42 protein-coding genes and 2 pseudogenes (2 of these 44 running past the window's edge) are annotated in these 57,671 nt (G+C 70.6%); 17 read left to right on the top strand and 27 right to left on the bottom strand.

The annotated features are described in order from the left end of the window. The 6 genes and pseudogenes from ACFXMF_RS05065 to ACFXMF_RS05040 all read right to left on the bottom strand — a co-directional run. A pseudogene (locus tag ACFXMF_RS05065) lies at positions 1-476 on the bottom strand (DUF692 domain-containing protein); it reaches 729 nt to the left of the window's first position. Between the two features lie 83 nt (positions 477-559). Next, positions 560-1,435 carry a TIGR04222 domain-containing membrane protein gene (locus tag ACFXMF_RS05060; protein ID WP_360317806.1) on the bottom strand — a complete coding sequence of 292 codons (876 nt, stop codon included), beginning with the start codon at positions 1,433-1,435 and terminating at the stop codon, positions 560-562. 106 nt (positions 1,436-1,541) lie between these two features. After that, positions 1,542-1,952: a peptide-methionine (R)-S-oxide reductase MsrB gene (gene msrB / locus ACFXMF_RS05055; protein WP_020549426.1), complete on the bottom strand. Its 411-nt coding sequence runs from the start codon at positions 1,950-1,952 to the stop codon at positions 1,542-1,544. Positions 1,953-2,034: 82 nt separating this feature from the next. Next, positions 2,035-3,459: a UDP-N-acetylmuramate--L-alanine ligase gene (gene murC / locus ACFXMF_RS05050; protein ID WP_360317685.1), complete on the bottom strand. Its 1,425-nt coding sequence runs from the start codon at positions 3,457-3,459 to the stop codon at positions 2,035-2,037. Positions 3,460-3,519: 60 nt separating this feature from the next. Further along, positions 3,520-3,996 carry an indole-3-glycerol phosphate synthase gene (locus ACFXMF_RS05045; protein ID WP_379989564.1) on the bottom strand — a complete coding sequence of 159 codons (477 nt, stop codon included), beginning with the start codon at positions 3,994-3,996 and terminating at the stop codon, positions 3,520-3,522. 154 nt (positions 3,997-4,150) lie between these two features. Continuing rightward, positions 4,151-4,891: a dihydrofolate reductase family protein gene (locus tag ACFXMF_RS05040; protein WP_379989565.1), complete on the bottom strand. Its 741-nt coding sequence runs from the start codon at positions 4,889-4,891 to the stop codon at positions 4,151-4,153. A 31-nt stretch (positions 4,892-4,922) separates the two neighbouring features. Between ACFXMF_RS05040 and zapE the strand changes: the two genes are divergently transcribed. Next, positions 4,923-5,969 carry a cell division protein ZapE gene (gene zapE, locus ACFXMF_RS05035; RefSeq protein WP_379989566.1) on the top strand — a complete coding sequence of 349 codons (1,047 nt, stop codon included), beginning with the start codon at positions 4,923-4,925 and terminating at the stop codon, positions 5,967-5,969. A gap of 743 nt (positions 5,970-6,712) precedes the next feature. Beyond that, positions 6,713-7,552: a PPK2 family polyphosphate kinase gene (locus ACFXMF_RS05030; RefSeq protein WP_360317808.1), complete on the top strand. Its 840-nt coding sequence runs from the start codon at positions 6,713-6,715 to the stop codon at positions 7,550-7,552. Between the two features lie 60 nt (positions 7,553-7,612). On the opposite strand, the gene treZ is transcribed toward ACFXMF_RS05030, so the two are convergent. The 4 genes from treZ to ACFXMF_RS05010 form a co-directional block, all read right to left on the bottom strand. Continuing rightward, positions 7,613-9,373, bottom strand: a complete 1,761-nt coding sequence (gene treZ / locus ACFXMF_RS05025) for a malto-oligosyltrehalose trehalohydrolase (RefSeq protein ID WP_360317694.1) — start codon at positions 9,371-9,373, stop codon at positions 7,613-7,615. A gap of 65 nt (positions 9,374-9,438) precedes the next feature. After that, positions 9,439-11,730: a malto-oligosyltrehalose synthase gene (gene treY / locus ACFXMF_RS05020; protein ID WP_360317696.1), complete on the bottom strand. Its 2,292-nt coding sequence runs from the start codon at positions 11,728-11,730 to the stop codon at positions 9,439-9,441. Between the two features lie 116 nt (positions 11,731-11,846). After that, complete coding sequence (gene glgX, locus ACFXMF_RS05015; protein WP_360317699.1) at positions 11,847-13,961, bottom strand: glycogen debranching protein GlgX; 2,115 nt, start codon at positions 13,959-13,961, stop codon at positions 11,847-11,849. Between the two features lie 162 nt (positions 13,962-14,123). Continuing rightward, entirely contained in the window at positions 14,124-14,327 is a 204-nt protein-coding gene (locus tag ACFXMF_RS05010; RefSeq protein ID WP_360317702.1) for a hypothetical protein, read from the bottom strand. A 588-nt stretch (positions 14,328-14,915) separates the two neighbouring features. On the opposite strand from ACFXMF_RS05010, the gene ACFXMF_RS05005 reads away from it, so the two are divergent. Then, entirely contained in the window at positions 14,916-16,034 is a 1,119-nt protein-coding gene (locus ACFXMF_RS05005; protein ID WP_379989569.1) for an SAV2148 family HEPN domain-containing protein, read from the top strand. Positions 16,035-16,051: 17 nt separating this feature from the next. Here ACFXMF_RS05005 and ACFXMF_RS05000 read toward each other — a convergent pair whose 3' ends face one another. The 11 genes from ACFXMF_RS05000 to ACFXMF_RS04950 all read right to left on the bottom strand — a co-directional run bounded on the left by ACFXMF_RS05000 (position 16,052) and on the right by ACFXMF_RS04950 (position 25,967). Continuing rightward, entirely contained in the window at positions 16,052-16,939 is an 888-nt protein-coding gene (locus ACFXMF_RS05000) for a phosphotransferase enzyme family protein (RefSeq protein WP_379989567.1), read from the bottom strand. A gap of 35 nt (positions 16,940-16,974) precedes the next feature. Further along, entirely contained in the window at positions 16,975-17,712 is a 738-nt protein-coding gene (locus ACFXMF_RS04995; RefSeq protein WP_360317709.1) for a CbiX/SirB N-terminal domain-containing protein, read from the bottom strand. A gap of 8 nt (positions 17,713-17,720) precedes the next feature. Then, positions 17,721-18,644, bottom strand: a complete 924-nt coding sequence (locus ACFXMF_RS04990) for an ABC transporter permease (RefSeq protein ID WP_360317711.1) — start codon at positions 18,642-18,644, stop codon at positions 17,721-17,723. Then, on the bottom strand, positions 18,631-19,428 hold the full coding sequence (locus ACFXMF_RS04985) for an ABC transporter ATP-binding protein (RefSeq protein ID WP_360317713.1): 798 nt from the start codon (positions 19,426-19,428) through the stop codon (positions 18,631-18,633). Before ACFXMF_RS04985 ends, ACFXMF_RS04990 begins: the two co-directional genes overlap by 14 nt. Positions 19,429-19,512: 84 nt before the next feature. Beyond that, positions 19,513-20,652 (bottom strand): ABC transporter substrate-binding protein, encoded by a 1,140-nt coding sequence (locus ACFXMF_RS04980; RefSeq protein ID WP_360317715.1) that lies wholly within the window; start codon positions 20,650-20,652, stop codon positions 19,513-19,515. A 129-nt stretch (positions 20,653-20,781) separates the two neighbouring features. Further along, positions 20,782-22,128, bottom strand: a complete 1,347-nt coding sequence (locus ACFXMF_RS04975; RefSeq protein ID WP_360317717.1) for a GTP-binding protein — start codon at positions 22,126-22,128, stop codon at positions 20,782-20,784. Positions 22,129-22,130: 2 nt separating this feature from the next. Beyond that, positions 22,131-23,057 carry a sulfate adenylyltransferase subunit CysD gene (gene cysD / locus ACFXMF_RS04970; protein WP_360317719.1) on the bottom strand — a complete coding sequence of 309 codons (927 nt, stop codon included), beginning with the start codon at positions 23,055-23,057 and terminating at the stop codon, positions 22,131-22,133. Between the two features lie 55 nt (positions 23,058-23,112). After that, a complete protein-coding gene (locus ACFXMF_RS04965; RefSeq protein ID WP_360317721.1) occupies positions 23,113-23,811 on the bottom strand; it encodes a phosphoadenylyl-sulfate reductase in 699 nt (232 codons plus the stop codon). Continuing rightward, complete coding sequence (locus tag ACFXMF_RS04960; RefSeq protein ID WP_379989568.1) at positions 23,808-24,056, bottom strand: hypothetical protein; 249 nt, start codon at positions 24,054-24,056, stop codon at positions 23,808-23,810. The genes ACFXMF_RS04965 and ACFXMF_RS04960 overlap by 4 nt, the downstream gene beginning before the upstream one ends. Then, complete coding sequence (locus ACFXMF_RS04955; RefSeq protein ID WP_360317725.1) at positions 24,053-25,750, bottom strand: nitrite/sulfite reductase; 1,698 nt, start codon at positions 25,748-25,750, stop codon at positions 24,053-24,055. The genes ACFXMF_RS04960 and ACFXMF_RS04955 overlap by 4 nt, the downstream gene beginning before the upstream one ends. A gap of 133 nt (positions 25,751-25,883) precedes the next feature. After that, a complete protein-coding gene (locus tag ACFXMF_RS04950; RefSeq protein ID WP_355541009.1) occupies positions 25,884-25,967 on the bottom strand; it encodes a putative leader peptide in 84 nt (27 codons plus the stop codon). Positions 25,968-26,192: 225 nt separating this feature from the next. On the opposite strand from ACFXMF_RS04950, the gene ACFXMF_RS04945 reads away from it, so the two are divergent. The 3 genes from ACFXMF_RS04945 to rsgA all read left to right on the top strand — a co-directional run bounded on the left by ACFXMF_RS04945 (position 26,193) and on the right by rsgA (position 29,554). Next, positions 26,193-26,729: a MarR family winged helix-turn-helix transcriptional regulator gene (locus tag ACFXMF_RS04945; RefSeq protein WP_360317727.1), complete on the top strand. Its 537-nt coding sequence runs from the start codon at positions 26,193-26,195 to the stop codon at positions 26,727-26,729. 111 nt (positions 26,730-26,840) lie between these two features. Further along, entirely contained in the window at positions 26,841-28,211 is a 1,371-nt protein-coding gene (locus ACFXMF_RS04940; RefSeq protein WP_360317729.1) for a YihY/virulence factor BrkB family protein, read from the top strand. Positions 28,212-28,522: 311 nt separating this feature from the next. Continuing rightward, entirely contained in the window at positions 28,523-29,554 is a 1,032-nt protein-coding gene (gene rsgA, locus ACFXMF_RS04935; protein ID WP_360317811.1) for a ribosome small subunit-dependent GTPase A, read from the top strand. Positions 29,555-29,606: 52 nt separating this feature from the next. Here the strand turns inward: rsgA and yidD are convergent, their stop codons facing one another. Next, positions 29,607-30,293, bottom strand: coding sequence for a membrane protein insertion efficiency factor YidD (gene yidD / locus ACFXMF_RS04930; RefSeq protein WP_379992452.1), 687 nt, complete (start codon positions 30,291-30,293; stop codon positions 29,607-29,609). Positions 30,294-30,391: 98 nt separating this feature from the next. Here yidD and ACFXMF_RS04925 point away from each other — a divergent pair, with 98 nt between their 5' ends. Together ACFXMF_RS04925 and ACFXMF_RS04920 are read left to right on the top strand one after the other, a co-directional pair. Further along, entirely contained in the window at positions 30,392-31,573 is a 1,182-nt protein-coding gene (locus ACFXMF_RS04925; RefSeq protein WP_379992451.1) for an acyl-CoA dehydrogenase family protein, read from the top strand. Between the two features lie 142 nt (positions 31,574-31,715). Then, complete coding sequence (locus ACFXMF_RS04920; RefSeq protein ID WP_360317737.1) at positions 31,716-32,588, top strand: DUF1206 domain-containing protein; 873 nt, start codon at positions 31,716-31,718, stop codon at positions 32,586-32,588. A 6-nt stretch (positions 32,589-32,594) separates the two neighbouring features. Here the strand turns inward: ACFXMF_RS04920 and ACFXMF_RS04915 are convergent, their stop codons facing one another. Then, on the bottom strand, positions 32,595-33,098 hold the full coding sequence (locus tag ACFXMF_RS04915) for an ATP-binding protein (RefSeq protein WP_360317740.1): 504 nt from the start codon (positions 33,096-33,098) through the stop codon (positions 32,595-32,597). Between the two features lie 254 nt (positions 33,099-33,352). Beyond that, positions 33,353-33,775: an alternative ribosome rescue aminoacyl-tRNA hydrolase ArfB gene (gene arfB, locus ACFXMF_RS04910; RefSeq protein ID WP_360317743.1), complete on the bottom strand. Its 423-nt coding sequence runs from the start codon at positions 33,773-33,775 to the stop codon at positions 33,353-33,355. A gap of 95 nt (positions 33,776-33,870) precedes the next feature. Here arfB and ACFXMF_RS04905 point away from each other — a divergent pair, with 95 nt between their 5' ends. Further along, positions 33,871-35,880: a prolyl oligopeptidase family serine peptidase gene (locus ACFXMF_RS04905; RefSeq protein WP_379992450.1), complete on the top strand. Its 2,010-nt coding sequence runs from the start codon at positions 33,871-33,873 to the stop codon at positions 35,878-35,880. Positions 35,881-35,996: 116 nt separating this feature from the next. Here the strand turns inward: ACFXMF_RS04905 and ACFXMF_RS04900 are convergent, their stop codons facing one another. Beyond that, positions 35,997-40,856 (bottom strand): FG-GAP-like repeat-containing protein, encoded by a 4,860-nt coding sequence (locus ACFXMF_RS04900; protein ID WP_379988733.1) that lies wholly within the window; start codon positions 40,854-40,856, stop codon positions 35,997-35,999. 897 nt (positions 40,857-41,753) lie between these two features. Between ACFXMF_RS04900 and ACFXMF_RS04895 the strand changes: the two genes are divergently transcribed. From ACFXMF_RS04895 to ACFXMF_RS04860, 8 genes and pseudogenes are all read left to right on the top strand, one after another. Continuing rightward, entirely contained in the window at positions 41,754-48,851 is a 7,098-nt protein-coding gene (locus ACFXMF_RS04895) for an RHS repeat-associated core domain-containing protein (protein ID WP_379988735.1), read from the top strand. Between the two features lie 161 nt (positions 48,852-49,012). Further along, positions 49,013-49,762, top strand: coding sequence for a hypothetical protein (locus ACFXMF_RS04890; RefSeq protein ID WP_360317754.1), 750 nt, complete (start codon positions 49,013-49,015; stop codon positions 49,760-49,762). A gap of 248 nt (positions 49,763-50,010) precedes the next feature. Then, positions 50,011-50,313, top strand: coding sequence for an urease subunit gamma (locus tag ACFXMF_RS04885; protein WP_379988736.1), 303 nt, complete (start codon positions 50,011-50,013; stop codon positions 50,311-50,313). A 26-nt stretch (positions 50,314-50,339) separates the two neighbouring features. Further along, positions 50,340-50,648, top strand: a pseudogene (locus ACFXMF_RS04880) (urease subunit beta); the annotation flags it as partial. Positions 50,649-50,761: 113 nt separating this feature from the next. Beyond that, positions 50,762-52,483: an urease subunit alpha gene (locus tag ACFXMF_RS04875; RefSeq protein WP_379988737.1), complete on the top strand. Its 1,722-nt coding sequence runs from the start codon at positions 50,762-50,764 to the stop codon at positions 52,481-52,483. Between the two features lie 126 nt (positions 52,484-52,609). Next, complete coding sequence (locus ACFXMF_RS04870) at positions 52,610-53,299, top strand: urease accessory UreF family protein (protein WP_360317762.1); 690 nt, start codon at positions 52,610-52,612, stop codon at positions 53,297-53,299. After that, positions 53,289-54,047 carry an urease accessory protein UreG gene (gene ureG / locus ACFXMF_RS04865; RefSeq protein ID WP_379988739.1) on the top strand — a complete coding sequence of 253 codons (759 nt, stop codon included), beginning with the start codon at positions 53,289-53,291 and terminating at the stop codon, positions 54,045-54,047. The genes ACFXMF_RS04870 and ureG overlap by 11 nt, the downstream gene beginning before the upstream one ends. After that, complete coding sequence (locus ACFXMF_RS04860; protein WP_379988740.1) at positions 54,044-54,847, top strand: urease accessory protein UreD; 804 nt, start codon at positions 54,044-54,046, stop codon at positions 54,845-54,847. The genes ureG and ACFXMF_RS04860 overlap by 4 nt, the downstream gene beginning before the upstream one ends. Here ACFXMF_RS04860 and ACFXMF_RS04855 read toward each other — a convergent pair. Then, on the bottom strand, positions 54,763-56,295 hold the full coding sequence (locus ACFXMF_RS04855) for a PQQ-binding-like beta-propeller repeat protein (protein WP_360317769.1): 1,533 nt from the start codon (positions 56,293-56,295) through the stop codon (positions 54,763-54,765). The two genes, ACFXMF_RS04860 and ACFXMF_RS04855, sit on opposite strands and share 85 nt — an antisense overlap. Positions 56,296-56,595: 300 nt before the next feature. Continuing rightward, on the bottom strand, positions 56,596-57,671 hold the 3' portion of the coding sequence (locus tag ACFXMF_RS04850; RefSeq protein ID WP_360317772.1) for an aromatic ring-hydroxylating dioxygenase subunit alpha. 91 nt of this gene lie beyond the right edge of the window; only the last 1,076 of its 1,167 coding nucleotides appear in the window; its start codon lies off the right edge, out of view; the stop codon is at positions 56,596-56,598.

Below are 57,671 nucleotides of genomic sequence, written 5' to 3'. Positions count from 1 at the left end.
TCGACCAGCTCGGTCAAAAACCGCGCCTCGCTCATCTCGTTGTCGGGCCAGGTCAGCAGGGTCGCCGGGTTCTCCAGCGCGAGCGGGACCGGCAGCGACTCCTGGGCGATCCGTACGTTCTCCACGACCACGTCGAGCGCGTCCCACGTCATCGGCGCGGGCAGCAGGTGGCCGGCCTCCAGACCGCCTGCCCGGACGAACGCGAGGTGCTCGCTGACCAGCGGCGACTCCAGCGCGCCCGCCACCTCGGCCAGTCGGGCCAGTCGGGCCGGATCGGGCCGGTCGGCACCCGCGAGCCCGAGGGCGACGCCGTGCGGAATCACCTCGACGCCCCGTGCGCGCAACACCCGCAACGACTCGGGCAGGTGCTCGACGCAGACGTTCTCGGCGATCACCTCGACGAAATCGACGCCGGCCAGGCGCTCGATCGTCAGGTCGATCTCCGGTCGCCACCCGATTCCCACCGCTGTCCGCATCCGCCAAGCATGACGGGCACCACGCACGGCGAAACAGGCGGACTTCCCTCGGTTGCGCCGCGCCCACCGGGCCCGGACGGCCCCTAGCCGCCGCAGCCGTCCGCCGTGCCGCCGCAGGAGCCCGCTCGGGCGCCCTGGGGGGACGCGCAGGACGTGTTGCCGCACCACGGGGACTGCGGGTCGCGGCTGCCCGGAGCGGGGGCGTTGCGGCGGAAGATCTCCTTGACCACCGGGTCGGGGAAGCGGTCCAGGCCCCACAGCGCGACCGCGCCCACCCCGTCGGCGCCCAGGGCGGCCACCGCCGCCTCGTCGCGGCGCAGCCGGATCAGCCGGCGCATCATCGGCGCGGTGGGCACCACCCGCTCACCGAACACGCCGAGCAGCAGCAGGCCCGCGACACACGCCTGGATGCCGATCACCGCGAGCAACAGACCCACCCACGGCAGCGCGCTCGCGGCTCCGTCGTCGGCGGTCACGAAGCCCGCCACGGCGGTGGCCACACCCAGCGGGATGCTCGCGAACAACGCCCAGCGCGGCAGCCGGCGCGGCTCCGCGTTCGGCCGCGCGACCAGACCGTCCGCGAACAACGTGGCGCCGATCGCCTGGATCTCCGGCGACGCGGCCACCCGCACGCGCAGTTCGCGCAGCGGCAGCCCGCCGTACTCCTCGTCGAGCACGCGCAATGGTGCGTCCGCCACCGCGTCCGGCTCGGGGGCGCGGGCGGCGACCACCTGGCCGTCCCGGCTCACGTGCAACGACCCGGCGCCGAGCAGGCGCAGGATGCACACGTCGGCCGCGCGGGCCGCACCGCCGGACACGAACGCGTACTCGGCCGGGCTCAGTTCGGTCAGGCGTTGCCGATCGGCCCGCTTGCCGCCACGCCGGGCGCACCCGATGGCGACGCCGAGCACGAGCGCCGTCCAGACCGAGTACGCGAGGAGTGGCAGCCACGGATTCATGGTCACCAGGCATAGCGGACGAACACCGCCCGAGTGACCCGATGTGAGCTTTGCCGCACCGGCCCGAAGCAGGTTTGCCGGCCGGGCGATCGACCCTGCGGCTCGATCAGCCCTGCGGGTCGGGTTCCAGGGTCAGCGAGATGGAGTTGATGCAGTAACGCTGGTCGGTGGGCGTCCCGTAGCCCTCACCCTCGAAGACGTGTCCCAGGTGCGAGCCGCAACTCTTGCAGCGCACCTCGACCCGGGTCATGCCCATCGACGAGTCCTCGATGTACTCGACCCGGTCCTCGGCCAGCGGCGCGTAGAAGGACGGCCAGCCGCAGTGGCTGTCGAACTTGGTGTCGGAGCGGAACAGCTCGGTCCGGCATGCCCGACAGCGGTAGACGCCGGTCGTCTTGGTCTCGGTGTACTCGCCCGTCCAGGCGCGCTCGGTGCCGGCTCGGCGCAGCACCCGAAACTCCTCGGGGGACAGCTCGGCCCGCCACTGGTCGTCGGTCTTCTCGATTTCGTAGGCCATGTTCACATCCAACACCGCACGGTGCCGCGACGTTCCCTCGGGGACGTCGCGGCACCGTGCGGTCGGCCCGGCCGGCCGATGCTCAGCGCGGGGCGTTGTTGCGGTCGCGGATCGCGTCCAGGATCTCCGGGCCGAGCAGGGTGACATCGCCCGCGCCCATGGTCAGGACCAGATCCCCGGGCCGGGCCAGCGCGGCCACCGAACCGGCGACGTCGGACCAACTGTGCTCGGTGCGCACCAGGCCGCCGTTGTCCAGCGCGGCGTGCGCGATGATGTTGCTGGTCACGCCCGGCTGCGGGTCCTCGCGGGCGGCGTAGATGTCCATCACGACCGCGATGTCGGCGGCGGCCAGCGCGCGGCCCATCTCCACACCCAACTGCTGGGTGCGGCTGAACAGATGCGGCTGGTACACCGCGATCACCCGGCCCGCGCCCACCGCGCCGCGCGCGGTGGCCAGGTCGGCGGCGATCTCGGTGGGGTGGTGGGCGTACGAGTCGATCACCCGGATGCCGCTCTCCTCGCCCTTGAGCTGGAATCGGCGGCGCACTCCCTGGTACTTGCCCAGGCCCTCGGCCATCCGCTGCGGCTCGACGCCCAGGGCCAGGCCGACCGCGAGCGCCATCACCGCGTTGGAGGCGTTGTGCCGGCCGGGCACCGCGACGGTGAACACCAGGTCGTCCTCGACGGCCTTGCCGCGCACCGTGACCCGGCTGCCCAGGCCGAGCGACTCGATCTCGACCAGGCGCAGGTCCGCGTCCGGGTGCTCGCCGACGGTGACCACCCGCAGCAGCGGCAGGGACACCGCGAGCCGCTCGCGCAGGGTGCCGGCGCCGGCGTCGTCGGCGGACACCACCAGGGTGCCGCCCGGGGTGATCCGGGCGGCGAAGATCTCGAACGCCTCCAGCACGTCCTCGAGCGAGCCGTAGTTGGCGTGGTGGTCCAACTCGACGTTGAGGACGACCGCGACCTCGGGCGCGTACTTGTGGAAGCTGCGGTCGCTCTCGTCCGCCTCGGCCACGAAGATGTCGCCCGAGCCGTGGTGGGCGTTGCTGCCGGCCTCGTTGAGGTCGGCGCCGATCGCGAAGGACGGGTCCAGGCCCAGCGAGGTGAGGCCGACCGCGAGCATGCTGGTCGTGGTGGTCTTGCCGTGGGTACCGGCGACGGCCACCGAGCGGCGCCCGTCCATCAGCCGGGCGAGCGCGTCCGCGCGGTGCACGATCGGGATGCCCCGCTCGCGGGCGCGCACCAGCTCGGGATTGTCCGTACGGATCGCGGACGACACGACCACGCAGGACACGTCCTCGGCCACGTTGGCCGCGTCGTGGCCCACGTGCACCGTGCAGCCGAGTTGGCGCAGCGCGAGCACCTGGGTGGAGTCCTTGGCGTCGCTGCCGGAGACCCGGGCCCCGCGAATCGCGAGGATCTTGGCGAGCCCGGACATGCCGGCGCCACCGATGCCGACGAAGAACGGGCTGCCGAGGTCGACGGGCTCGGCGGGGGGTGCCATGACGCGGGCTCCTTCGAATCGTGGGACCCGGGCGGTTCGGCGCGGGCTCCCGCGATTGTGTCAGTTCACGTCGTGTGCGAAGAGCTTGAGCACCGGGACACCCACGTTCTGCCGGGCCCGCGAGGCCCAGTCGCGGTGGAAGACCTCTTCGATGAAGTGCGGGTCGGTGAGCACGATCACCTCGTCCGCGTCGTGCCGCTCGACGATCTGCTTGAGCGTGTCCAGCGGGTCGCGCCCCGGGGTGGTCTCGCCCACCGCGTTCGCGCCGGACGCGCGCAGGGCCGCGACGCTCGCGTCCAACGTACGGCGGGCGGCGGTCGCGCCGTCGTCCGGGTCGGGCTTCTCGTCGATGTCCTCGGCCGCCTCGTCCAGGCGCACCAGGGCCACGTCGTCCAGGGCCTGGAGCAGCTTGCGATGGTCGGCCTTGCCGGGCAGGACCACCACGAACGAGGTCTCGACGCCCTCGTGCAGGCTGGTGACGAACTCGACGTCCGCCTCGTTCAGGACCTTTTCGATGAGCAGCACGATCGTGTACACGCAACACTCCTTGATCCGGATGATCCAACCGCCGGGGCGGGTGTCTGTGCGCCGTCCGCCCAGGAGACCACCCTCCCACTCTCTCGGTCGGCGACCGTCCACGAGCGCGGGATATCGGCCGCCGGGCACGGGCGCGCGGGTGTGCCGGCGAGGCTCACGCCCGCACGTAGCGGGTGAACAGCGAGCCGTCCTCCTCCAGCACCGACACCGGGCGCATCGACAGGCCGTCCGGAAGGGCCGGACCGGCCAGGATCCGGTCGGCGGGACCGGCGGTCAGCAGCGGGCTCACCGTCAGGCACAGCTCGTCCAGGCGACCGCACGCGGCGATCTGGGCCAGCACGTGCGGGCCGCCCTCGGTGAGCTGCCGGGTCAGGCCGCGGGCCGCCAGTGCGTCCAGGGCACTCGCGAGGTCGACCCGGTCCCGTCCGGCGACGAGCAGGTCACCGTTTTCGCGGGCCGCCGCCAAGCCGTGCGGTGCGGCCTCCTCGCAGGTGATCACGATGGTCGGGGTGACCGCCTCGGTGAACAGCGGCGCGGTGAAGTCGATGGCCAGGCTGCGCGAGACGACCGCGATCACCGGCGCCGGCGGTTGCCCGGCGGCGGCGCGGGCGGCGGCGTAGGCCGGTTTGGGCTTGGGCGGCCGGTAGCCCTCCTTGCGGACGGTGGCCGCGCCCACCACCACGACGTCGGCCAGGCCGCGCAGCACCCCGAAGATGCGCTTGTCCGCCGGTGAGGACAGCCCCGCTGACAGGCCGTCGGGTGCCTGCGCGGCGCCGTCGAGGCCGGCCACCATGTTGGCCCGCAGCCAGGTTCGGCCGGGCGGATAGGCGTACGCCTCGACGAGGTCGACGTCGGGTTCGGCAGGGGCGCTGGGTACGGGAAGGAGACGGCGCATGCGACCGAGTTTTGCACGCGTCGTAGGCTTGATGATCGTGCCAGTAGTCCACGCCGTGTCACTCACCCGGCGGCAGCCCAGCGTCCCCGCCGACCGTCTCGTCGCCGAGATGGTTCCGCCGCCGCGCTTCGGCGACGTGCGCTTCGATACCTACATTCCCGATCCGAACCAGCCCGGGCAGGCCGCGGCCGTGCAGCGCCTGGAGCGGTTCGCGGCCGAGCTGAACGGGGACGGCGGGAACGGCCAGCGGCGCTGGTTCCGCCGGGAGAGCGCGCCCGGCCCCAGCGGGATCTACCTCGACGGCGGCTACGGCGTCGGCAAGACCCACCTGCTCGCGTCGCTGTGGCACGCCGCGCCCGGACCCAAGTCGCTGTGCACGTTCGTCGAGCTGACCAACCTGGTCGGCGCGCTGGGCTTTCGGCAGACCGTCGAGGCGCTGTCCGGACACCGCCTGTTGTGCATCGACGAGTTCGAGCTGGACGACCCGGGCGACACCGTCCTGGTGTCCACCCTGCTCGGCAAGCTCGCCGACGCGGGCGTCAAGCTGGCCGCCACCTCGAACACGCTGCCCGACAAGCTCGGCGAGGGCCGGTTCGCCGCGCAGGACTTCATGCGCGAGATACAGGGGTTGTCCGCGCGCTTCGAGGCGTTGCGCATCGACGGCGAGGACTACCGGCACCGGGGCCTGCCCGCGGCTCCCGCGCCGATCGACGACGACGTGGTCGCCAAGTCCGCCGAGGCCGCGCCCGAGGGTGCCGCGCTCGACGACTTCCCCGAGCTGCTCGCGCACCTGGCGACCGTGCATCCCAGCCGCTACGGGGCCATGCTCGACGGGGTCACCGGCATCTTCTGGCGCGGCGTGCGACCGGTCCAGGACCAGGCGACCGCGCTGCGCCTGGTGGTGCTCGCGGACCGGATGTACGACCGCGAGCTGCCGGTCGTCGCCTCGGGGGTGCCCTTCGACGAGTTGTTCACCGAGGAGATGCTGGCCGGCGGCTACCGCAAGAAGTACCTGCGCGCGGTCTCGCGGCTGGTGGCGATGGCCCGCGACGGCGCGGAGCACGTACCGACCCGCTGACCGGGGCGGACGCACGGGTACGGCCGGCATCGGCCGTGCGCCGTGCGGGTGTTGTCCGTGGGCGACCGGTGTGCGGGTGAGGCATCATCGGACCCGGGTCCCGACGACGCGGAGGCAGCGGTATGGCGAAGAAGGCCGAACGCAGGAGTGCAGGCACGACCGACCGGGACCCGAAGGGGCGAGCCCCGGTGGGCCTGGGCGAGACATGGGACGAAACGGCCGTTGCGAAGGCCGCCAAGGCCGCGAAGGCCGGCAAGGCCGAGAAGCCGGAGAAGCCCGAGAAGGCCGCCAAGAAGATCGAGAAGGCCGAGAAGGCCGCCAAGGCCGAGAAGGCCGAGAAGGCCGAGAAGGCCGAAAAGGCGGAGAAAGCCGCCAGGAAGGCCGAGAAGGCGCTGAAGGCCGAGCGGGAGTTGCGGGCCGAGCAGGTCAAGGCGGCCCGAAAGGCCGACAAGAAGGCCGCCAAGGCGGTCCAGGCCGCAGCCGAGCGGGAGGCCGCCGAAGCGGCGAAGGTGGCGAAGAAGCTCGCCCGGCAGGCCGCCGAGCGCGCCGAGGCCGAGCAGGCCGCCGCCAAGGCGCTGCGCCTGGACGTGGTCGCCCTCGAAGCGGTCGGCCCGGACGTCGTCGAGGTGGTGACCGAAGCCGTCGTCGAGTCCGTCCCCGAAACCCGGGTCGCCGCCGAGTCACCGCGCCTGCACGTGGTCACCGAGGCGCCCGCGGAGGCGGCCGAGCACCCGCGGACGGACGTGCCGTCCATCCGCGCCGTGCTCCGCCCGCCCGCCGGCCCCGTCGATCTGACCGCGATCGACCCACGCGCCACCCCCGGCTTCCGCGGCGACAAGGCCGACGCGCTCGCCGACGTCGCCGCGATGGCACCGCGACTGGCCGAGCTTCAGGAGAAGCTCTACGCGCAGGCCGTGGCCGGCGGTGCGCGCCGCCGGGTGCTCCTGGTGATCCAGGGCATGGACACCTCCGGCAAGGGCGGTACGGTCAAGCACGTGATCGGCCAGTTCAACCCGTCCGGCTGCCACATCCACGCGTTCAAGGCGCCGACCGAGGAAGAACTCGGACACCCGTTCCTGTGGCGGATCCGCAACCAGGTACCGGCCCCCGGCCTGATCGGCGTCTTCGATCGCTCGCACTACGAGGACGTGTTGATCGCCCGGGTGCGCGAACTGGTCCCGCGCCAGGTGTGGTCGCGCCGCTACGCCACGATCAACCGCTTCGAGCAGGGCCTGGCCAAGGACGAGGTGAGCGTGCTCAAGGTCTTCCTGCACATCTCGCCCGAAGAGCAGCGGGAGCGGTTGCTCGCGCGGCTGGACAACCCGGACAAGCACTGGAAGTTCAACCCCGCGGACATCGACGAGCGCTCGGTGTGGCCGCAGTATCGCGCGGCCTACGAGGCCGCGCTGGAGAAGTGCGACAGCGACGCGACGCCCTGGTACGTGGTGCCCTCGGACCGTAAGTGGTACCGCAACTGGGCGATCAGCCGGCTGTTGCTGGAGCACCTCGCCGAGTTGGACCCGCGGTACCCGGCGGCCACCTTCGACGTCGAGGCGGAGCGCAAGCGGCTGCTGGACGCCTGAGCGGACCGGGCGGCCCCGAACGCCGGACGGCGGCGTCGACCGTCCGGCGTTCGGGCCCGATCAGCGCGGGCCCACGCGGACCACCGCGACCGAGGTCGCGGGCAGGCGCAGGGTGGTGCCGACCAGGCCGCGCCGGATCTCCGCGCGGTCGTCCCAGGCCGCGACGATCTCGGCCGCGCCGGTGCCCATCGGCAGCGTGGCGGGCTGCTCGGCCAGGTTGATCGCCGTACGGAACGCACCACGATGCACCATCAGCCAGCCGGCGGTCTCCTCGAAGCTGACCTGAACCCGGGTCAGATCCGGATCGGTCAGGTGTTCCCACTCGCGACGCAGCGCGATCAGCCGCTTGTACCAGGCCAGCAGCGCCGCGTGGGGTGAGCCCTTGAGCTCGTCCCAGTCCAGACACGAGTCGCGCACGGTTTGCGCGGACTGCGGATCCGGGATCTGCGCGGCGTCCCAGCCGTGCGAGGCGAACTCGGCGCGCCGACCGTTGCGCACCGCCTCGGCCAGTTCGGGGTCGGTGTGGTCGGTGAAGTACTGCCACGGGGTGGACGCGCCCCATTCCTCGCCCATGAACAACATCGGGGTGAACGGCGAGGTGAGTACCAGGGCCGCGCCCGCGGCCAGCAGCGCCGGCGGCAGGGTGGCCGAGATGCGGTCGCCGGTGGCCCGATTGCCGACCTGGTCGTGGGTTTGCAGGTAGCCCAGGAAGCGGTGTGCGGGCATGCGTGAGGTGGGCACCGGCCGGCCGTGCGTACGCTCGCGGAACGAGGACCACGTGCCGTCGTGCAGCCAGACCCGGGTGAGCGTCTTGGCGAGTGTGCCCATCGATCCGAAGTCGCCGTAATAGCCCTGCCGTTCGCCGGTGAGCAGGGCGTGCAGCGCGTGGTGGAAGTCGTCGCTCCACTGAGCCTGGACGCCCATCCCGCCACTCTCGCGCGGGGTGACCACCCGGGGGTCGTTCAGGTCCGACTCGGCGATCAGGAACAGCGGCCGACCACTGGCCGCGGCGAGCTTGTCCACCGCCTCGGACAACTCTTCGAGGAAGGGCACCGCACGGTTGTCGGCGAGCGCGTGCACCGCGTCCAGGCGCAGTCCGTCCACGTGGTAGTCGCGCAGCCACATCAGTGCGCTGGCGACCAGATAGGCGCGCACCTCGTCGGAGCCGGGTCCGTCCAGGTTGACCGCCCAACCCCACGGTGTCTTGTAGCGGTCGGTGAAGTAGGGCCCGAACTGCGGGAGATGGTTGCCGGAGGGGCCCAGGTGGTTGTGCACCACGTCCAGGATCACGCCCAGGCCGCGCCCGTGGCAGGCGTCGACGAATCGTTTCAGGCCCTCCGGGCCGCCGTACGGCTCGTGCACCGCCCACGGGCACACCCCGTCGTAGCCCCACCCGTGCCTGCCCGGGAAGGCGGACACCGGCATCACCTCGACGTGCGTGACGCCCAGGTCGACCAGGTGGTCCAGCCGCTCGACGGCCGCGGTGAAGGTGCCCTCGACCGTGAAGGTGCCGATGTGCAACTCGTAGACCACCGCGCCGGGCAGCGGCCGGCCGGTCCACGCCCGGTCGGCCCACGTGTACGCGGCGTGGTCCACCACCCGGCTGGGGCCGTCCGGGCCGTGCGGCTGCCAGGGTGAGCGCGGGTCGGGCAGCGGGGCGCTGCCGTCGATCACGAACGCGTAGTCGCTCCCGTGCACCGCGGCCGGCACCTCCGCCTGCCACCACCCGGGCCGGTTCGCGTCCCGCATCGGCTTGCGGCGACCGTCGACGATGACGTCCAGGGACGACGCTTTCGGGGCCCAGACCTCGAACCTGACCACGATGGTTTGTCCTTTCCGGGAACGCGGGCGAACGGGTGGGAGAGTGCGGAGGGAGCGCGGGTGGGTCAGCCGCGGGTGAGCAGAGCCACCGGCAGGTCCTCCAGGATGTGCCGCAGCCGGGCCTGGCCGCTGTACGGGTTCCCGGTCAGCGCGTCGATCCAGCGACCGGGCGGCAGCGGGAGCAGGGCGCCGCCCCAGCCGCCCTTGGCCGCGAGGCCGGCCGGCAGCAGGGTGGCCACGGTGATCGCCTCGCCGCCGCGCACGAACGCGATCGCGTGTCGCGCCTCCTTGCCCCGGGCGAGCAGCGGCGCGTAGGTGCCGGTGAACCAGTCGGGATGTGCCCGGCGCAGGCCCAGCGCGGCGCGGGTGACGCGGAACTTGAGCGCGTCCAGGGGAGCGTGCTCGCGGCCGAAGTCGACCGGCGCCCGGTTGTCCGGATCGACCAGCGTGTACAGCGCCAGTTCGCCGCCCTGGTACACGTCCGGTACGCCCGGCATGGTGAGCTGGACCAGCTTGGCGCCGAGCGAGACGGCCCGGGCCGGTCGATCCAGGTCGGTGACGAACTCGGCGATGTCGGCACCGAGTTCCTCGTCCGCCAGGACGGCGCGCACGAATGCCTCGGTGGCCGCCTCGTAGTCGGGGTTCGGGTCGGTCCAGGTGGTCGCCCGGGCCGCCTCGCGCATCGCCTTGCGCAGGTAGTCGACGGCCCGGTCGGGCGACAACGGCCAGGCGCCGACCAGGGTCTGCCACAGCAGATAGGTGTCGTAGCCGTCCGGCCCGAAGCGGAACTCGGAGCGGTGCGGCCGGGACCAGTCGTTCCAGGTGTGCACCCGTTCGGCCCAGTCCTCGGGGACCTCGGCGAGCACCGCGAGCCGGGCCCGCACGTCCTCGCTGCGCTTGGTGTCGTGGGTGCTCAGCGTGGTCATCGTGGTGGGCGACATCCGCGCGCATTCGGCGTGGAAGTCGGCGATGTCCAGGCCGATCGAGTCCGGGGCGCCGCCGACCTCGTTCAGCGAACTCAGGCCGTACCAGCGGTAGAACGCGCGGTCCTCGACGCCCTTGGCCGCCAGGGCTGCCGCCACCTGGCCGAAGCGGGTGCCGAACTCGCCGTCGGCGAGCGCGAGTTCGGCGATCTCGCGGGCCGCCTCGGAGACCTGCCCGGGCACCCCGGTCAGCGCCCGGGCCATCGCCGCGATCGAGCCGGGACCGCCGCCGGGGTAGGGGCGGTAGGTGGGGAACGCGGTCAGCAGCGGCGGCAGGGCGCGGCCGATGTCACCGGCGCCCGCGACCGGTTCCAGGTCGTCCAGGGCGCGCCGCAGCCGGGCGAATTCGGTGGCCAGGCCGCCCGCGAGCACCTCGGCCTTCGCTTCTTGGGCGAGGTAGTCGAAGCCCTCCCGGACCCCGGTCTGCTCGCGGTGCAGCGCCCGCAGCGGCTCGGCACCCTCGGCGTCGACGAACAGGTTGTCCACCCGGCGCAGCGCGTCGTAGCCGGTGCTGCCGTGGCAGGCCCAGTCGGTGGGCAGCCGTTCCTCGTCGGCGAGGATTTTCTCCACCACGATCCAGGCGTTCGGCGCGGCGGCGTGCAGCCGGGCCAGGTAGGCGCGCGGGTCGGCGAGCCCGTCCGGGTGGTCGATCCGCAGCCCCTGCACCAGCCCCTGGTCGACCAGCCGCAGGACGACCTCGTGGGTGGCGGCGAAGACCTCGTCGTCCTCCTGACGCAGGGCGATCAGGCCGGCGATGGTGAAGAACCGGCGGTAGTTCAGCTCGCTGTCCGCGCGCCGCCAGTGCGCGAGTTCGAAGTGTTGGGCGGCGAGCAGTTCGTCGAGCGCGAGCTTGTCGGTGCCGGCCCGGAGCGGGAACTCGTGTTCGTGGTAGCGCAGCACGTCGCCGTCCACGATCAACTCGTCGGCGACCTCCTCGACCGGTCCGCCGAGCACGGGCAGCAGCACCCGGCCGTCGTGCCGGGACCAGTCGATGTCGAACCAGCGGGCATAGGGCGAGTCCGGCCCCTCCCGCAGGGTTTCCCACAGCGGCCGGTTGAGCGACTCGGGCGCGGGCACCGCCATGTGGTTGGGCACGATGTCCAGCACGATGCCCAGCCCGTGTGCGGCGGCGGAGCCGGCCAGCTCGCGCAGCCCGTCCTCGCCGCCGAGTTCGGCGGACACGCGCGAGTGGTCGACCACGTCGTAGCCGTGGGTGGAGCCGGGCACGGCCTGCAGGACGGGCGACAGGTGCAGGTGGCTGACCCCGAGGGAGGCGATGTAGGGCACGGCGGCGGCAGCTTCGGCGAACCCGAAGGTGGGCTGCAACTGGAGCCGATAGGTCCCGGTGGGGAGCTGCGAAGGCGACGAGGTCATGCGGACTAGCTTCCCCGGACGGCCCCGGGCTACCACCCGCCGGGGTGGTGAAACCTGATCGGACGCGGCCGGGCCCGGTTCGCCGGGATCCGCCGGACCGGGGCCGGCCGCCCGATTCAGGGCCGTTGCAGGACCACCAGCGAGCGGGGCTCGACCGACTGGCAGGAGCCGCCGTCGACGGTCATCCGGGTCTTCGGCTCGTGCATCGTGGTCTTGTCGTCGGCCGTGTCGACCACGACGGTCCAGGTCGTGCCCAGGCCGTCGGGGATGGTGAACTCCTCGGTTTCGTGCGAGGCGTTGAACAACAACAGGAACGAGTCGTCGGTGATCTTTTGGCCGCGCGGGTCCGGTTCGGAGATCGCGTTGCCGTTGAGGAAGACCGCGACCGACTTGGCGGCGGCCGCCCACCAGTCGCCGTCGGACATCTCCTCACCCGTGGGGGTGAACCAGGCGATGTCGGTGAGCTCGTCGTGGGTGCCCTGGACGGATCTGCCGTGGAAGAAGCGCCGGCGTCGGAACACCGGATGCTCGGCCCGCAGCCGGGTCATCATCCGCATGAATTCGAGCTGATCGGGCACCTCGCCCTGGGGCCATCGGACCCAGGCGAGTTCGTTGTCCTGGCAGTAGACGTTGTTGTTGCCCTGCTGGGTGCGGCCGAACTCGTCGCCGTGCGCGATCATCGGCACGCCCTGGGACAGCAGCACGGTGGCGATGAAGTTGCGCTGCTGACGGGCCCGCAGCGCGAGCACGTCCGGGTCGTCCGTCTCGCCCTCGACGCCGTGGTTCCAGGACCGGTTGTGGCTCTCGCCGTCTCGATTGTCCTCGTGGTTGGCCGCGTTGTGCTTGCCGTTGTACGACACCAGGTCGTGCAGGGTGAAGCCGTCGTGGCAGGTGACGAAGTTGATCGAGGCGATCGGCCGCCGGCCGTCGTCCTGGTACAGGTCCGAGGAGCCGGTCAGCCGCGAGCCGAACTCGGCCAGGGTGCGCTCCTCGCCGCGCCAGAAGTCGCGCACGGTGTCGCGGTACTTGCCGTTCCACTCGGTCCACAACGGCGGGAAATTGCCCACCTGGTAGCCGCCCTCGCCGACGTCCCACGGCTCGGCGATCAGCTTGACCTGGGACACGATCGGGTCCTGCTGGACCAGGTCGAAGAACGAGGACAGCCGGTCCACCTCGTGGAACTGCCGGGCCAGGGTGGCCGCGAGGTCGAAGCGGAAGCCGTCCACGTGCATGTCGGTGACCCAGTAGCGCAGCGAGTCCATGATCAGCTGCAGCACGTGCGGGCTGCGCATCAGCAGGCTGTTGCCGGTGCCGGTGGTGTCCAGGTAGTAGCGCTTGTCGTCGGCGAGCCGGTAGTAGGACGCGTTGTCCAGGCCGCGGAAGGACAGCGTGGGCCCGAGGTGGTTGCCCTCGGCGGTGTGGTTGTAGACCACGTCGAGGATCACCTCGATGCCCGCCGCGTGCAGCGCCTTGACCATCGAGCGGAACTCCTGCACCTGCTGCCCGCGTTCGCCGGTGGACGAATAGGCCGCGTGCGGCGCGAAGAAGCCGATCGTGTTGTAGCCCCAGTAGTTGCGCATGCCCAGGTCGGAGAGCCGGTGGTCGTGCACGAACTGGTGCACCGGCATCAGCTCGATCGCGGTCACGCCCAGGCTCACCAGGTGCTCGATCACCGCCGGGTGCGCCATGCCCGCGTAGGTGCCGCGGATCTCCTCGGGCAGCCCCGGGTGGGTGCGGGTCAGCCCGCGCACGTGCGCCTCGTAGATCACCGTGTCGTGGTACTCGGTGCGCGGCGGCCGGTCGTCGCCCCAGTCGAACCAGGGGTTGATCACCACCGAGGCCATCGTGTGCGGCCCGGAGTCGGTGGTGCTCATCAGGTCCGGGTGCTCGAACGAGTAGCCGTACATCGACTCGTGCCAATGCACCTCGCCGCACATCGCCTTGGCGTACGGGTCGAGCAGCAGCTTGTTCGGATTGCACCGGGCGCCGGAGGCGGGGGCGAACGGGCCCTGGACGCGGTAGCCGTACCGCTGCCCGGGCTGGACACCGGGCAGGTAGGCGTGCCGGACGAACGCGTCGGCCTCGCGCAGCTCGATGCGCTGCTCGGCGCCGCCCTCGTCCAGCAGGCACAACCAGACACGTTCGGCGGCCTCCGAGAAGACCGCGAAGTTGGTGCCGGCGCCGTCGTACGTGGCGCCGAGCGGATACGGATGACCGGGCCAGACCTGCATGAGCAACCTGCTTTGTCGCGGATCGTGCTTCGGCAGCTTGCAGTCTCCCGTACCGAACCGGATTCATGTGCGAGATCCGCTCCGGCGTCCCCCGGTCGGGTGGATTTCGAGCCGGATCGGTGGGCGTGCGCGCCGTGCCACCGATCGGTTGCCCGCACCGGATCAGATCCAGTCGAGCAATTCCGCCGCGAGGACTTCCTCTCGGCACGGCCATACGTCGCCGCACGAGCACACCGCGCCGTCGGCGCCCGCGGGCTCGGCGCGGTGGTGGTGCGCGAAGATGTCCGCGACGACGTCTCGGTACTTGGCGAAATCGTCCTCGGTGCCGGTACGTCCCGCCGGGATCCTGCCGTTCGTGGCCAACATGACGACCTCCTGGGTGCCACGGTTCCTGCCGCATGAGACGGACCGTCGAGCCGTCCCGGTTGCGGTCCGGAACAGGTGGAGGGAAGACCCTCTGCCGTCCGGCAATTGTTCCGAGACGTCATCGTGCCGCCGGGCAGAAATTGCCAGAGCGTGTCGAGTCCCCCCAATCGCCTTACGCCATCCGGGTAATGCCCGCGCGTGCATCACTCGAACGGGGTATACGACCCGGCCCGCGCGGGCTCCCCGAGGTCACCGGGTTTCGCTATACGCTCGTTCGGTTCCGGCTCGACGACGAACGGATGGGACGCGATGGCCGATCGGGAATCCGACTCGCCACCCTCGACGACCGATGATCCCGCGGAGGGCCCGAGTACGACCGGCCTCGGCGGCGGGAACGGCCCGACCTTCGGCGACGGCGGGGACACCTTCCCGGATCCGTACGCCGGCTACGCGGACGGCGAGTCCGCGAGCGGGGCGGCCGGGCTCACCGACAGCGGCTCGTTCGCCTTCGACGCGTCGGTGTTGCCCGGGCCCCGGCACGCGGCGACCGGGACGGCCGTGCTGGACGGTTCGAGCCCGCCCGACCCGATGCCCGGGATAGACCCCGCGACGCTGACCTGGACCGAGGACGACTGGGCGGGCGCGCTGTTGCGGGCCCGTCGGGCCGGCCGGGCGTACGTCTACCTGAACCTGATCGAACAGCGGCTGCGCGCGGTGATCGGCGCGGTGCTGATCCCGGTCTACGGGCCCGGCGAGCACCCGCACGACGACGGTGCCTGGGTGCTGGCGGCGGCCGGCAACGCGCAGAACGAATGGGTCGAACGTGCCGAGGCCGTGCGGGAGATGAGTCGCCGGCGCGGCTACATCGTGGACCCGGCCGACGACGAGCTGATCGCGTTCCTGACCCTGCCGCAACTGCGCGAGCTGATGGTGCGCAACTGGTGGTGCTTCGAACCGTTCCTGCCGGACCGACGCAAGCTGGAACGCGCCCTGGAAGAGGTCGAGATCGGCCGGCACATCGTGGCCCGCAACCGGGTGCTCTCGCCCGACGTGCTGGCCCAGGTCGAGCGTGCCTGCCTACGGGTGCTGGCGATGCTGGACGGCCCGCTCGCCGAGCGGGGCGATCGGCGGCTGGCCCTGGACGCGGTCGAGGAACTGTTCGCCGGGCGCTACGCGGACGTGGTGGGGGTCTTCCAGGACCGCTCCGCGCTGCAACGCCGCCTGCCGTTCGCCGACCTGGTGGAGGGCGCGCGCGGGATCGACGCGATGGGCGTCTCGCTCAACCTGCTGTGCCAGAACTACTCGGGGCGCGACCTGACCCGACTGGGTTCGAGCGGCTGCGAGATGCGGTTGTTGTTCCTGAACCCGGCCGGGGACGCGATGAAGCAGCGGGAGAAGGACGAGGGCATCAAGAAGGGACTGCTGTCCCGGATGACCACGCTCAACATCCTGCACCTGCGCCGGATCCGTTCGAAGCTGCGCGAGCCCCGACGGATCGAGATCCGGCTGTACGACGAGGCGCCCCGGTTCGCCGCGTACCTGGTGGACGGGGACGTGGGCCTGATCCAGCCGTACCTGCGGCACGCGCGCGGGGTCGAGTCACCGGCGTTCGTGCTGCGCGCGCACGCGGCCGAGACGCGCGGGCTCTACCCGTTGTTCCAGGAGGAGTTCGAGCAGCAGTGGGTGGACAGCAAGCGCACGTCCTGAGCGCGCTCGCGGCCCGGTCAGAACGCGTGCCAGCGGGCGTCCCGGTCGTCGGTGCGCAGGGTGCGGACCCGGTGGTGGAACTCCTCCTCCGCCGCCGGGTTGCCGGGCACGTGCTGGGCCACCCACGCGGTGGCGGCCAGTTCGCGGGTGTCGCGCAGCACCCGGTAGCCGGGCCACTCGGTGACGTCGAATCCGTACTTCTTCGCGAACCGTCGCTGCGCGCCGTCGGGCAGGCCGTAGCGCGCGGCGGCCATCGGGGTCAGCACCAGGTCGTACTCGCGCAGGTCGTGGGCCGCGGTCTCCCAGTCCAGCAGCAGCGCCCGGCCGCCGTGCACGCCGACGTTGCGCAGCAGCGCGTCGCCGTGGATCAGGCCCGGCTCCAGCGCCGGGGTCAGCTCGCGGCAGGCCGCCTCCAACGCGTCCCGGCGGGCCAACAGATAGCGGCGATCCTCCAACCCCACGGCGGCGTCGGCCGAATCCAGCCAGGTCTCCACGAGCGCGAGCGGGGCCCGGGCGGGCAGCGCGAACGGCGGGGTGGGCAGCGCGTGCAGCTTCTTGAGCAGTCGGGCCAGGTCGACGACGTCCGGTTCGCGCTCGGCGGGCGACAACAACTCCCAGAAGGTGACCGGGCGGCCGTCGACGGACACCGGCTGCGGGTCGATCCCCGGCGCGGGGCGTACCGCCGGGAAGTCCTGTTCGGCGAGCCAGCACGCGACCGCGATCTCGCGGCGCGCCCGCTCGGCCATGTGTGCCCCGCGGGCCACCCGGACCACCAGGCCCGCACCCGGCAGGGCGAACACCGCGTTCTCGCCGAAGGCGAGCAGCGTGGCGTCCGCGGCCGGCACCGCGACCTTCGCACACGCGCGTAGGAGCACCGACCGTTCGCCTGCCACCGAGTCGATCACGCCGGTGATGGTAGCCGGTTCGAGCCGGTTCGGGGTCAGGCGGAGCGCCGGGATCGCACCGGCAGTGCCGCGTCGTAGCGGTCGAGCACCAATCGGGCGATTTCCTCGGTGTCCGCGACCGGCTCGGTGACCGGCTCCGCCCCGGCGGCCAGGGCCTGTCGGAGGATGCGGTCCGGCAGGATGCCCGGGGCCAGCATGCACGACGCGACGGCGACGCGTTCGGCGCCCAGCGTGCGCAACTCCTCGATCGCCGCGCCGATCGTGGAGCCCTGGTGGACGGAGGCGAACGCGGGGACCACGGCGCACCAACCGGTACGCCGCCACTCCCGCGCGACGATGGTGGTCACCGCGTTCGCCTCCGGATCGGTGGAACCGGCGGTGGCCAGGACGACGCCGTATCGGCTGTCTCCGGGCCGTACACCCGCCTCGCGCATGCGCCGGTCCAAGGCTGCCAACAGCAGCGGGGAAGGGGCCAGTGTGGCCGCCTGACGCACGGTCAGCCGGCGATGGCGCAGCACGTGGGGCACGTCCTGCTTGGCGTGGAACGCCGGGGTGAACAGCAGCGGCACCGCGATCACGCTGTCGGCGCCGGCGTCGGCCAACTCGTCCAGTCGCTCGGGCACCCGCGGGCCGCAGTGGTCCAGGTAGCCGATGTCCACCCGCAGCCCCGGCCGCAGCGCGCGAACCCGTGCGGCCAGGGCGGCCATCGCCGCGGCGTGCCGGGGATCGCGGCTGCCGTGCGCGACGGCCAGGAGCGGGGGAACGGGAGTCATGGCGTGGGCTACCTGCTCGTGGCCAGGCCGCGCTGGCGCAGCACCAGGCGTTCGACGGGGGTGAAGACCAGCATCTCGATGCCGATACCCACGATCAGGATCATGAAGACCGCGGTCAACATCATCGGCATGTCGCCCAGATCCCGGCCCTGGTCCATCAACTGGCCCAGCCCCGACCCCAACTCCGGTCCGGCGGCGATCAGTTCGGCGGCCATCAGCGAGCGCCAGGAGAACGCCCAGCCCTGCTTGAGGCCGGCCACGTAGCCGGGCAGCGAGGCGGGCAGCATCACGTGCCACACGCTGTTGAAGCCGCGGGCGCCGAGCACCCGACCGGCCCGCAGGTACAGCGGCGGGATCTGGTCGATCCCGGCCACCAGGCCGTTGGCGATCGAGGGCACCGCGCCCAGCAGCACGACCGCGTAGATCGCGCTGTTGTTCAGGCCGAACCAGATCACCGCCGGCGGCACCCAGGCCACCGAGGGCAGCGACTGCAGACCGGACAGGATCGGGCCGATCGCGGCCCGGATCCAGCTCACCCGGGCCACGATCAGGCCCAGCGGCGTGCCGATCGCGACCGCGATGAGGAAGCCCAGGATGCCTCGGGAGAGGCTGGTCCACAGGATGTCGAAGACGGTGCCCTTCTTCCACTGCACCATGAACGCGTCCCACACGTCCTGTGGGCTGGGCAGCGCGTAGCGGGGCTTGACCTCCATCGAGTAGGCGATCTGCCACACGGCCAGCACCAGCAGGATCGCGACGACCGGCGGAAGCACCTTCTCCAGCAGCACGCGGGAGAAGGGCTTGCGCTCCTTCTCGTAGCTCTCCAGGGCGTCCAGGCCGGCCTCGAGCCCGGCCAGGTCCTCCTCGGCGTGCCGGTCCGCGGCGTCGGCGCCGATCTCGGGGTCGGTCTTCGTCAGATCAGGCGCGGCCATGGCGGCGGATCTCCCCTCTCAACTGGTCGGTGATCTCGACGGACAGCTCGGACACGCCGGTGGATTCGATCCGGCGCGGCTGCGGGATGTCGATGGTCCACTCCCGGGCGATCCGGCCCGGGCGCGAGGACATCAGCACCACCCGCTGGGCGAGCCGGACCGCCTCGCGCACGTTGTGCGTCACGAACACCACCGAGCGGCCGGTCTCCGCCCAGATCCGGGTCAGTTCGTCGTGCAGCACGTCCCGGGTGATCGCGTCCAGCGCGGCGAACGGCTCGTCCATCAGCAGCAGATCGCCGGCCTGGGCGAGCGCGCGGGCCAGGGCCACCCGCTGGCGCATGCCGCCGGACAGTTCGTGCACACGCTTGTCGTGCGCGCCGCCCAGGCGGACCAGCTCCAGCAGCTCGTTCGCCTCGGCCCGACGCCGATCGCGCGGCACACCGCGCAGTTTCAGGGCCAGTTCGATGTTCTTGCCCGCGGTCAGCCACGGGAACAGCGCGTGGTCCTGGAACATCAGCGCGGGGCGGTCGCCGGTGACCTCGATGGTGCCCGAGGTGGGCCGGTCCAGGTCGGCGATCAGGTTGAGCAGGGTGGACTTCCCGCAGCCCGACGCGCCCAGGAGGCAGACGAACTCGCCCGGGGCGACGGTCAGGTCGATGCCGTCCAGGACGGGCGTGCCGCCGCCTCGGCCGAAGACCTTGGTGACCTGGTCGAGGCGGACCGCGTAGCCGGTCTCGACGGGGGTCGTGGCCGTGGGCGTGGCCTCGCTGATGGTCTGGGTCATGTCCGGATCACCTCTCTCGGTGGGCGCGTCGGGCGGGAAGTGCTCGGCCGGGCGCGGTGGCCCGGGCGGAAAGCGGCGCGAACGCTACTTCTTCGGGCCCAGACCCCCGTCGCTCACCGGGGGCTTGCCGGCGGCGGCGAGGACCTTGTTCAGGATGGTCAGGTCGTAGATGCCGTGGATGTCGAGCTTCTTGGTCACGCCGACCGCGACGCCGTCGTCGGAGAGCTTTTGCAGCGAGGCCGCGAGCGGGTCGTTGGTGATCGCGATGTTGGGCCAGGACGCGTCGAGCACGTTCTGCGCGAGCGGCTTGCCGGCGAACTCGGTGATCTTGGCGTTGACCGCGGCCTTGGCCTTGTCCTGGTTGTTCGCGGCCCAGTCGTTCGCGGCGACCTGGCCCTTGAGCAGCGCCTCGACGGTGTCCGGGTGCTCCTTGAGGAACTTGGTGGACACGATCAGGTCGGTGGTGACGAACTTGCCTTCCGGCCACAGCGTGCGCTCGTCCACGAGCACCTTGGCGCCCGCCTCCAGGACGAGTCGGGTGGCCCAGGGCTCGGGCAGCCAGGCGCCGTCCAGGTCGCCCTTCTGGAACGCGGCCAGGGTCTGCGCGTTGTCGGTGGGCACCACGCTCACGTCGCCCTTGCCGGAGGTGTCCACGTTGTAGCCGGCCTTCTTCAGCCAGGCCCGCAGCGCCACGTCCTGGGTGCCGCCGAGCTGCGGCGAGGCGATCTTCTTGCCCTTGAGGTCGGCGGGCAGGTTGATGCCCGGCTTGACCACCAGGGACGCGCCGCCGGAGGTGGCGCCCGCCACGATCCGCAACAACTCGCCGTTGGTGCTGGTGAACCCGGAGATGGACGGGTTCGGGCCGATGTAGGTCGCGTCGATCGAGCCGCCCTTGAGCGCCTCGATCGCGGCCGGTCCGGCGTTGAAGACCTGCGGCTTGATCTCGGTGGTCCCCAGCTCCTTCGCGAAGAAGCCCTCGCCCAGACCGATCAGCGGCGTCGCGTGCGTGACGTTGGCGAAGAAGCCGAGTCGGATCTGCGAGGCCGAGGTGCCGACCTTGGCGCCGCCGGAAGCCGGGGCCGCGCCCGCGGCCGGCGCCTTGTTCTTGTCGTCCTTCTTGTCCTCGCCGTAGCCGCACGCGGACAACGCGAGCAGCGGCAGGAGGAGGGCGGCAACGAAGCCGGTACGTGTCGATCTGCGACGGTTTGTCCTGAAAACGGACATGCGGGGACCTTCCCTCGGGCCCGCGCGTTGTGCGCGGGCCGGGATGACGTGTGTGGTGGACGGCGGCGGGCGATGTCACGGGTGGGACTGACGGAGCGTCAACAGCGGGTCGTCAGACCCGCGATCGAGTCAGCCCTGACATCGACCCGGCGCGGCGAACGCGGCGCCGGCCATGCCGGCGGTGAGCGTCGAGCCGTCGGCCTCGTCGATCAACAGGAAGGAACCGGTGCGCCGCCCGACGGCGTAGTCGTCGAGCGCGAGCGGTTGGGCCGTGCGCAGGACGACCCGGGCGATGTCGTTGGCGCGCAGCTCGTTCAGGTGCTGCTCGTGACCCAGCACGCCCTCGATCGGGGCGTTCAGGTCCAGGCGGTAGGCGATGTCCTTGACGATCGCCTTGACCGTGCGGGTGGTGTGCTTGAGCAGGACCCGGTCGCCGGTGCGCAGCGGGCGGTCGGCCACGTGGCACACGGTGGCCTCGACGTCCTGGGTGGGCCGGGGCGCCGAGTCGACCGGCGCGATCAGGTCGCCGCGCGAGATGTCCACGTCGTCGGCCAGCCGCAGGGTGACCGACTCGCCCTGCCGGGCCTGGCGTACCGCGACGCCGAGCCGGTCGATGCCCGCGACCGAGGTGCGCTGTCCGGACGGCAGCACCACGACCTCGTCGCCCTCCCGGAACACCCCGGAGGCGATCTGGCCGGCGTAGCCGCGATAGTCGCGGTACTCGTCGTCCGACTGCGGACGCAGCACGTACTGCACCGGGAAACGCGCGGGCTCCAGCGTCGGGTCGGTCTCCACCGGCACCGTCTCCAGGTACTCCAGCAGCGTCGGCCCGGAGAACCAGTCCATGTGCGGGCTGGGGTCCACCACGTTGTCGCCGCGCAGCGCGGAGACCGGGATCGAGCGCACGTCCGGCACGCCCAACGCCTTGGCGTACTCGGTGAACGTGTTGGCGACCTCGGCGAAGCGCTCCTCGCTGTAGTCGACCAGGTCCATCTTGTTGACCGCGAGCACCACGTGCGGCACCCGCAGCAGCGCCGCGACGGCCGCGTGCCGACGGGTCTGCTCGACCACGCCGTTGCGCGCGTCCACCAGCACCACGGCCAGCTCGGCGGTGGAGGCGCCGGTGACCATGTTGCGCGTGTACTGCACGTGGCCCGGGGTGTCGGCGAGGATGAACCGGCGCTTGGCGGTGGCGAAGTAGCGGTACGCGACGTCGATGGTGATGCCCTGCTCGCGCTCGGCCCGCAGCCCGTCGGTGAGCAGCGCGAGGTCGGCCTCCTCCTGGCCGCGCTCGTTGCTGACCCGGGTGACCGCCTCGAGCTGGTCGGTCAGCACCGACTTGGAGTCGTGCAGCAGCCGGCCCACCAGGGTGGACTTGCCGTCGTCGACGGAACCGGCGGTGGCCAGCCGGAGCAGACCCACCCGCTCGTCCGCGACCGACAACGCGTCCGGGGAAATCTCGGAAGTCCCACTCATGGCTAGAAGTACCCCTCGCGCTTGCGGTCCTCCATCGCGGCTTCGGACATCTTGTCGTCCGCGCGCGTGGCCCCTCGTTCGGTCAGCCTGCTCACTGCGATCTCGGCGATCACGTCCGCCACCGTCGTGGCGGGGGAGTCGACGGCGCCGGTGCAACTCATGTCGCCGACCGTGCGGTAGCGCACCACGCGCCGCACGACCTCCTCGTCGGCCCTGGGCCCGCCCCACTCGCCGGGCGAGAGCCACATCCCGCTGCGTTCGAAGACGTCCCGCTCGTGCGAGAAGTAGATCTGCGGCAGCGCGATCGCCTCCCGCTCGATGTACTGCCACACGTCCAGCTCGGTCCAGTTCGAGATCGGGAACACCCGCACGTGCTCACCCACGCGGTGCCGGCCGTTGTACAACTGCCACAGCTCGGGCCGCTGCCGGCGCGGATCCCAGGCGCCGAACTCGTCGCGCAGCGAGAACACCCGCTCCTTCGCGCGGGCCTTCTCCTCGTCGCGCCGGCCGCCGCCGAACACCGCGTCGAAGCGGTTGGACTCGATCGCCTCCAGCAGCGGGACGGTCTGCAACGGGTTGCGGGTGCCGTCCGGACGCTCGCGCAGCCGGCCGTTGTCGATGAAGTCCTGCACCTTGGCCACGTGCAGCCGCAGGTTGTGCTCGGCCACCACCCGGTCGCGATACTCGATGACCTCAGGGAAATTGTGTCCGGTATCGACATGCAGGAGCGCGAAGGGGACCGGCGCCGGCCAGAACGCCTTGCGCGCCAGATGCAGCATCACGATCGAGTCCTTGCCACCGGAGAACAGGATCACCGGCTTCTCGAACTCGCCCGCCACCTCGCGGAAGATGTGCACGGACTCGGCTTCCAACGCGTCCAGGTGGGTCAGGGCTCCGGGTGCGGTGCCCTTGTCGATCGTCGTGGTCACGCCAACCCCTCCTTCGTCTTCGTCGAGCACGGTGCCGTGGTGCGTATCGGGCCGCTCATGTGTGGATCCCGCACTCGGTCTTGCCGTTGCCGGCCCACCGGCCGGCGCGGGCGTCCTCGCCGGGGGCCACCCGCCGGGTGCAGGGCGCGCAGCCGATCGAGGCGTAGCCGTCCATCAGCAGCGGGTTGGTCAGCACCCCGTGCTCGGCCACGTAGGCGTCCACGTCGTCCTGCGTCCAGCGGGCGATCGGGGCGACCTTGACCTTGCGCCGGCGCGCGTCCCAGGACACCACCGGGGTGTTCGCCCGGCTCGGCGAGTCGTCCCGGCGCAACCCGGTGGCCCAGGCGCGGTAGTTCGTCAGCGACCGCTCCAACGGCGCCACCTTGCGCATCGCGCAACACGCGTCGGGGTCGCGATCGTGCAGGGCCGCGCCGTACTCGGCGTCCTGCTCCGCGACGGTCAGCTGGGGGTGCACGGTGATCACATTGACGTCGTAGACCGCCGCGACCGCGTCCCGGGTGCCGATGGTCTCGGGGAAGTGGTAGCCGGTGTCCAGGAAGACCACATCCACCCCGGGCGCCACCCGCGAGGCGAGGTGCGCGACGACGGCGTCCTCCATCGAGGAGGTCACGCACCAGGCCGGGCCGAACCGCTCGTGCGTCCAGGCCAGGATCTCCGACGCGCTCGCGTCCTCCAGTTCGAGGCCGGCGCGCTGCGCGAGCGCTTCGAGATCGGTGCTCTCGGTGACGGTCATCGCTCCTCCTCCGGTGTGCTCGACGGGGTTCGTGCGGGGGCGTCCGAGGTGTTGCCGGGGCTTGCCGGGCCGGGCTTCTCGGGGAACACCAGGCCCAGGAACTTCAGCGAGAACGCCCGCCGGCAGGCCGAGCACAGCCAGGTGCCGTGTCCCTCCTCGTGCGGACGAAGATCCTCGTCGCCGCAGAAGGGGCAGTAGAACGGGACGGCCCGCTGACCCGGCTCGGCGCCACCGGCGGCGCTCACGACAGGTCCGCGTCGGCCGCGCGCACGGCCCACTGGGCGAAGCGCTCGCCCTCGGTGCGCTGCTCCTCGAAGCGGCGCAACACGCGCTCGATGTAGTCGGCCAGGCCCGCCGAAGTCACCTTGAGGCCGCGGATCTTGCGCCCGAAGCCGGGGTCCAGGCCCAGCCCGCCGCCCAGGTGCACCTGGTAGCCCTCGACCTGTGCGCCGTCGTCGTCCAGCACCAACTGACCCTTGAGGCCGATGTCGGCGACCTGGATCCGGGCGCACGCGTTGGGGCAACCGTTGATGTTGATGGTGATCGGCTGGTCGAAGCCCGGCAGCCGCTGCTCCAGTTCGTCGATCAGCCGGATCCCGCGGCCCTTGGTCTCCACGATCGCCAGCTTGCAGAACTCGATGCCGGTGCAGGCCATCGTGCCGCGTCGGAACGGGCTCGGGTCCACCCGCAGGCCGAGCGCCTCCAGGCCCTCCTTGAGCGAGGCGACCTGCTCCTCGGCGACGTCCAGGATGAGCATCTTCTGCTCGACCGTGGTGCGTACCCGGTCCGAGCCGTGCCGCTCGGCGAGGTCGGCGATCTTGCCGAGGGTGGCACCGTCGACCCGGCCCACCCGCGGCGCGAAGCCGACGTAGAAGCCGCCGCCCTTTTGCGGCCGCACGCCCACGTGGTCGCGCCACACCTGCGCGGGCGCCTCGGGGGCGGGACCGTCGATCAACTTGCGCTCGAGGTACTCGCTCTCCAGCACCTCGCGGAAGCGCTCCGGCCCCCAGTCGGCGACCAGGAACTTCAGCCGCGCGCGGTTGCGCAGCCGGCGGTAGCCGTAGTCGCGGAAGATCGAGATGACGCCTTCCCAGACCTGCGGCACCTCCTCCAGCGGGACCCAGGTGCCCAGTCGCACCGCGAGCTTGGGGTTGGTGGACAACCCGCCACCGACCCACACGTCGAAGCCGGGGCCGAACTCGGGGTGCACGACGCCGACGAAGGAGACGTCGTTGATCTCGTGCGCGACGTCCAGCAGCGGCGATCCGGAGATCGCGGTCTTGAACTTGCGCGGCAGGTTCGAGTATTCGGGCTTGCCGATGTACAGCCGGTTGATCTCGTCGATCGCCCAGGTGCCGTCGATGATCTCGTCCTCGGCGACGCCGGCCACCGGCGAGCCGAGCACCACGCGCGGGGTGTCGCCGCACGCCTCGGTGGTGGACAGGCCGACGGCCTCCAGGATCCGCCAGATCTCCGGAACGTCCTCGATCCGGATCCAGTGGAACTGCACGTTCTGTCGGTCGGTGACGTCCGCGGTGCCGCGGCCGAACCGCTCGGAGACCTCGGCGATGGCCCGCAGTTGGGCCAGGTTCAGCCGGCCGCCGTCCACCCGCACGCGCAGCATGAAGTATTCGTCGTCGAGCTCGTGCGGCTCCAGCACACCGGTCTTGCCGCCGTCGATCCCGGGCCTGCGCTGCGTGTACAGGCCCCACCAACGCATCCGACCGCGCAGGTCGTTGGGGTCGATCGAGGAGAAGCCGCGATGGGCGTAGACATTCTCGATGCGCGCGCGCACATTGAGACCGTCGTCGTCCTTCTTGAACTGCTCGTTCCCGTTGAGCGGCTCGTGATGGCCGAGGGCCCACTGCCCCTCGCCGCGATGGCGAGCGGTCTTGCGGGCGCGGGGACCGCTGCCGGCGGTGTCGGTAGTGGCGGCCATGGGGAGCGTCCTCCGGGCGGATCGGTGGGGGACGCACGGGGGAGCATCCGGCCGCACCCTCGCCGGACCGGCCGTGAGAGTCGTGGTGCCGGTGCGACCGCGCGCCCGGCAGACAGGTGCAACGGGCGGGTCGTCAGACCGGCGAACAGACGGCGCTGGACATGCGTCCGAGGTCGACGTGGAGTCGACCTACGAGAGCAATACCGGCGCGTGACATGTCGCAAAGATTGACATGGTGACGGAAAGCCGTCCATCACTGTCCGAGATGCGAACGCCCATCTCACATGTCGAACACGCGTGCCCACATGTTGAGATAAGCTGATCTTCCACACCGGCCGAGGCATGGATCGTCGCCGCGGTTGGTTACGGTACGGGGGGTCGGATTCCGTTACCCCGGACGGTATGCGGCCCACGCACCACAGTGGACGAGGAGCTGATGGGTATGCCAGGCGAGGTTCTGGGCGCGCCCCGGCGCAGAACACGTTCCGTATGCACGGTCGAATCGGCCGCGGGATCCACCTCCGAGCGGCCGGAGCCGCGTCGTGAGGAAGCGGTCGAGACGCTGCGCTACGCCCTCAACGGTTTCCTCTCCGCGATTCGCGCCGATCGTGCCGGGCAGGCCGGCCCCCTCGACGTCGATGCCGACGGTACCCGCTATCGGCTGCTCGCCGCGCTCGCCGACGAACTCGACCTCGACAACGAGCGGCTGGCCCGCGTGCTCGGCCTGTCCGGATCGGCCGTGCGCGACCTGCTCGACGTGCACGGGCGCGAGGGCCTGGTCGAGGCGGTGCGCGCCGGGCGCGGACGAGGCGGCTCGGTGGTGCGACTGACCCCCGCCGGCCGGCGTGAGCTGTACCGGCTCGACGCACTGTTCCGGGAGAGCTGGGAGAGCGCGTTCGCCGACCTGCCGGCCGAGGAACTGCGCACCGCCGCCCGGGTGCTCAGCAGGCTCTCCGGGGTGCTGGTGGCCGGCCGCTGACCGGCCGGGACCCCCGGCGCCGGCGAGTCGGCGCCACCCTTGCCCGAAGGTGGAAATCACCCGGACGGCGACTTGGCGAATGCCGGGCCCCCGGCCGGATACCTTAAAGGGGTGGCAGCGGACTACCAACAACGACCTCGTCTGCGAGGGGCCGGTCGCATCCGGTTGCGGAGCGCACTGTGGCGGATACTCCGCGAGACGGTGATCTCCTGCTTCAACCACCGGGTGACCGGCCTGGCCGCCGAGGCCGGGTTCTTCATGCTGCTCTCGCTGCCCCCGCTGCTGCTCGGGCTCGCCGGCACCGTCGGCTACCTGCACGGCATGATCGGCGGCAGCACCGTCAACGACCTCAAGGCCGACATCGTCAAGGCCGCCGGGTCGGTGCTCTCCAGCAAGAGCACCGAGCAGGTGGTGGTGCCGCTGGTCAACGACGTGTTCGACTCCGGGCGCGCGGACATCATCTCGGCCGGCTTCCTGATCGCCCTGTGGTCCGGCTCGCGCGCGCTCAACGTCTACGTCGACACCATCACGATCATGTACGGCCTGTCCGGCAAGCGCGGCATCGTGCGCACCCGGCTGCTCTCCTTCACCCTCTACGTGGTCGGCCTGCTGCTCGGGATGTTCCTGATCCCGCTCCTGGTGGCCGGCCCCGAGCTGGTGGTCAAGGCGTTCCCGCACTTCGCCGGGACCGTGCACATCCTGTACTGGCCGGTCCTGGTGGTGTTGTCGGTCTGCTTCCTGACCTCGCTCTATCACGTGTCGGTGCCGGTGCGAACGCCGTGGCGCGAGGACATACCGGGCGCGCTGGTCGCGCTGCTCCTGTGCATCGTCGGCAGCTTCCTGCTGCGCGTCTACCTCGCCACCACCATCGACGGCCCCACCGTCTACGGCTCGCTGGCGGCCCCGGTCGCGGTCATGGTGTGGATGTACTTCGCGGCCATGGCCGTATTGATCGGCGCGGCCGTCAACGCCGCGATCGACCAGGTGTGGCCCAGCCAGGAGACCGCGCAGGCGCGGGCCGAGCGGGACAAGGAGAAGGCCGCCGAGGAGATCGCCGCGGCCATGGAGCACCTGCGCTCGGGTCGCCACCGCGGCAACCCCGGCGACTGGACGCCGTTGTCGGACGAGCACGACGAGATGGAGGACACCGTCATCCACGGCGAACTCCCCGACATCGCCGAGCCGCCGTCCGAATTCCCCGAGCGCTGGGCGATCCACGCGCGCGACGCCAAACGCAGCGACCCGGGCACGGTCAACGGCCGGACCAACGGTGCCCGCCGCGCCGCCGATCCGCCCCGGATGCCGTCCCGCCCGCCGCGCCCCCCGGGTCCGCCGCCCACCAACGGCCAGCAACCGCCGAGCCTGCACATGCCGGCCGGACAGGAACTGCCCGGCCTGCCGCTGGACGACACCGCGTGGCCGCCGCGGCCGAGTCGGCCGGTGATCGGCGAGCAGGAACACGCTCGACGCGACCGGTCGTGATGGCCTAGGCTTCGCGGGTGGCCCTTGGGCCCGCACAGTGCCCGAGAGCGCGGCCCGAGGCCGCACGGAACAGGTGGGAGGTGGATGTCGTGAACACGACCTTGATGACGGTCGCCCGGACGGGCTTGACCTCATTCCACTTCTCCACCTCTCGGATTCGCACCGCGTAGCCGCGCCACGTCGTTCGTCGTGACGGCGCGCAGGTCGGCGGATCCGCCCCTCGAAGGGCCACCGGCTTGTCTTCCCAACAGCACCACGCTTCTCGCAACACCCCCGCTTCTTCGCACACCCCTGTCGCATCGACCTCCGACGTGCTCGCCGCCTACGGCTGGGACGCGGACCGCGACACCGAATTCGCCCCCTACCGCGGCCACGGCCTGATCCCCGGACGGATCGCCCGGGTGGACCGTTCGTTGTGCGAGGTGGTCACCGCCGACGGCACCGTGCGGGCCGCGCACGGCGCCGGCGAACTGCCGTGCACCGGCGACTGGGCCGCACTGGAGTTGCCCGACGACGGCCGCGAGGCCTTCGTCGCCGCCCTGTTGGAGCGCCGGACCGCGCTGGTGCGCTCGCAGGCCTCCGGGCGGTCGGCGGGCCAGGTCCTCGCGGTCAACGTCGACCTGATCGGCGCCGTCGTCCCGTTGGACGTCGCGCCCGACCTCGGCCGCCTGGAGCGGCTGCTCACGCTCGCGTGGGAGAGCGGAGCCCGGCCGTTGGTGATCCTCACCAAGGCCGACCTCGCGGCGGACGCCGAGGATCTGCGCACCGACGTCGAGGCGGTGGCGATGGGCGTGGACGTCGTGGTCGCCAGCGCGCTCACCGGCGAGGGCCTGGACGTCCTGGACGCCTACACCGCCGGACAGACGGTGGCGCTGATCGGCACCTCCGGCGCCGGCAAGTCCACGCTCACCAACGCGCTCGCGGGCGCCGAGGTGACCTCGGTCCAGGACGTGCGCGGCGACGGCAAGGGCCGGCACACCACCACGTGGCGCGAGTTGGTGCCGCTGCCCAACGGCGGTGTGCTCGTGGACACCCCGGGCATGCGCGGCGTCGGCATGTACGACGTCGGGGAGGGCCTGGATCGCACCTTCGCCGACATCGACGCCCTGGTCGAGGACTGCCGCTTCGCCGACTGCACGCACGACAGTGAACCCGGCTGCGCGGTGCTCGCCGCGATCGAGGCGGGCGACCTGCCGCAGCGCCGACTGGACAGCTATCGCAAGCTGCTCCGGGAGGCACGCTGGATCGCCTCGCGCGAGGACCACCGCATCCGGGCCGAACGGGCCCGGGAGTGGAAGCTGATCCACAAGGAGATGCGCCGCTCGCCGTCGCCGAAGAAGTGACGAAGGGTCGGGGGTGGGCGCGGCCCACCCCCGACCGTCGGTCGTGCGTCGGTCAGCGCCGCCTTCCCCGGGCGGGCGGTACCGGGTCGACGCCGCCGCCCCCGGGGCGGCAGCGGATGAGGCGACGGGCGGTCAGGTACGTCCCCCGGACCGCGCCGTGCCGGTGCAGGGCCTTCTTGCCGTAGGTCGAACACGACGGGGTGAAGGCGCAGCGCGGTGGGGTCTGCGGACTGATCTCGGTGCGGTAGCGCTCGACGGCGGCGCCGAGTCGGCGGGCGGGCGGGCCACCGCGTGGGCGGAGCAGGCTGGTCAGGGTGATCCACACCAGGCGCAGCGAGAAGAGGCTGAGCAGGCAGACGTCGCAGCCGCAGTCGTTGCCACCACGACCGCTGCCGCTGCTTCCTCCACCGCCGCTTCCTCCGCTGCCGCCGCTTCCGCCACCACCACCGTTTCCGCCGCCGCCGAAGCAGCCACCGCGGTCTCCACCGCCCGAGCCGCGGCCGCCGGATCCGCCGCTTCCGCCGCCGGATCCACCGCCGCCGAACAGCCCCCCGTCGCCGCCACCGGAGATGTCGTTGACGGCGTCGGCGCCGTCCGCGAGGTCCTCGCGGCGGTCGCGGCGGCGTTGACGTTCCTCCTCTTCCTCGCGGAGTCGGCGATGCCGTTCCTCGGGCGTCTCGCCGGGTCCACCCACGCCCTCCCCGAACAGGGGATGCGGTTCCGGTGGCGGTTGGGTCATGGTGGTGCTCCCCGTGTTCCGGATCTATGTTCGGGGCAATCTACCGGGACCCGTTCGGCGCCGTTCGGGTCTCCCGGCCCACCTCAGGAGGCACCCGCATGGCCAAGGCACCCGCGTTCGATCCGATGGACCCGCTGGGCATCGACGATCTGCTCGACCCCGAGGACAAGGCGATCCGGGACACCGTGCGCCGGTTCTGCGCCGACCGGGTCACGCCGTACGTGGCCGAGTGGTTCGAGCGCGGCGCGTTGCCGGACGTGCGGGAACTGGCGCGTGGGCTGGGCGGGATCGGCGTGCTCGGGATGACCCTGGAGGGCTACGGCTGCGCCGGGACCAGCGCCGTGCAGTACGGCCTGGCCTGCCTGGAACTGGAGGCGTGCGACTCGGGGTTGCGCTCGCTGGTGTCGGTCCAGGGCTCGCTGGCGATGTTCGCGATCCACCGCTTCGGCAGCGAGGAGCAGCGGCGCACGTGGCTGCCCCGACTGGCCGCCGGCGAAGCGCTGGGTTGTTACGGCCTGACCGAGCCCGACCACGGTTCGGATCCGGCGTCGATGCGCACGCATGCCAAGCGCGACGGCGACGACTGGGTGCTCAGCGGTCGCAAGATGTGGATCACCAACGGTTCGGTGGCCGATGTCGCGGTGATCTGGGCGCAGACCGAGGACGGCGTGCGCGGCTTCGTGGTGCCCACCGACACCGCCGGGTTCGCGGCCCACGACATCAAGCACAAGATGTCCCTGCGCGCGTCGATCACCAGCGAGCTGACGCTGGACGAGGTACGGCTGCCGGCCGACGCGGTGTTGCCCGACGTGGTGGGCATGCGCGGTCCGCTGACGTGTCTGGGCGAGGCCCGGTACGGCATCGTGTGGGGCGCGGTCGGCGCGGCGCGCTCGTGCTTCGAGTCCGCGCTGGACTACGCCCGCACGCGTGAGCAGTTCGGCCGGCCGATCGGTGGGTTCCAGTTGACCCAGGCCAAGCTGGCGGACATGGCGGTGGAGATCGGCAAGGCGCACCTGCTCGCGCTGCACCTGGGTCGGCGCAAGGACGCGGGCGCGGTGCGGCCGGAGCAGATCAGCTTCGGCAAGCTCAACAACGTCCGCGAGGCGATCGCGATCGCCCGCCAGGCGCGTACGATCCTGGGCGCGAACGGCATCTCGCTGGAGTACCCGGTGATTCGACACATGAACAACCTGGAGTCGGTGCTGACCTACGAGGGCACCTCCGAGATGCACACCCTGGTCATCGGCAAGGCACTCACCGGGTTGGACGCCTTCCACTGACCCCGACTCCCCCCGGGAGCTCCCGTCGTGGCCTCGGGCGCCGTTTGTCCGGCCCCGGCCAGGGCAGACGTCTGCTCGGCCGGATGCCGCACGGGCCCGGCCGTCAAGACGCTCCGCACCGTATGTATGGGGGGATCACGACATGTCGGCGTCAGCCTCCATGGCGGAATCGGGTCGGGAAGCCAAGGCCGCGGGGCGGCAGGCCGCCGACAGCAGGGTGCTGGTCGGCCTTGCCAAGGCGGGCCTCGCCGCGCGCGGGCTGTTGTACATCCTCGTCGGCGTCATCGCCGTACGGATCGCCGTCGGGGGCAAGAACCAGGAGGCCGACCGCGGCGGTGCCGTCGAGGAGATCGGCGCCAAGCCGTTCGGCGAGGCGATGTTGTGGGCGCTGGTCGTCGCGCTGATCGGGATGTGCCTGTGGCGGCTGGTCGAGGCCGTGTTCGGGCAGGCCGTGCCGGATGGCGGCAAGGCGGGCAAACGCCTGATGTCGCTGGGCCGGGCGATCTTCTACGGCTTCGTGGTCGCCTCGCTGATCCGCACCCTCACCGCGAGCGACGCGGGCCGGGACCAGGGCCAGGGGCAGGGCGGCAGCAGCAACAAGACCTCGAAGGACCTCACCGCCAAGGCGTTGGAGTGGTCCGGCGGCCGATACCTGGTCGGCCTGGCCGGGGCGGTGTTGCTCGGCGTCGGGATCGGGATGGCGGTGCGATACGCGCTGCGCAGGTTCCGGGAGAAGTTGAACACCGGGCGGATGAGCCCGATGCAACGTCGCGTGGTGGATGTGCTCGGGGTGGTCGGCGGGATCAGCCGAGGCGTGGTGTTCGGCGCGGCCGGGGTGTTCGTGGTGGTGGCCGCGGTGAAGTTCGACCCGGATCGGGCCAAGGGGGTCGACGAGACGTTGCGCTCGTTCGCCGACACACCGGTGGGGCCCGCGCTGCTCGTGGTGATCGCGCTGGGCCTGGCGGTTTTCGGGCTGTATTCGCTGGCTGAGGCGTTGTGGCGGCGGGTGCGCTGAGGCGGGCTATCCCCGGCCGTCCTTGCGCAGGGTGACCCGGATGCTCTTGCCCGCACCGCCCGGCAGCACGTCGATGTGGCCACCGAGTTCGGCCACCATCAACTTGACGATCATCAGCCCCCGGCCGTCCTCGGCGTCGGGGCCGGTGTCCAGGAGCGCGTGCGGGCGGAACGGGTGGTCGTCGGCGACCTCCAGGCGCAGTTCGGCGCCGCTGTGCGAGGCGGTGATCCGGATCCGCTCGGTGCGGATCGCGGCGTGCCGGACCGCGTTGGAGGTCAGCTCGGTGGCGACCAGGAGCATGGTGTCCTCGATCTCCTCGGCCACCCCCCAGGCGCGTAACAGGTCGCGGAGGCGGTGTCGGACCTCGGGTACGCCGGCGACCGTGGGTGCGATGGTCCAGCGCACGAACACCGGGCCGAGCCGGTGTTCGGGGTGGCTGTCGTGCCGGGTCTCGGTCGAGGCACGCCGGTCGTGTCGGGCGCGGGCGCGGGACCGCCCGACGGCGGTCACGGATGACTCGACGCGTGGTACGCGGCCGGGACGGCGATCTGCTGGGGCGGATGGTGTGCTGCACGTGCGGGGGAGGGCATCCCGGTGTCCTTCGCTTCGTTCACTGCGTTCGCGGGTGGTCTTGCCAGGCGTTCGCAGTGTGCGGTGGCGAATCGTGCTTGTGGCGTGCTTTTCCGGGTGTGATCCGTAATGGTTCGGTAAGCGACACTTCATCTCGACTTTGGGTCCGGTTCGGACCCTGTTCGGACTCGGGATCAATCCCCGGTCGAGCGCCGCAGTCGTTTGATCTCACCGCGATGGTGCTTGTTGCGCAGCCTGCGCTCGCGCATTCCGCGTGAGGGTTTGGTCGGCCGGCGCGGCGGCGGGGGCGGGGCGGTGGCCTCGACCAGGATGTCGATCAGTCGGCGCACCGCGCTTTGGCGGTTCATCAACTGGGAGCGCTGTTCGGACGAGGCCACGGTGAGCACACCGTCCACCAGCCGCCCTTCCAGCCGGAGCAGGGCACGTTCCTTGAGCACGTCGGGCAGCACCGTGCTGGCGCCCAGGTCGAAGGACACCTCGGCCCGGCTGTCGGTGGTGTTCACCGACTGTCCACCGGGTCCGGAGGAGCGCGAGAACCGCCACGACAGCTCGGCGGCGGGTATCACCACGCCGCGAATGTCGAGATCTGTCGTCATACGGACATGATCCCGCGTCGCACGGCCTCGGGTCGACCCGGTTTTCGAGGGCCCCGCCGGATGCTTTCCCGGCTCCGGATGGAGAGGATCGGGGCATGAGTGCCGACACGAACGCGGACGAGACGAAGACATACGGTTCCTGGCCTTCGCCGATCACGGCCGAGCGCTTGGTGGAAGGGGCCGCGAACCCCGGTGGGATCCGGGCCGACGGCGAGGATGTGTGGTGGGCGGAGGGCCGGCCGTCCGAAGGTGGTCGGATCCAACTGGTGCGACTACGACCGGGCGGATCTCCCGAGGACGTGTTGCCGGAGGGCTTCTCGGCCCGCACCCGCGTGCACGAGTACGGCGGCGGCGCCTGGACGGTGCGCGCGGGCCTGCTGGTCTTCGCGAACTGGACCGACCAGCGGCTGTACCGCCTGGGCCCGGACGACGCGGCGCCGGTGCCGATCACCGCGGAGCCCGAGACCGAGGCGGGTCTGCGCTACGCCGATTGCACGATCGTGCCGGCGGGCCAGTGGGGGCCGGGGGAGTGGCTGGTCGCGGTGCGCGAGAGCCACGAACCGGCCGCGGTCAAGGCGCACGGCGAGGCGGTCAACGAGATCGTCGCGCTGCCGCTGGACGGCCTCGGCGGTGAGCGGGTCCTGGTCACCGGCCCGGACTTCGTGTCCTCGCCGTGCCCGGCCGCGGACGGATCGGCGCTGGCCTGGACCCAGTGGTCGCATCCGGACATGCCGTGGGACGCGGCCGAACTGATGGTCGCGGCGATCGAGGCCGGGCCGGTGCCGACCGGCGCGCAGGCGGTCGCCGGCGGCGGGCGCGAGTCGGTGGTCCAGCCCGAGTGGGGACCGGACGGCGCGCTGTGGTTCGCTTCGGACCGCACCGACTGGTGGAACCTGTACCGGGTCGGGGCGGGTGGTCAGGTCGAGGCGGTGGCCCCGGTCGAGGCGGAGATCGGCGGTCCGCAGTGGGTCTTCGGCGACCGTTTCTACGCCTTCCTCGACGACGGCCGGATCGCCTGCTCGGTCAACTCCGGCGGGTTCGTGCACCTGGGCCTGGTCGATCCGGCTCGCCCGGAGCAGCCGCCCGCGCGGGTGGAGACCGGGCTGACCTGGTTGTCCGACCTGGCCGCGGTGCCCGGCGGGGTGTTGCTGGTGGGCGGCGGCCCGGACGACGAGGACGCGCCGCGGCGGATTCGGCTCGCGGCCGGTGCGCCGACCGCGTTGCAGATCGAACGACTGCGGCCCGCCCGGGAGTTCGATTTCGACGCGCGGTGGTTCAGTGCACCGCAGCCGATCGAGTTCGAGTCCGCGGCCGGCCGCACCGCGCACGCGCTGCTGTACCTGCCGAAGAACCCGGACGTCCGGGCGCCCGAGGGCGCGCTGCCGCCGCTGATCGTGTCGATCCACGGCGGCCCGACCGCGCAGGCGTCGGCGGTGCTCAACCTGCGGATCCAGTACTGGACCAGCCGGGGCTTCGCGGTCGCCGACGTCAACTACGGCGGCAGCACCGGCTACGGACGTCCGTACCGCAACCTGCTGTACGACTCGTGGGGCATCGTCGACGTCGAGGACTGCACGGCGGTGGCCCGCCATCTCGCCGACCAAGGCGTGGTGGACGGCGCCGAGTTGGCCATCCGCGGCGGTTCGGCCGGCGGGTACACCACGCTGGCCGCGCTCGTGGCGGGCGATGTCTTCACCGCCGGCGCGAGTCACTTCGGCGTCGCCGACATCGCGGCCCTCGCGCAGCACACCCACAAGTTCGAATCCCGCTACCTGGACCGCCTGGTGGGCCCGTACCCGGAGGCCGAGGCGGTGTATCGGGACCGGTCGCCGATCAACCACACCGAGCACCTGTCCAGCCCGCTCGCGGTCTTCCAGGGCCTGGAGGACCAGGTGGTCCCGCCGGCCCAGGCCGAGCTGATCGTGGCCGCGCTGAAGGAGAAGCAACTCCCTTACGTCTACCTGGCGTTCGAGGGCGAACAGCACGGCTTCCGACGCTCGGAGAACATCATCCGCGCGCTGGAGGCCGAACTGTGGTTCTACGGCCGGGTCTTCGGCTTCGACCCGGCGGACGAGATCGAGGCCCCGCCGGGCGGCGGCTTTTGAGTAGAGCACGCGTCGAATGCGCGAACAGCCCCGCCCGGCCGAGGGATCTCGGCCGGGCGGGGCTGCTTCGTCATGGTCGGGAACGCCCTCGGGGTGTCCGTCGGGCGGGTGCGCGGCTACCAGAAGCCGGGTGCCGCCTGCCACGCGTCGTTGGGGCTGTCGAAGCCGCCGTCGGTGCGCGCGGTGAACAGGAACGCCGTGGTGGCGCCGTTTTGGTAGTTGTACATGATCGAGATGTCGTCGCGACCGTCGGCGTTCTGGTCACCGGTCACCGGCAGGCCGGCGCTGATGCCCCACCACCCGCCTTCGGCCGTGTCCCACGACTTCACGTCGGCCTGGAGACCGCCGCTGCCGTCGGGCTTGCCGAGGAAGGTGAACAGCGCGGAGTGGCCGTTGCCGTAGTCGTACATCGCTGCGGCGTCGGCCTTGCCGTCGCCGTTGTAGTCGCCGCTGGTGAGCTTGACCCGGGACCAGTCCCAGTTGCCGGGGTCGGTGCGCCAGGATTCGAACGGGACGTCGAAGCCGCCGTCCGGCCGGGCGAGGATGGTGTGGAAGGCGACGGCGCCGCTGTAGTAGCCGTACATGCCCGCGATGTCGTCGCGGCCGTCGCCGTTGTAGTCGCCCACGACGTACTTGGCGCTGTTCCAGTACCAGTTGCCGGGGTTCGAGCGCCAACTCGCGAACGAATTGTTGAAGGTGCCGTCCGGCTTGGCGGTCCACGTGTAGGCGCCGGTCGAGCCGCCGTCGTGGTCGTAGAGCATGGCGGTGTCGTCGCGGCCGTCGCCGTTGAAGTCGCCGGCGAGGAAGACGGCCTTGCTCCAGTCCCAGTTGCCCGGGCCCACATAGGCGCTGTCGACACCGTCGGCGAAGGTGCCGTCGGGCTTGGCGAGGAAGGTGAACAGCCGGTTGCTGCCGTCCCCGTAGCCGTAGAGGCCGGCCACGTCGTCGCGGCCGTCGCCGTTGAAGTCGCCGGTGACCCACTTGGTGCTCTCGTAGCGCATCCAGCCGACATGCGCGGTCCAGGCGTTGAACGGCGCGTTGTAGCCGCCCCCCGGCCGGGCGATCAGGGTGTGGAAGGCGCTGGTGTCGTTGCCGTAGTTGTAGACGGTGAGCAGGTCGGCCCGGCCGTCGCCGTTGAAGTCGCCCGACAGGTCGGTGCGCAGGTCGGCGGTGCGATCCTCCGGGTGGTGGTCGAGGTAGGCGCCGGTGGTCGGGTTCAGCCGGATGTAGCCGCCCTGGAAGCTGACCCGGCGGTCGCCGTTGTGCACGGTGAACTCGTCGGTCACGGGGTAGCCGAGGTAGCCCTGCTCCCACTGGAGCGAGGCCCACTTGGCGCGGATCGGGCCGCGTACGGACCAGGCCTCACCGGTGCCCGCGTTCCAGTAGATGGAGGCGCTGTTGCCGGTCTCGGAGAGCTTGCGGAAATGGTTGTAGCGGCCGGTGTTGCCGGGCACTGCGGATTCGTCCGTGGTCGGGAAGCCGAGCTCGGCCGGACCACCGAGGGCGAGGTACTTCTCGTAGATGCCGCCGTGGATGGACCAGGTGCCCAGTTCCGGCGTCGAGTAGATCGCGCCGTAACCACCGCTGCCCTTGAAGGTGGCGACCTGCGCCGAGCCGATGCCGATCGTGTGATCGTCGTCGGTGGGGTAGCCCATTTCACCGGTTTCCCAGCCGAGCGCCTCCCACTTGTCGCGAATCGGGCCGGACACCGACTTGGCCCCGGTGGTCGAGTGCCAATAGATCGACCAGTACGTGCCGTTGGGCCGCTTGAGGTGGGCGTAGCGGCCGACCAGGTCGGGGGCGACCTTCATGTCGGCGACCGGATAGCCGCGGGTGGCCGCGTCGGCGGCGCGGTACTTGGTCAGCACCGGGCCACACAGTTGGAACGCGGCGCCGCCGGCGGGGCCGAAGGACTCGCATTCCGACCAGGGGGTGCCCGGCGCGACCGAGCGGGCGGCGCCGAACGCGGAGCCGCCGGTCAGGGCGCGGCCCGGGAACTCGACGATCTTGCCGGTCGGGTCCTGCGCCCACAGGTCGGCGAAGCCGTCCTTCTCGTAGTCCCCGTCGGAGGAGACGAGTTCGTAGGCATCGCCGGTGAAGCCGCTGCCGATCGAGGTGGTGCGCACGGCCGGGTCGGCGTAGACGGTCAGGTCCAGCTCGGTCGGGTTGCCGTCCGTGGCGCTGTCGGTGGTCTTGCGCCGGCTGGTGTACTGGTGGATCTTGCCGGTGTTCTTGTCCCGGGCCCAGATCTCCGGCAGGCCGTCGGCGTTCAGGTCGCCCGGGGCGATCAGGGTCATGTTCGCCCAGTCGGCATTGCCCAGGGAAATCGCGTCGAAGCGCTGGTCCAGGGTCCCGGCCGGGTTGCCGAGGTAGAGCCAGAGGTTGGCTCCCTCCTGCACCAGCAGGTCGGGGTAGTCGGTCGCGTCGATGCCGTTCGGCGTGGCGCTGTCGTCGTTGACGCTGTTGATCACCAGGATCTGGCTGGCCGCGCCCCAATGGTCGTTGGTGTCGGGCTTTTTGACCCTGAGTGTGATGCGCGTGCTGTCACTCGGCTCCAGCGAACCGTCGCCGCGTCCGCGATACACGTAGAGCCGTTTGCGCTCGTTGTCCGGGGCCTGTTGCAGCGCGACCAGATCCTCGTAGTAGTCCGCGTTCCAGGTGCCACGGTGCGCGAGGGAGACGGTTCCGGCGAAGGGGCCGCCGCCGGCCGACACGGGCGAGCCGAAGGTGCCGTCACCCTGGCCCGGACGCGCGTCCACGCCTTTGGTGGTCGCGTTGAGGTTCCACAGGTCGACGTTGCCGTCGCCGTTGAGGTCGCCCGGCTTGTCCCGGTCGGGGGAACGCTTGGCGTAGTACAGGTGGTTCCGCACGTCGGAGAGGTTGCCCGCGATGTCGACGCTGCGCACGTAGAGATGGTTGGGGCCGGTGATGGTCGGCTTGAAGGTGATGCTCGCCGGGCCGCCCTGGCCGGCCGCGGCGACCTCGCGGACCATCGGGTCGCTGTCGGTCCACCACCGGTACTTCACGATGTCGGTGACGCCGTTGGCGGTGAAATTGAAGGTGCCGGTGGTGCGGACCGGGGTCGGGTTGTCCGGGTTGTTCGCGGGGAACTCCGCCGAGGAGACGTTGGGCAGCTCGCTGGGCCGGTTGCGGTCGACGGTGAACAGGCACTGGCCGGCCCACCGGCTGTCGACGAAGCCGTCGGACACCCGGACATCCCAGCGGTAGGTGCCGTCCAGTGCGGTGGCGTCGATCTCGGCGGCGGCGATGGTGCCGCGGCTGACACCGCGCTTGATCACGGTCGGGCCGGTGTTCGCGCCGTCCTTCCAGTAGTGGAATTCGGCCGTGAGGTTGTTGTCCTCGGCGTCGTCCACCCGGGCGTAGAGCGTGACCCGGTCCGTGGTGCCGATGACGCCGCCGGCGCAGGGGGTGGAGGGGTCGGTCGTCCGGTCCGACGGGGTGGCCGGCGGGGTGTTGTACTCGGTGCTGATCACCGTCGCGTCCGGCGCGAACGTGCGCCAGGACACGTCGACCGTGTCGTAGCGGGACTTCAGGCCGAGGGTCCAGGAATTCCAGTGACTGCGCGCGGCCTCGTCGACGGCCGAGGTCACGTTGACCTCGATCTTCTTCTCGTTGCCCCCGGGGCAGTTACGGCCACCGTAGGACTCGTCGACGCTGCCGACCATGCGGTCCCAGCTCGGCTGGTTGTTCCACGTGGTCTGCTTCGAGATGCTCGCGGTGTCCCAGACTTCGAGTTCGCCCGACTTGCAGTCCCACGCGCCGGGGCGGATCTGTTCGAGGCTCAGCACCGACTTGATGATCTGCTTGTCCCACAGGTCGGACATGCCGACCTGGAAGAATGTCTTGGCGCAGACGACCGCGTTGCCCAAGTCGCCGTCCCTGGAACAACCCACCCGCCCATACTTCTTCGGCATCGTGCCGCCGTTCCAGTAACTGGTGGAGGCGGAGCCGGCGATGGCGTTGTGCTTGTAGGCGAGGGTCCAGGCGAACTTCCAGTCGTCGCGCCAGACCGGGTCGATGACGACCGGGAACTTGGTGTCGGCGGCCGTCAACAGGCCCTGGTCGGGGGTGAGTTCGAGGGTCTTGCCGGTGAGCTTGACGCCGAGATCGGCGTGCTTGGCACCGGGGTCGAAGCCGTCGGTGGGGTCGGCGGGGGGATCGTTCTCGGGCGTGATCGCCGCCGAGGTACGGGCTTCGGCGGGGGCCTGGGCGGTCGCCGGCGGCGGATCGTTTCGGCCGGCCGCCCACATCTGCGGCTTGGGCGCGGTGAACACGGCCTGGCCGGTGGGGTCGAGGGCGCGCAGTTCGCCGGCCGTGCCCTCGACGATGTTCAGTCCGGTGGCGTCCAGGCCGAACTTCAGCGTGGCCAGGGCGGGATTCTTGGCCGCCTCCGGGGTCTTGACCACGACGTAGTGGGCGAAGTCGTCCACGTTGGCGACGACCTTGAGGTCGACGCCGGGCAGTACCTCGGGGTAGGTCGCGGAGTCGCCCTCGACCACGGGCTTGGGCAGCGCGGTCGGCCAGGACAGCGCGATCCTGCGGCCGCCCTTGGTGAGTTCGGCCAGCGGGCCGTTGCCGCCCGGGGAGAAGGTCAGGCCCATCATCGCGGCCTTGGGCGCGAGGCGACCACCCTGGACGGGGGCCAGGGTGTCGTCGGCCGGGACCAGGGTGCCGCCGCGCCATACCCGCACCGGGCGGGTCGCGCTCTCCTGGGTGAACGTGCCGCTCGGGTTGGCCCAGACCTGGTCGGTCTCGGTGCGGAGCGCGACGACCTCGACGCGTTGGCCGCTCTGCTTGGCCTTGGCGGACGCGGCCGTGCGCTCGTCGGCCTGCTTCTCGGCCTCGGTGCGGGTGTCGGCCGGGGTCGTCTTGTCGGTGGGGGCGACCTGCGGCATGGGCGCGCCGGTCGCCGGTACGGCGGTGATCAGCCCGGCGGACAGGGCCGCCGAGATCACCCAGACCGCAGCTTTTCGCCGCGGGTGACCCGCGGGGCGTGCGGGTCGTATCGATGAATTCATGCTGCTTTCCGGGGTCGGAGTGGGGGTTGACGATGCGACCCGGTCGGACGCGGGGAGCGAGCCGATCGGATCGCGGGCCGCCCGGCGCGCAGTGGGCCGGACGGGGGCTTGGTGGGGGACCGTCGGGGACGGTCGGGGGTCGGGGCGATGCGCGTTCGTCGCGGTGGCCGAATTCGATTGCTCGGAGGTCGGGCACCGCGGGCTCGAGTGCGGGTCGCCGGCGCGCACGCGGGGTGTGCGGGCACCGGTGTCCGGCCGGCCGAGGTGTGCCGAATGGTGTCCGAATTGACCGGGATCGAAGTGTCCGATAATGCCCCGGTAATCGACTGTGGCTCCATATTCCGGATCGGACGGGCCGTATCCGATGCGCGTCTTGTCGATGAATTCATAGTGGCTTCCGCAGACGATGGGAGCGGCTGTATTGGAGCGTCCCGGCGCGGAAGCATTGCGGCCGTCCCGTGCCGTGTGTGGCTGAATTCGCACCACTGGCAGGGGTGCAAATCGGCGCACTTTCCGTGAGTTGTAGCAGGTCAGCGCGGCTCTTGGCGAGTAGTGACGGAGTATTCGGGCATACTTGCCAAACGGTTGGTATCGCAATTTAAACCCGAATCGATGTCCATCCCCGCTTCAGGCGTTTGGCATCAATTTCCGCGACTTGAACATTGATAAAGTCGCCAAACCGCTTCGCCTACTGCTAGGTTGCGCCGCCAGTATTGGGTGACGTGGGCCTCGGGGGATTCCGCGTCGAATCTCTCGGGTGGGGCTGTGTTTTCACGGAAAACCCGTGCCATGCGCACGGCGATAAGACGTACCTGGCGATGGCCGGTACCCCTGATGGCAATCGTGCTGGTGGGCTCCGGCCTGACCGCGGTGCCGGCGGCGGCGGCAGAAACGGTTGCCCGCCCACAACTGCCCGACCTGCAAAAACTCACCAAGGTCCCGGGTGAGCGCCTGTCGACGGCCAAGGCCCCCGTGCCGCCCGCCGAGTCGCAGGTCAACGCCTGGAAGGGCGCGCCGGCGGTGAACTGGCCCGCCGCGGGCTCCGCCGAGGTCGAACTGCCGCGCCCGGCGGCCAAGTCCGACGCCCGCGCCGCCGCCACCGCGCCGGCCGAGGCCAAGGCCGGCTCGCTGCCGATCAAGCTGAGCACACCCCCGGCCCCGGAGTCGGCCGCCCGCTCGGCGCAGGCCGCCGCGGACACCGCCCCGGTCAAGGTCAAGGTCGACCTGTTCGACCGGCCGACCGCGAACAAGGCCGGCGTCGGCAACGGGCTGTTGCTCGGGGTCCGGCGCACCGACGGCGGCACCGGCGTCGCACCGGTGGGTGTCGAGCTGGACTACACCGCGTTCAAGAACGCGTACGGCGGCGGCTGGGGCTCGCGGCTTCAATTCAGCCTGCTCCCCGAATGTGTCCTCACCACCCCGGAGCTGGCGCAGTGTCAGACCCGGACGCCGGTCGCGATGAAGAACGACGCGGACACCGGCAAGCTCACCGCGACGGTGGCACCGGCCGCGACCGGTCAGGGCGTTGCGGCCAAGGGCGCGAGCGCGGGCGGGCAGGGCATGCTGCTCGCCGCGCAGCCGACCGCCGACGGCGCCAACGGCACCTACAAGGCGACCTCGCTGAGCGCGTCCGGTTCGTGGCAGGCGGGCGGGGCCGCGGGTGACTTCTCCTGGTCGTACCCGCTGGAACTGCCCGGCTCGCTCGGCGGCCCGAGCCCCTCGCTCGCGCTGGGCTACTCCTCGGCGAGCATCGACGGCCGTACCTCGGCCTCGCTCCAGCAGACCTCGTGGGTCGGCGACGGCTGGGACCTGGGCTCGAACTTCATCGAGCGCACCTGGGTCCCGTGCAGCCAGGACAAGAAGGAAGGCTCCGGGTTCAACAACCCGACGGACGACACCGGCGACCTGTGCCACGGCGCGCCGATGATGACGATGTCGCTCAACGGCGGGTCCACCCCGCTGGTGCGCGACGACGCGTCCGGCGTCTGGCGGCCCGCGAAGGACGACGGCTCGCGGATCGAGCTGATCACCGGTGCGCAGGACCTCAACGGGGACAAGGAGGGCGTGCACTGGCGGGTGACCAACGCGCAGGGCGTGCAGTTCAACTTCGGCCTCAACAAGGTCCCCGGCTGGCAGCCCGGCAAGCCCGTCACCAACTCGGCGTGGCTGGTGCCGATCTACAACAACCAGCCCGGCGAGCCCTGCTACCAGCCGGACTTCGCGAACTCGGCCTGTGACCGGGCCTGGCGCTGGAACCTCGACTACGTCGTGGACCCGCGCGGCAACGCCATGACGTATTGGTACAACAAGGAGGTCAACCACTACGGCGCGAACTTCAAGTTCGCCGGTGGTTCGACCAACCGGGCCTACGACCGCGGTGGTTGGCTCGACCACGTCTCGTACGGCCTGCGCAGCGACAACCTGTTCACCAACGCGCCGTCCCAGGTGGACTTCACGGTGGCCGAGCGCTGCCTGACCTCGCCGACGTTCGACTGCGCCGAGGACAAGCTCAAGCCCGAGGTCGACTGGAACATCGCCAAGATGTGGCCGGACACCCCCGGTGACCAGCTCTGCGCGGCGAACGAGGAGTGCAAGGCGCGGTTCACCCCGACGTTCTTCACCCGCAAACGACTGACCGAGATCAACACCAAGGTCTGGACCGGCACGGCCTACCAGCCGGTGGACACCTGGGCGCTGACCCAGGACTTCCCGCAGAACGGCGACGGCACCGACTACGCGCTGTGGCTCGCGTCGATCCAGCGCACCGGCAAGAACGGCACGCCGATCACGCTGCCGCCGGTGACCTTCCGCGGCAAGCAACTGGCGAACCGGGTGGACCGGGACGGCGACGGCCGTCCGGCGTACCGGCGTTATCGCATCGAGAACATCGACACCGAGACCGGTTCGATCATCTCGGTGCGGTTCAAGGACACCGAGTGCTCCTCGGTGGCACCGGTCAAGCTGCCGACGGCGGCGGAGTCCAACGGGCTGCGCTGCTACCCGGTGATCCAGGAGATCCCGGACCCGACCGATCCGGACCGCAAGCGCAAGCTCTACGTCACGGACTACTTCCACAAGCACGTGGTGGACCGGGTCCAGGAGCAGGACGCGATGGCGAACTCGCCGACGCGGGTGACGTCCTACGAGTACCTGGGCGCGCCGGCGTGGGCGTACGACGAGGACAACGAGCTCACCGAGCCGAAGACGCGCACGTGGTCGCAGTGGCGCGGCTACGAGCGGGTGCGCACCTTCATCGGGCAGGACCCGGACCGGCGGACGCAGACCGAGACGTTGTTCTTCCGGGGTCTGGACGGCGACCGGGCGTCGCCGACGACCGCGGCTCGGCGGACGGTCAAGGTCAAGGACTCCGAGAACGGCGAGATCGTCGACCACAAGCTCTTCGCGGGTCAGACGCGCGAGGTGCTGGTCTACGACGGCGAGGGCGGCGCGCTTCAGGCGGCGACGACGTACACGCCGTGGGTGTCGAATCCGACGGCGACTCGGGTGCGGCCGAACGAAACGCCGCCGTTGCAGGCGTTCGTGCAGCAGACGACGAAGACGGCCTCGCGGGTGTTGTTGACGGACGGGCGCGGGTGGCGTCGGACGTCGACCGAAAGCACCTTCAACGCACGGGGCTTCATCGAGACGACGTCCTCGCTCGGGAACATCGACGACCCGAACGACGACTCGTGCACGCGCTACTGGTACGCGCCGGACGAGGCGCAGTGGATGGTCGACCGGCAGTCGCGGATCGAGTCGGTCGCGAAGGCGTGTGACGCGACGAACGTGCAGCGGCCGGAGGATGTCACCTCCGACGCGAAGATGTTCTACGACAACGCCGGCAACCTGGTGCGCACGGAGTCGCTTTCGGACTACGTGAACGGGCAGCCGACGTATGTCCTGGACGGCACGGCCACGTTCGACGTCTACGGTCGGCCGAAGTCGGTCACCGACGTGCTGGGCGCGGTCAACTCGACCGAGTACTTCCCGGCCGCCGGGCAGCTCGTCACCAAGACCACGGTCACCAACCCGGCGGGCCACACCCAGTCGGTGGAGACCGACCCCGGTCGCGGTGCGACGGTGGCCCAGGAGGACGCCAACAAGCGGCGCAGCGTGATGCGGTACGACTCGCTGGGTCGTCTGGTCAAGGTGTGGTCGCCGGACCGGAACCCGGATCGCAAGTCGCCGGATGCCGAGTTCTCGTACCTGGTTCGCCGTGACGGTCCCGTCGTGATCACCAACAAGAGCCTGTTGGACGACGGCAGTTACCGCACCAGCTACGACATCTACGACGGCAGCCTGCGGATTCGGCAGACCCAGATGGAGGCGTTGGGCGGCGGTCGCATGGTGACCGACACCTTCTACAACAGCCTCGGCCAGATCTGGAAGTCCAACGGCGGCTACTACGCGGACGGTGCGCCCGAGGGCGCGATGTTCGCGCCGCTGGACAACATGGTCCCGGCGTCGACGATGACCGAGTACAACTCGACCGGTCAGCCGACGGCGCAGATCTCGCGCAAGTTCGGGATCGAGACCTCGCGGACGACGACCACCTACGGCGGCGACTTCGTCACGGTGGACCCGCCCACGGGCGAGACGCCGACGAAGGCAATCCTGGACGCGGTCGGTCGCAAGACGGAGTTGCAGTTCTTCAAGGGCGCCGATCCCAGCGGCGCGCACGACACCACGCGCTACAGCTACAACCGACGCGGGCAACTGTCGTCGGTGGTGGACGAGGCCGGCAACACGTGGGGCTTCGAGTACGACCTGCGGGGTCGTCAGGTCAAGGTGACGGACCCGGACAAGGGCACGTCGACGATGACCTACGGCGCGGGCGACCGGCTGGCGACGACGACGGACGCGCGGGGCAAGACGCTCGCGCCGGAGTACGACGTGTTGGGCCGGATCAAGGCGACCCACGAGGGCTCGATCACCGGTCCGAAGCTGACCGAGTCGGTGTTCGACACGCTGCCGAACGCACTTGGGCTGCCGGTCTCCTCGACGCGGTTCGTGAACGGGAACGCGTACAAGCAGGAGATCACGGGCTACGACACGGAGTACCGGCCCAAGGGCTCGAAGATCACCATCCCGCCGTCCGAGGGCCAGTTGGCGAAGACGTATGTCTTCGGCAGCACGTACACCGAGACGAATGGGCTGCCCGAGTTCAGTACCTTCCCGGCGGTTGCGGGTCTGCCGCTCGAAGATGTCTCGATGTCGTACAACCGGTACGAACTGCCCACGGTGATGGGCATCAACGGCGACACGTTCGTCGACCGGGTGGACTACTCGCCGCTGGGTGACGTGCTGCGTACGCATGCCGGGCCGGCGCCGAAGCAGGTGTGGTCGACGTACGAGTACGACGAGCAGACGCGGCGTCCGACCCGGACGGTGAACGACCGGGAGACCTCGCCGTCGCGGATCAACGACGCGCGGACCGAGTACGACGCGGTCGGCAACATCACCAAGATCACGGACGCCTTCGGGCCGAACCCGACGCCGTCCACGACGGACACCCAGTGCTTCGCGTACGACTACATGCGTCGGATGACGGATGCCTGGTCGGCGACCGACAATTGCCAGGCGAAGCCCGGTCAGGTCGGGCCCGGCGGGGGTCGGCCGAGCGTGGGTGGGCCGGACGCGTACTGGTCCTCCTACAGCTTCGACGCCGCGGGCAACCGCAAGACGGAGACGAAGCACGACCCGGCCGGTGTGGCGGGCCAGGACGTCAACCGGGTCTACACGTATGGGACTCAGGGTGCGGCCGGTGCCAACTACCTGAAGAAGGTGGACACCACCGGGCCGGGCGGGAGCCGGACCGAGTCGTATTCCTACGACGCGGCGGGGAACACGGCGACTCGGACGATCCAGGGTGACACGCAGAACCTGGAATGGGACGCCGAGGGTCGCGTCTCGAAGGTGACCGAGGGCGCGAAGGTCACGTCGTTCCTTTACGACGCGGGGGGTGAGCGGCTGATCAAGCGCGACCCGTCGGGGACGACCCTGTACCTGCCGGGGACCGAGGTTCAACTCAACCCCGCAGGCGACATCGTCAAGGGCACGCGGTACTACGCGCACCCGGCTGGGCCGACGCTGGTCAAGACGGTCGAGAACGGCCAGACCACCAGCTCGTACCTGATGGCCGATCAGAACGGCACCGCCAATATCGCGGTGGACGCGAACACCCAGGCGGTTACGCAACGTAAGTTCACCCCATTCGGTGATGTTCGCGGAGTCAAACCGTCCATCTGGCCCGGCAATCAGGGCTTCGTCGGCGGAACGAACGACGAGTCCACGGGCCTGGTGCATCTGGGCGCGCGTGAATACGACCCGGCGGTGGGGCGGTTCCTGTCCGTCGACCCGGTGGTTGACTACAGCGAGCCCAAGCAGATGAACGCGTACGCGTACGCGGCGAACTCCCCGGTGACCTTCAGCGACCCATCAGGCCTGGCGATCAGCATGCCGGTGGCGCCGATCCAGGACTACTCGGACGCCGAGTTGGCTTGGGCGCACTGGGCCAAGGGTCGCAGCCTGATCGACGTCGCGATGGAAGCCGCGATGTCGGCACTCAAGGACGCGTCCGGTTACAACGACATTCGTGCCTGCATCGGTGGTGACGGATGGGCATGCGCCAGTATCGCCGGAGACACCTTGGTGTCGTGGTTCACCGGCGGTGCAGGGAAGGCTAAACGCATCGCCAGGGCGCTGGATCGTGCTTGGGATGCATACCACGCGTGGGCCGGCAAGGTGCGAATCGCACTCGACATCATCGCCCGCGCCGAGCGCTACCAGCAGGCGCTCGCCAAGTACGCCGAGGACCTGGCGGCCTGGCAACGAGAACAGGAAGCAGCGGCAGCGGCAGCCAGAAAGCTGGAGGAGGAGGCAGCCGCAGCCAAGAAGGCCCAGGAAGAGGCAGCGGCGGCCCAGGCTAAACAGGCCGACGAGGCAGCCGCCTCGGCGGCCAAACAGGGTAAGGAATCCACAACCAAGGCAAAGAGTGCAGACGGCGACGGCAAAGCCTCGAAACCAAAGGAGACCAAGAAGGCAGCCGATAAACCCGCCGAGACGGACTCCTGCCCTGCGAATAGCTTCGTTCCGAGCACCCGGGTCTTGATGGCGGACGGCTCGGCGAAGCCGATAGAAGACATTCAACTTGGCGACGCAGTTCTGGCAGCCGACCCGGAGTCACAGCAGAATGGCTCGGAACCGGTCGCTGCACTGATCAAGGGCGAGGGTGTCAAGAACCTCGTTGAGATTACCGTCGATACGGATGGGAACGCCGGAACAGCAACGGAAAAGATCACCGCGACCGATGGCCATCCGTTCTGGCTGCCGGAAGTACAGGAGTGGACCCGCGCGGATCGAATTGTGCCCGGTGTTTGGCTCCGGACATCCGCTGGTACGTGGGTACAAGCAGTTTCGGTCAGGTCATGGACGGAAACACAGAGGGTCCTTAACCTCACGGTCTCCAACCTGCACACGTACTACGTGCTCGCAGGTGCCACTCCGGTCCTCGTTCATAATGCGATCTGTCGCACCGCGGACGAAGCCGCGCACCTCAGGGCGTCGGAGCAGGCAGCACGTTCCTCGAATCCTGGTAATTCGACGGATCCAGAAGGTGCAACGGGTGGAGTTCTCTGGATCAGGGGCCATGGAACGTTCGATCTGGTGTCGAGCAGCCCTTACCCTGGATACGTAGTGCCGCCCGGTGCCGTTCCTGGTTACGAAACGCATGTGGAAGCCCAGGCGGCTGCTTTGATGCGTAAATTCAGGGCAACGGAAGGACGGCTGATGATCAGTCATCCGAGGGGCGTTTGCCCGACGTGCGCAAGATCGCTGGACGATATGCTCCCGCAGAACGCGAACCTGGTAGTGAGATTTCAGAACAAGCGCAGATTCTTCCAGGGCGGCAAATTTGGTAGAGGGCCGGGATAGGGATTTGCTGCTCGCCGGCCGGTTCCCCTCTTTCCGGTCGGAAATTATGCTTGATCGAATGATCGAGTAGTCTTTCTCCACATGAAGTCGAGGCCCCCTGACAGCTCGCGGCCGTGAACCCCTGGAGTTCCAGGGGGCCTCGCATGTGGCATGATTCGTAGATGATTGATGAACTGCCCGATCCGCGCACGTTCCTTGCAGAGGTCGATTGGGCCCGCCTGAGGCACGGTGGCGGGATGGCTTCTTCCAATACACCAGTCAAACTGGGCGGTCTGGTCTCCGGCAATTCCGCTGAAGTAGCGGCTGGCCTTGATCATCTTTGGGATGACCTGTTCCATCAGGGGTCTGTCTACCCTGCAACGGCTCATGCCGCGGTGTACGTTGCCGCCATTCTGGGTGATGCTGAAATCCGAGAACTCCTCGTGCCGGCCCAGGGGGAAGAAAAGTTTCCTCTTCGAGGAAGACTGCTGAATTGGCTAGCCGAGTTGGCTTATGCAGTCAGTCGTGAGGCAGAGATGAAGATCCGCGCGAGATTCGACGATAGTATGCTGAATTTTGAGCCGATTTTCGGTGGTGTTTGGGCCGTTCGTCCCATTCTATTTCAAGGTGTCTCCCCTTATTTTTCCGACATGAATCCGGATGTCCGGGAATCGGCGCTCCTTGCCGCGGTTCATCTTCTGGATGCCCCGGAGCTCGTCTTGCATCGGAGCAAGCTGGCTCCCTTGGTGCGGACCGTATTGGCTGCCAGTACCGATCGAGGCCATCGGTCCGCAGCAATAGCAGGTCTTGAGGCTTGGGGTGAGGACGTTGATTCGCTGCGCAGCGCTGCGGAACTGTCAGAAGAGGATGGCGACTCATGGAATAGTTTTTGGAACGCAGACAGAGGGTCTCTTGATGAGCCGCCATTTTAGCGGTAGTACGGAAATGGCGGGCGTGGGGCGGCTGTGATCGAGAGGGCCAACACCTAGGCGCCAAGCAGATTCCGAACAGATGGAACAGATGTGCGCCTTGTCGACCACCCGGCGCCGTCGAGCACGCTCCACGGATCACGTGAGCATTTGGATACACTCCGTTAACCTTCGTCGTTTCGTTGGGTAACACGGGGCCGGGAGGCTTTGGGGCAACGAGTCGGTACTACGACGGTCTGGAGGGGCTTCGCGTGTTGCTGAGCCCGCATGAGCAGGAGCGGTTGATGGTTTCCTATGCGGCTGATCTTGCGCAGCGGCGTAGAGCCAGAGGGCTGCGGCTCAACTACCCCGAGGCGACTGCGGTGTTGGCGTCGTTTTTGCTCGAAGGGGCTCGGGACGGGCGGTCGGTGGCGGACCTTCAGGAGGCGGGGCGGCAGGTGCTCGGGCGGGACGATGTGATGGAGGGTGTCCCGGAGATGGTGGGTGAGGTGCAGGTCGAGGCCACCTTTCCGGATGGGACGAAGTTGGTCACCGTGCATCGGCCGATTCCGTGAAGGCGCATCACCGGTCACTGGTGGCAGTGGTGCCCGGGGAGATTTTGTTGGGTGCGGAGGAGATTCCGCTCAATCCCGGGCGGGCGGTGTCCACGTTGGTGGTGTTGAACACCGGGGATCGGCCCGTGCAGGTGGGGTCGCATCTGCATTTTCCGGCGGCCAACGATGCGTTGGAGTTCGATCGGGCGGCGGCCTGGGGGCATCGGCTGCACGTGCCGGCGGGGACGGCGGTGCGGTTCGAGCCGGGGGTGGCCCGCGAGGTGGAGTTGGTGCCGCTCGCCGGGGCGCGGGTGGTGCCGGGGCTGCGGACCGGTCGCGGAGGTGCGTTGGACGCCGTGGGGGGCGGGGTACCGAGCCGCCACACGTCGACGGGCGGATCCGACGCCGCGCCCGGAGGGGCAGCGGGGTCGGCTGCCGATGGCCGGGCTGCCGGCGGGGAGGTCGCGCGGTGACGTCGATCGATCGGCATCGGTACGCGTTGTTGTACGGGCCGACCACCGGGGATCGCATCAGGCTTGCCGACACCGAACTGCTGGTGGAGGTGACCGAGGATCTCACCCGGCCGCTCGGGGCCGCCGGGGACGAGGCGATCTTCGGGGGCGGCAAGGTGATTCGGGAGTCGATGGGGCAGTCGATGCGGACGCGCGCCGAAGGGACTCCCGACACGGTGATCACCGGGGCGGTGATCCTGGATCACTGGGGCGTCGTCAAGGCGGACATCGGCATCCGGGACGGGCGGATCTGCGGCATCGGCAAGGCCGGCAACCCGGACACCATGGACGGCGTGCATCCGGACCTGGTGATCGGCCCGTCGACCGAGATCATCGCGGGCAACGGACGCATCCTGACCGCCGGCGCCGTGGACTGCCACGTGCACCTGATCTCCCCGACCCAGTTCCCCGAGGCGCTGTCCGCCGGCGTGACCACGATGGTGGCCGGCGGTACCGGACCGGCCGAGGGCAGCAAGGCGACCACCGTGACGCCCGGTGCGTGGCATCTGGCCCGGATGTTGGAGGCGTTGGACGAGGTACCGATCAACTTCGTGCTCCTGGGCAAGGGCAACACCGTGTCCGAGGAGGCGATGTGGGAGCAGATCCGGGCCGGCGCCGGCGGGCTCAAGCTGCATGAGGACTGGGGCTCGACCCCGGCCGTGATCGACGCCGCGCTGCGCGTGGCGGACGCGGCCGGCATCCAGGTCGCGCTGCACAGCGACACGCTCAACGAAACCGGCTTCGTCGAGGGCACGTTGGCCGCGATCGGCGGGCGCACCATCCACGCCTACCACACCGAAGGGGCGGGCGGCGGACACGCGCCGGACATCATCACCGTGGCCGGCCTGCCCAACATCCTGCCCTCGTCCACCAATCCGACCCGGCCGCACACCGTCAACACAGTCGAGGAACATCTCGACATGCTGATGGTCTGCCACCACCTGAATCCGGCCGTCGCCGAGGACCTCGCCTTCGCCGAATCGCGGATCCGGCCCTCGACCATCGCCGCCGAGGACGTGCTGCACGACCTCGGCGCCATCTCGATGATCGGCTCGGACAGCCAGGCGATGGGCCGGGTCGGCGAAACGGTGCTGCGTACCTGGCAGACCGCGCACGTGAACAAGGTGCGGCGCGGTTCGTTGCCCGGCGACGGGGCCGCGGACAACCTGCGGGCCCGGCGATATGTGGCCAAGTACACGATCTGCCCGGCGGTCGCGCACGGGCTCGACGAGGAGGTGGGCTCGGTCGCCCTCGGCAAACTGGCCGATCTGGTGTTGTGGGAACCGAAGTTCTTCGGGGTCCGGCCACACCTGGTGATCAAGGGCGGCGCCATCGCGTGGGCCGCGATGGGCGATGCGAACGCGTCCATCCCGACGCCTCAACCGGTGCTGCCCAGACCGATGTTCGGCGCCGCGGCACGGACCGCCGCAGCCACGTCGGTGCACTTCGTGGCCCCGGCGGCGCTGGCGGACGGGCTCGCCGGGCGACTGAACATCGATCGCCGACTCGTGCCGACCGGCGATGTGCGCGGAAGGGGCAAGTCGGCCATGCCACTCAATGACGCCATGCCGCACATCGAGGTGGATCCCGAGACGTTCTCGGTGCGCGTCGACGGCGAGAAGGTGGTCGCCGCGCCGGCCGGAACCTTGCCGATGGCCCAACGTTATTTCCTGTTCTGATTGCGCCCGATCGCGTATTGACGGAGGGTCAGTGCAAGCTGACTCACCGTCAGGATGTAGAACTGTGACTGCGGTGACCGGCCAGGACCGACATCGACACGTTGCGACCAGTAAGAGGTGGTACTCATGGGTGCTGGACTTCTCCTCCTCGGGGACTCCCGGCTGCCGGCAGGCGGCTACGCGCACTCGGGCGGCCTGGAGAACGCCGTCCTGCGGGGCGAGGTGCACGACCTCGACACGCTCACCGAATTCCTGCTCGGCAAGCTCTATGGCACGGGTGCGGTCCAGGCGGCCTTCGCCGCCGTCGCCGCGCTGACCGCCGGTCCGTACACGATCCCCGAACTCGCCCCGTGGGCCGAGCTCGACGCCGAACTCGACGCGCGGACCGCCTCCGGGCCCGCCCGGGCCGCCTCCCGCGTGCAGGGCAGGTCGCTGCGCCGGGTGGTGAAGGCGGCCTGGCCCACCGAACCCTGGGCCGCGCTGGGCGTGTCCCCGCACCACGCGATCGTGCTCGGCGCCGCGGCCACCCGGGCCCGGCTCGACGAGCGCGAGGCGGCCGTACTCGCCGCCACCAACGCGGTCAACGCACCCGCCTCGGCCGCGGTCAAGCTGCTCTCCCTGGACCCGATCTCGGTCACCGTGGTGCTCGCCGAGATGGCCGGGCACTGCGACCAGGTCGCCGAGGAGGCCGCCGACGCGGCGCGCACCGTGTTCGCCGACGGCGACTGGGAGCGGTTGCCCGGTTGGTCCTCGGTCGGCCTCGACGTCTGCGCCGAACTGCACGCCCACGAGGAGGTCGTCCACTTTGCATCTTGATCACACCCCCGGCAACGGCGGTACGCACCCGCACACTTCGCCGGCGGCCGCCGTGCCCGGTTCGCGACCGTTGCGGATCGGCATCGGCGGGCCGGTGGGATCCGGCAAGACGGCGCTGGTCGCCGCGCTCTGCCGGGTCCTGGCCGACCGCTTCTCGCTCGCGGTGGTCACCAACGACATCTACACCACCGAGGACGCCGACTTCCTGCGCGCCGCAGGGGTGTTGGCGGCCGACCGGATCGCCGCCGTGCAGACCGGCTGTTGTCCGCACACCGCCGTGCGCGACGACATCAGCGGCAACCTGGACGCGGTCGAGGACCTGACGGCGATACACCCGGACCTGGACCTGGTGATCATCGAATCCGGCGGGGACAACCTCACCATGACCTTCAGCCGCGGCCTGGCCGACGTACAACTCTTCGTCATCGACGTCTCCGGCGGCGACAAGGTCCCACGCAAGGGCGGTCCCGGGGTGACCCGTTCCGACCTGCTGGTGATCAACAAGACCGACATCGCCCCGCAGATCGGCGCGGACCTGGCCGTGATGGACCGCGACGCGGCCCGGATGCGGCCGGGCACACCGGTGGCGTTCCTGTCGCTGCGCGAGACCCCGGGCGCGGACGTGGTCGGCGCGTGGGTGCTCGGCCAGATCGCCGCGTGGCAGGCCGGTACGGCGGTCCCGGTCGCGCTCCCGGCCCCCGCACCGGCCGCGACCCCGCCGCCGACCGTCGGATCGGCCCGCGGGTGAAGGCAACCGCCCTGGTCCGCGCGGAACTTCGGCGCGGCCGCACGGTGCCGACCGAGCTGCGCGGACAGGTGCCGCTGCTGCCGCGCGTGGTGTCCGTGCCGGGCGACATCGTCGAAGTGGTCTTCGTGGGTGGTGCGGCGGGCCCGATCGGCGGCGACGACCTGGCCGTGCGCGTCGAGGTGGGGCCCGGCGCGCGCCTGCGGGTGCGGACCGCCGCCGCGGCGGTGATCCTGATCGGCGACGGCACCCCGGCCCGGCAGCGGGTGGACCTGGTGATCGGCGCCGGCGGCCTGCTGGAGTGGCTGCCGGAGCCGGTCGTGGTGGCCGCGCGAGCCGCCTTCCATACTCGCGTGCGGGCCGAACTCGACTCGGACGCACGGCTTTTCGCCCAGGAGACGCTGGTCCTGGGCCGCGCCGACGAACCGTGCGGCGACGCGCTGTCCCGGTGGGACGTGGTCGTGGCCGGCCGTCCGGTGCTGCGTCAGCAGAGCGAGTACGGGCCCGCCGCGCACCCGGGCTGGCGTGGTCCGGCCGGCACCGCGGGCGGGACGGTGGTGGCCACCCGGCTGACCCTGCCCGCCCCGCCCGACCGGCCGCCGAGCGCCCCCGGGCGCGCGGTGTGCGACCTGGCCGGCGGCGGCCGACTGGTGACCGTGACGGCCCGCGACACGATCGGCGCGCGGCGAGTCCTGGCGGCGCCGCCGCTCGCGGCGGATCAGGTGTCCAGAGCGATGAGTTCGGAGCCGGCCGTGCCCAGCAACAGCACCCCGCCGGCGCCCGCCGGAGCGGCGGTGAGATAGGTCGGCAGCGGGTGCGTCCAGCGCCGTCGGCCCGATACCGCGTCGAAGGCGTGCAGTTCGTCGGTGCCGCCCGCGTAGGCGACGCCGTTCAGCACGGCCACCGGGCTGGGCACACCGGCACCGGTCCGCTGCCGCCACCGTTGCACGCCGCTGAGCGCGTCCAGCGCGTACAGCGTGCCGACGTCGGTGGTGTAGACGGCGTCCTGCGTCACCACCGGTACGGTCAGGTCCGGGGTGCCGCGAAAGCGCCAGGCGATCTCGCCGGTGGCGACCTTCAGCGCGACCAGCGTGAGGCCGGTCACCACGTACACCCGATCACGGATCACCCGCGGCGGCCGAGTGATCGGGCCTTCCAGCGTGATCGACCAGATCGGCTCGGTTCGCTCGGGCGCGATCGCGCTCACCGTGCCGTCGGCGTAGGTCAGGTAGACCCGGTCGTCGCCGGTGCCGAGCACACCCGGCATCACCCCGCCGTGTTCGCCCGGCCGGGTCCACTGCCAGCGGTGTGCACCCTGCGCCATGTCGACGCCGAGCACCCGGTTGTCCCGGGTGCCGACGACCAGGGAGGAGCCCAGCATCACCGGCGCGCCGAGAATCTGATCGCCGGCGTACTGCTGCCAGGTGCGTTCGCCGCTCGCCGGGTCGAGTGCGGCGAGTTGCCCGGCCACGCAGGCCAGGAACACGGCGGTCCCGGAGACCACCGGCTCGGCCCACACCATCGATTCGGTGCGCGCGGTCCACAACGCCACGCCGGTCTCGGTACCCAGTGCCATGACCACGTTCTCCGTGGTCGTGCAGTACGCGACGTTGTCGAAGACCTGAAGCGTGGTCACCCGACCCTCCACCGCCCGTCGCCACCGCGTCCGGGGCTGCGTCCGGTCGCCGTCGGCGAACCGGGCGAAGGCGACGCCGGCCGAGGTCACCGTCGCCGCGGTGAGCGCGAACCCGCCCGCGATCAGCAGCCGGCGGCGGGTCAGCCCGCGCCCGGTCGGCGGATCCTCGGCGCGGGCCGCCTGGGGCACGTCGGCGGTCTCCTCGACGGGGGCGGCCGGCGGCACCAGCGACATCGGCCTGGGGGTCAACACCCGATCGACGTCCACCGCGGTCGGGCGCTGCCCGGGATCGGGGTCCAGGCAACGCCGGAGCAGCGGGCTCAGCTCGGCGGAGGCGGTACCGCCGCCGGCGAGGGTGATCAGCGTGCCGAACGCGTACACGTCCTCCGAGGGGTCGCCGCCGTCGTCCGCGTCGGTCCGGCCGGCGAAACCGGTCACCCGCGGCCCGTACGGGGTGATCAGCACCTGGTCCGGACCCAGTCGGCCGTGTACGAGCCCGATCGCGTGCACCCGGGCCAGGGCGTCGGCGATCCCCGCCGCGACCTCGCGCAGCGGCCCCTCGGCAAGCGGGCCGTCGTGGTCGAGCACCTCACCGAGCGTCCGCACTGCGGGCATCGCCCACGCCCCTCCGGGACCTGTCGACGTGCTTGCTGGAGAGCAGAGTAGGACCTGGGCGGCGGCACGGGTAGAGCCCGGAAATACGATCCGGAAACGGTTCTTCGGCGCGCCGCGGGAGGGGCGCGTGCGGCCGCCGCTTCCGGATCCGGGCACGGACGCTCCCGGATCCGGACAAAGAAAAGGAGGCGCCCGGCCAAAGGCGCCTCCTTCGCGAACCGCACAGCGTTTCGCGAGCAGGACGATCATAACCCTTCGCCGGCCGAGGCCCGGCCGGCGCCGGCCGCGTGCGTCGGCCACTCAGTATCGGGCCGCGGCGAGCGCGTCGTCCCACACCCGATGCCAGTGCGCGACCGCCGACTCGCCCATGCCCGCGACCATGTTCGGCAGACCCGCGTCGAAGCCGCGTTGGCAGGACTCGGCGCCGGGGAAGTCCTCGGTCACCAGCACCCGCTTGTTGGTCTCGTGGTTCGCCCGGGCCATGGTGATGCTGCTCTCGCTCAGCGGCTCCCAGGTGCCCTCGGTCATGTGCACGACCGAGCGGTTCGGCCGGTCGCCCGGATAGATCCGCAACATCGTGGTGCTCAACGGGCTCTCGATCAGCACGGTGGACGGCAGCACGGTCTGCACGTTGACCATCGGCAGCCGTGCGGGCCAGGACTCCTCGGGCACGTCGGCGAGTTGCTCGAATCCCACGATCGGGACGGCGAACCGGGTGTGCGGGCCCCACGTGTCGACGATGCCGTGGTTGAGCACGATGCCGTTGATCGTCGCGGTGTGCAGGAACGGCACGTGATACGCCTCGACGTTGATGTCGACCGAGAGCTTCCAGTTGCAGGCCAGGTCGAAGCGTTCGCTGACCACCGCGCGGGTGCGGTCGTAGGGGAAACCCGCGTAGGCGTCCTCCAGTTCGTCCAGTGCGCCGGCGACCTCGACGTCCGGGCGCAGGCCCACCACGACCAGGCCCGCGGACAACGCGACCGGCAGCGGACGCAGGCCGAACTTCGCCGGGTCGATGCCCGGGAACTGCGGACGCGAGGGCAGCCCCGTCAGCTCGCCGTCGTTGCCGAAGGTCCAGCCGTGATAACCGCAGCGAAAGCGTTGCGCGCTGCCGCAGCCGGTGCCGGTCAAGCCCTCGGTCTCCGGGACGTCCCGGCTCACCCGCATGCCCCGGTGGGTGCAGGCGTCCAGGAACGCGTGCAGCTCACCGTCCCGGTCCCGGGTCACCAGAACCGGTACGCCGTCCACGTCGCGCGCGATGAAGTCGCCCGGCTCGGCCACCTCGCCGGCCCACCCGATCACCTGCGGGGTGCGGCGGAACAGCACCTCGCGCTCACGGTCGTGCCGGCCGGGGTCGGTGAAGCACGAGCCGTTCA

Origin of the sequence: Embleya sp. NPDC059213 (genome assembly GCF_042754445.1) — a bacterium.
Lineage (GTDB): Bacteria > Actinomycetota > Actinomycetes > Streptomycetales > Streptomycetaceae > Embleya.
The sequence above is the reverse complement of the archived record's forward strand: the minus strand, read 5'-3'. Positions and strand labels throughout refer to the sequence as shown.

Bases quoted from the DNA above. Each gene is read 5' to 3' on its own strand.
- ACFXMF_RS05060 (WP_360317806.1), bottom strand. From the start codon at position 1,435: ATGAATCCGTGGCTGCCACTCCTCGCGTACTCGGTCTGGACGGCGCTC.
- msrB (WP_020549426.1), bottom strand. From the start codon at position 1,952: ATGGCCTACGAAATCGAGAAGACCGACGACCAGTGGCGGGCCGAGCTG.
- murC (WP_360317685.1), bottom strand. From the start codon at position 3,459: ATGGCACCCCCCGCCGAGCCCGTCGACCTCGGCAGCCCGTTCTTCGTC.
- ACFXMF_RS05040 (WP_379989565.1), bottom strand. From the start codon at position 4,891: ATGCGCCGTCTCCTTCCCGTACCCAGCGCCCCTGCCGAACCCGACGTC.
- zapE (WP_379989566.1), top strand. From the start codon at position 4,923: ATGATCGTGCCAGTAGTCCACGCCGTGTCACTCACCCGGCGGCAGCCC.
- treY (WP_360317696.1), bottom strand. From the start codon at position 11,730: ATGACCTCGTCGCCTTCGCAGCTCCCCACCGGGACCTATCGGCTCCAG.
- glgX (WP_360317699.1), bottom strand. From the start codon at position 13,961: ATGCAGGTCTGGCCCGGTCATCCGTATCCGCTCGGCGCCACGTACGAC.
- ACFXMF_RS05010 (WP_360317702.1), bottom strand. From the start codon at position 14,327: ATGTTGGCCACGAACGGCAGGATCCCGGCGGGACGTACCGGCACCGAG.
- ACFXMF_RS05005 (WP_379989569.1), top strand. From the start codon at position 14,916: ATGCCCGGGATAGACCCCGCGACGCTGACCTGGACCGAGGACGACTGG.
- ACFXMF_RS04995 (WP_360317709.1), bottom strand. From the start codon at position 17,712: ATGACTCCCGTTCCCCCGCTCCTGGCCGTCGCGCACGGCAGCCGCGAT.
- ACFXMF_RS04990 (WP_360317711.1), bottom strand. From the start codon at position 18,644: ATGGCCGCGCCTGATCTGACGAAGACCGACCCCGAGATCGGCGCCGAC.
- ACFXMF_RS04985 (WP_360317713.1), bottom strand. From the start codon at position 19,428: ATGACCCAGACCATCAGCGAGGCCACGCCCACGGCCACGACCCCCGTC.
- ACFXMF_RS04980 (WP_360317715.1), bottom strand. From the start codon at position 20,652: ATGTCCGTTTTCAGGACAAACCGTCGCAGATCGACACGTACCGGCTTC.
- ACFXMF_RS04975 (WP_360317717.1), bottom strand. From the start codon at position 22,128: ATGAGTGGGACTTCCGAGATTTCCCCGGACGCGTTGTCGGTCGCGGAC.
- ACFXMF_RS04965 (WP_360317721.1), bottom strand. From the start codon at position 23,811: ATGACCGTCACCGAGAGCACCGATCTCGAAGCGCTCGCGCAGCGCGCC.
- ACFXMF_RS04955 (WP_360317725.1), bottom strand. From the start codon at position 25,750: ATGGCCGCCACTACCGACACCGCCGGCAGCGGTCCCCGCGCCCGCAAG.
- ACFXMF_RS04950 (WP_355541009.1), bottom strand. From the start codon at position 25,967: ATGTCACGCGCCGGTATTGCTCTCGTAGGTCGACTCCACGTCGACCTC.
- ACFXMF_RS04945 (WP_360317727.1), top strand. From the start codon at position 26,193: ATGCCAGGCGAGGTTCTGGGCGCGCCCCGGCGCAGAACACGTTCCGTA.
- yidD (WP_379992452.1), bottom strand. From the start codon at position 30,293: ATGACCCAACCGCCACCGGAACCGCATCCCCTGTTCGGGGAGGGCGTG.
- ACFXMF_RS04925 (WP_379992451.1), top strand. From the start codon at position 30,392: ATGGCCAAGGCACCCGCGTTCGATCCGATGGACCCGCTGGGCATCGAC.
- ACFXMF_RS04920 (WP_360317737.1), top strand. From the start codon at position 31,716: ATGTCGGCGTCAGCCTCCATGGCGGAATCGGGTCGGGAAGCCAAGGCC.
- arfB (WP_360317743.1), bottom strand. From the start codon at position 33,775: ATGACGACAGATCTCGACATTCGCGGCGTGGTGATACCCGCCGCCGAG.
- ACFXMF_RS04905 (WP_379992450.1), top strand. From the start codon at position 33,871: ATGAGTGCCGACACGAACGCGGACGAGACGAAGACATACGGTTCCTGG.
- ACFXMF_RS04895 (WP_379988735.1), top strand. From the start codon at position 41,754: ATGGCAATCGTGCTGGTGGGCTCCGGCCTGACCGCGGTGCCGGCGGCG.
- ACFXMF_RS04890 (WP_360317754.1), top strand. From the start codon at position 49,013: ATGATTGATGAACTGCCCGATCCGCGCACGTTCCTTGCAGAGGTCGAT.
- ACFXMF_RS04870 (WP_360317762.1), top strand. From the start codon at position 52,610: ATGGGTGCTGGACTTCTCCTCCTCGGGGACTCCCGGCTGCCGGCAGGC.
- ACFXMF_RS04855 (WP_360317769.1), bottom strand. From the start codon at position 56,295: ATGCCCGCAGTGCGGACGCTCGGTGAGGTGCTCGACCACGACGGCCCG.